This window comes from Acinetobacter parvus DSM 16617 = CIP 108168 (assembly GCF_000368025.1).
Taxonomy (GTDB): Bacteria; Pseudomonadota; Gammaproteobacteria; order Pseudomonadales; family Moraxellaceae; genus Acinetobacter; species Acinetobacter parvus.
The window spans coordinates 304002-361672 of record NZ_KB849212.1 but is presented as its reverse complement, the minus strand read 5'-3'; the positions used below and the strand labels follow the sequence as shown (position 1 = coordinate 361672).

At 41.7% G+C, this 57671-nt stretch carries 54 protein-coding genes and 4 pseudogenes (2 of these 58 cut by a window edge); 36 read left to right on the top strand and 22 right to left on the bottom strand.

Annotated features, from left to right (window positions below; all coding sequences use genetic code 11):
- The 10 genes from F988_RS08190 to F988_RS08145 all read left to right on the top strand — a co-directional run.
- Positions 1-587, top strand: the 3' portion of a protein-coding gene (locus F988_RS08190; RefSeq protein ID WP_004682412.1) for an HAD family hydrolase. 235 nt of this gene lie to the left of the window's left edge; 587 of the gene's 822 nt are visible here — the last part of the coding sequence; the start codon falls outside the window, past its left edge; its stop codon occupies positions 585-587.
- Positions 571-1737 (top strand): cysteine protease StiP, encoded by a 1167-nt coding sequence (gene stiP / locus F988_RS08185; protein WP_004682411.1) that lies wholly within the window; start codon positions 571-573, stop codon positions 1735-1737. The genes F988_RS08190 and stiP overlap by 17 nt, the downstream gene beginning before the upstream one ends.
- Positions 1737-2621 (top strand): HpcH/HpaI aldolase/citrate lyase family protein, encoded by an 885-nt coding sequence (locus tag F988_RS08180; protein WP_004682410.1) that lies wholly within the window; start codon positions 1737-1739, stop codon positions 2619-2621. The genes stiP and F988_RS08180 overlap by 1 nt, the downstream gene beginning before the upstream one ends.
- Before the next feature lie 24 nt (positions 2622-2645).
- The gene (locus F988_RS08175) at positions 2646-3836 is read left to right on the top strand and encodes a TerD family protein (RefSeq protein ID WP_004682409.1); all 1191 of its coding nucleotides are present in this window, start codon (positions 2646-2648) and stop codon (positions 3834-3836) included.
- Positions 3837-3897: 61 nt separating this feature from the next.
- The gene (locus tag F988_RS08170) at positions 3898-4476 is read left to right on the top strand and encodes a TerD family protein (protein WP_004682407.1); all 579 of its coding nucleotides are present in this window, start codon (positions 3898-3900) and stop codon (positions 4474-4476) included.
- A 58-nt stretch (positions 4477-4534) separates the two neighbouring features.
- On the top strand, positions 4535-5614 hold the full coding sequence (locus F988_RS08165) for a DUF475 domain-containing protein (protein WP_004682405.1): 1080 nt from the start codon (positions 4535-4537) through the stop codon (positions 5612-5614).
- Between the two features lie 73 nt (positions 5615-5687).
- Positions 5688-6263, top strand: coding sequence for a TerD family protein (locus F988_RS08160; RefSeq protein WP_004682404.1), 576 nt, complete (start codon positions 5688-5690; stop codon positions 6261-6263).
- Positions 6264-6350: 87 nt separating this feature from the next.
- Positions 6351-7670 carry a VWA domain-containing protein gene (locus F988_RS08155; RefSeq protein WP_004682402.1) on the top strand — a complete coding sequence of 440 codons (1320 nt, stop codon included), beginning with the start codon at positions 6351-6353 and terminating at the stop codon, positions 7668-7670.
- A gap of 12 nt (positions 7671-7682) precedes the next feature.
- Complete coding sequence (locus F988_RS08150) at positions 7683-8399, top strand: TIGR00266 family protein (protein ID WP_004682400.1); 717 nt, start codon at positions 7683-7685, stop codon at positions 8397-8399.
- A 58-nt stretch (positions 8400-8457) separates the two neighbouring features.
- Positions 8458-9039 carry a TerD family protein gene (locus tag F988_RS08145; protein WP_004682399.1) on the top strand — a complete coding sequence of 194 codons (582 nt, stop codon included), beginning with the start codon at positions 8458-8460 and terminating at the stop codon, positions 9037-9039.
- A gap of 51 nt (positions 9040-9090) precedes the next feature.
- Here F988_RS08145 and F988_RS08140 read toward each other — a convergent pair whose 3' ends face one another.
- Positions 9091-9531, bottom strand: a complete 441-nt coding sequence (locus F988_RS08140; RefSeq protein WP_004682398.1) for an acyl-CoA thioesterase — start codon at positions 9529-9531, stop codon at positions 9091-9093.
- Positions 9528-10688 carry an iron-containing alcohol dehydrogenase gene (locus F988_RS08135; RefSeq protein ID WP_010589278.1) on the bottom strand — a complete coding sequence of 387 codons (1161 nt, stop codon included), beginning with the start codon at positions 10686-10688 and terminating at the stop codon, positions 9528-9530. Before F988_RS08135 ends, F988_RS08140 begins: the two co-directional genes overlap by 4 nt.
- A 181-nt stretch (positions 10689-10869) precedes the next feature.
- Between F988_RS08135 and F988_RS08130 the strand changes: the two genes are divergently transcribed.
- Genes F988_RS08130 through F988_RS08115 form a run of 4 tightly spaced genes read left to right on the top strand, consistent with a single transcriptional unit; the run spans position 10870 to position 14598 of the window.
- Positions 10870-11385 carry a low molecular weight protein-tyrosine-phosphatase gene (locus F988_RS08130; protein ID WP_004682396.1) on the top strand — a complete coding sequence of 172 codons (516 nt, stop codon included), beginning with the start codon at positions 10870-10872 and terminating at the stop codon, positions 11383-11385.
- 11 nt (positions 11386-11396) lie between these two features.
- Positions 11397-12431 carry a UDP-N-acetylmuramate dehydrogenase gene (murB, locus tag F988_RS08125; protein ID WP_004682395.1) on the top strand — a complete coding sequence of 345 codons (1035 nt, stop codon included), beginning with the start codon at positions 11397-11399 and terminating at the stop codon, positions 12429-12431.
- Between the two features lie 8 nt (positions 12432-12439).
- Positions 12440-13570, top strand: coding sequence for a YdcF family protein (locus F988_RS08120; RefSeq protein ID WP_004682394.1), 1131 nt, complete (start codon positions 12440-12442; stop codon positions 13568-13570).
- On the top strand, positions 13570-14598 hold the full coding sequence (locus F988_RS08115; RefSeq protein WP_004682392.1) for an alpha/beta hydrolase: 1029 nt from the start codon (positions 13570-13572) through the stop codon (positions 14596-14598). Before F988_RS08120 ends, F988_RS08115 begins: the two co-directional genes overlap by 1 nt.
- 27 nt (positions 14599-14625) lie before the next feature.
- On the opposite strand, the gene F988_RS08110 is transcribed toward F988_RS08115, so the two are convergent.
- Positions 14626-16296: an FMN-binding glutamate synthase family protein gene (locus F988_RS08110; RefSeq protein ID WP_004682390.1), complete on the bottom strand. Its 1671-nt coding sequence runs from the start codon at positions 16294-16296 to the stop codon at positions 14626-14628.
- Positions 16297-16475: 179 nt separating this feature from the next.
- Between F988_RS08110 and F988_RS08105 the strand changes: the two genes are divergently transcribed.
- Positions 16476-17660, top strand: coding sequence for an MFS transporter (locus F988_RS08105; protein ID WP_193759610.1), 1185 nt, complete (start codon positions 16476-16478; stop codon positions 17658-17660).
- On the opposite strand, the pseudogene F988_RS08100 reads toward F988_RS08105, so the two are convergent.
- Positions 17651-19141, bottom strand: a pseudogene (locus F988_RS08100) (amidase). The gene F988_RS08105 and the pseudogene F988_RS08100 overlap by 10 nt on opposite strands.
- A gap of 207 nt (positions 19142-19348) precedes the next feature.
- Here F988_RS08100 and F988_RS08095 point away from each other — a divergent pair.
- Positions 19349-19825: a hypothetical protein gene (locus tag F988_RS08095; protein ID WP_004682385.1), complete on the top strand. Its 477-nt coding sequence runs from the start codon at positions 19349-19351 to the stop codon at positions 19823-19825.
- Between the two features lie 51 nt (positions 19826-19876).
- Here the strand turns inward: F988_RS08095 and accC are convergent, their stop codons facing one another.
- The 5 genes from accC to F988_RS08070 form a co-directional block, all read right to left on the bottom strand.
- Positions 19877-21241, bottom strand: coding sequence for an acetyl-CoA carboxylase biotin carboxylase subunit (gene accC / locus F988_RS08090; protein ID WP_010589275.1), 1365 nt, complete (start codon positions 21239-21241; stop codon positions 19877-19879).
- Positions 21242-21258: 17 nt separating this feature from the next.
- Complete coding sequence (accB, locus tag F988_RS08085) at positions 21259-21678, bottom strand: acetyl-CoA carboxylase biotin carboxyl carrier protein (protein WP_004679741.1); 420 nt, start codon at positions 21676-21678, stop codon at positions 21259-21261.
- A 25-nt stretch (positions 21679-21703) separates the two neighbouring features.
- Entirely contained in the window at positions 21704-22153 is a 450-nt protein-coding gene (aroQ, locus tag F988_RS08080) for a type II 3-dehydroquinate dehydratase (RefSeq protein WP_004682383.1), read from the bottom strand.
- A 680-nt stretch (positions 22154-22833) separates the two neighbouring features.
- The gene (locus F988_RS08075) at positions 22834-23874 is read right to left on the bottom strand and encodes an ABC transporter substrate-binding protein (RefSeq protein WP_004682382.1); all 1041 of its coding nucleotides are present in this window, start codon (positions 23872-23874) and stop codon (positions 22834-22836) included.
- A complete protein-coding gene (locus tag F988_RS08070; RefSeq protein WP_004682381.1) occupies positions 23875-24477 on the bottom strand; it encodes an ANTAR domain-containing response regulator in 603 nt (200 codons plus the stop codon).
- An 879-nt stretch (positions 24478-25356) separates the two neighbouring features.
- On the opposite strand from F988_RS08070, the gene nirB reads away from it, so the two are divergent.
- The 4 genes and pseudogenes from nirB (at position 25357) to F988_RS08050 (ending at position 30426) form a co-directional block, all read left to right on the top strand.
- Complete coding sequence (gene nirB, locus F988_RS08060) at positions 25357-27903, top strand: nitrite reductase large subunit NirB (protein ID WP_004682377.1); 2547 nt, start codon at positions 25357-25359, stop codon at positions 27901-27903.
- Between the two features lie 11 nt (positions 27904-27914).
- Positions 27915-29534, top strand: coding sequence for a nitrite reductase small subunit NirD (nirD, locus tag F988_RS08055; RefSeq protein WP_004682374.1), 1620 nt, complete (start codon positions 27915-27917; stop codon positions 29532-29534).
- An 87-nt stretch (positions 29535-29621) separates the two neighbouring features.
- A pseudogene (locus F988_RS14620) lies at positions 29622-29813 on the top strand (hypothetical protein); the annotation flags it as partial.
- A 127-nt stretch (positions 29814-29940) separates the two neighbouring features.
- Positions 29941-30426 carry a winged helix-turn-helix transcriptional regulator gene (locus F988_RS08050; protein WP_004682373.1) on the top strand — a complete coding sequence of 162 codons (486 nt, stop codon included), beginning with the start codon at positions 29941-29943 and terminating at the stop codon, positions 30424-30426.
- 15 nt (positions 30427-30441) lie between these two features.
- Here the strand turns inward: F988_RS08050 and F988_RS08045 are convergent, their stop codons facing one another.
- The 4 genes from F988_RS08045 to tusD form a co-directional block, all read right to left on the bottom strand.
- Positions 30442-30753, bottom strand: a complete 312-nt coding sequence (locus F988_RS08045) for a TusE/DsrC/DsvC family sulfur relay protein (RefSeq protein WP_004682372.1) — start codon at positions 30751-30753, stop codon at positions 30442-30444.
- 70 nt (positions 30754-30823) lie between these two features.
- Positions 30824-31108 (bottom strand): hypothetical protein, encoded by a 285-nt coding sequence (locus F988_RS08040; protein WP_004682371.1) that lies wholly within the window; start codon positions 31106-31108, stop codon positions 30824-30826.
- An 11-nt stretch (positions 31109-31119) separates the two neighbouring features.
- Positions 31120-31470, bottom strand: a complete 351-nt coding sequence (locus F988_RS08035) for a hypothetical protein (protein ID WP_004682370.1) — start codon at positions 31468-31470, stop codon at positions 31120-31122.
- Positions 31471-31514: 44 nt separating this feature from the next.
- Complete coding sequence (gene tusD / locus F988_RS08030; RefSeq protein ID WP_010589273.1) at positions 31515-31883, bottom strand: sulfurtransferase complex subunit TusD; 369 nt, start codon at positions 31881-31883, stop codon at positions 31515-31517.
- A gap of 65 nt (positions 31884-31948) precedes the next feature.
- Here tusD and galE point away from each other — a divergent pair, with 65 nt between their 5' ends.
- From galE to F988_RS08010, 4 genes and pseudogenes are all read left to right on the top strand, one after another.
- Positions 31949-32956 (top strand): UDP-glucose 4-epimerase GalE, encoded by a 1008-nt coding sequence (galE, locus tag F988_RS08025; RefSeq protein ID WP_004682367.1) that lies wholly within the window; start codon positions 31949-31951, stop codon positions 32954-32956.
- Positions 32957-33162: 206 nt separating this feature from the next.
- On the top strand, positions 33163-34557 hold the full coding sequence (gene fumC, locus F988_RS08020) for a class II fumarate hydratase (protein ID WP_004682365.1): 1395 nt from the start codon (positions 33163-33165) through the stop codon (positions 34555-34557).
- A gap of 134 nt (positions 34558-34691) precedes the next feature.
- Positions 34692-35183, top strand: coding sequence for a hypothetical protein (locus tag F988_RS08015; protein ID WP_004682364.1), 492 nt, complete (start codon positions 34692-34694; stop codon positions 35181-35183).
- A 90-nt stretch (positions 35184-35273) separates the two neighbouring features.
- Positions 35274-35468 (top strand): annotated as a pseudogene (locus F988_RS08010) (transposase); the annotation flags it as partial.
- A 230-nt stretch (positions 35469-35698) separates the two neighbouring features.
- Here F988_RS08010 and F988_RS14615 read toward each other — a convergent pair.
- Positions 35699-35818: pseudogene (locus tag F988_RS14615) on the bottom strand (transposase domain-containing protein); the annotation flags it as partial.
- Between the two features lie 143 nt (positions 35819-35961).
- Between F988_RS14615 and F988_RS08005 the strand changes: the two are divergent.
- Positions 35962-36990, top strand: a complete 1029-nt coding sequence (locus tag F988_RS08005) for an IS701 family transposase (protein ID WP_081399038.1) — start codon at positions 35962-35964, stop codon at positions 36988-36990.
- Positions 36991-37065: 75 nt separating this feature from the next.
- Here F988_RS08005 and F988_RS08000 read toward each other — a convergent pair whose 3' ends face one another.
- Entirely contained in the window at positions 37066-37845 is a 780-nt protein-coding gene (locus F988_RS08000) for a ferredoxin--NADP reductase (RefSeq protein WP_004679719.1), read from the bottom strand.
- Positions 37846-37945: 100 nt separating this feature from the next.
- Between F988_RS08000 and tsaA the strand changes: the two genes are divergently transcribed.
- The 5 genes from tsaA (at position 37946) to F988_RS07975 (ending at position 43050) form a co-directional block, all read left to right on the top strand.
- Positions 37946-38671, top strand: a complete 726-nt coding sequence (gene tsaA / locus F988_RS07995; RefSeq protein WP_004682362.1) for a tRNA (N6-threonylcarbamoyladenosine(37)-N6)-methyltransferase TrmO — start codon at positions 37946-37948, stop codon at positions 38669-38671.
- A gap of 44 nt (positions 38672-38715) precedes the next feature.
- Positions 38716-40494 carry a type IV pilus assembly ATPase TfpB gene (locus F988_RS07990; RefSeq protein WP_004682361.1) on the top strand — a complete coding sequence of 593 codons (1779 nt, stop codon included), beginning with the start codon at positions 38716-38718 and terminating at the stop codon, positions 40492-40494.
- An 85-nt stretch (positions 40495-40579) separates the two neighbouring features.
- Positions 40580-40945: a NirD/YgiW/YdeI family stress tolerance protein gene (locus F988_RS07985; protein ID WP_004682360.1), complete on the top strand. Its 366-nt coding sequence runs from the start codon at positions 40580-40582 to the stop codon at positions 40943-40945.
- A 106-nt stretch (positions 40946-41051) separates the two neighbouring features.
- Positions 41052-41711 (top strand): response regulator transcription factor, encoded by a 660-nt coding sequence (locus F988_RS07980; protein WP_004682359.1) that lies wholly within the window; start codon positions 41052-41054, stop codon positions 41709-41711.
- A 4-nt stretch (positions 41712-41715) separates the two neighbouring features.
- Complete coding sequence (locus F988_RS07975) at positions 41716-43050, top strand: sensor histidine kinase (protein ID WP_004682354.1); 1335 nt, start codon at positions 41716-41718, stop codon at positions 43048-43050.
- Between the two features lie 91 nt (positions 43051-43141).
- On the opposite strand, the gene hemP is transcribed toward F988_RS07975, so the two are convergent.
- The gene (gene hemP, locus F988_RS07970) at positions 43142-43312 is read right to left on the bottom strand and encodes a hemin uptake protein HemP (protein ID WP_004679713.1); all 171 of its coding nucleotides are present in this window, start codon (positions 43310-43312) and stop codon (positions 43142-43144) included.
- Positions 43313-43473: 161 nt separating this feature from the next.
- Between hemP and F988_RS07965 the strand changes: the two genes are divergently transcribed.
- Positions 43474-44397 (top strand): thiamine phosphate synthase, encoded by a 924-nt coding sequence (locus F988_RS07965; RefSeq protein WP_004682351.1) that lies wholly within the window; start codon positions 43474-43476, stop codon positions 44395-44397.
- A 7-nt stretch (positions 44398-44404) separates the two neighbouring features.
- On the opposite strand, the gene F988_RS07960 is transcribed toward F988_RS07965, so the two are convergent.
- Positions 44405-44977, bottom strand: coding sequence for a tetratricopeptide repeat protein (locus F988_RS07960; protein WP_004679708.1), 573 nt, complete (start codon positions 44975-44977; stop codon positions 44405-44407).
- A gap of 19 nt (positions 44978-44996) precedes the next feature.
- Positions 44997-47402, bottom strand: a complete 2406-nt coding sequence (gene mrcB / locus F988_RS07955) for a penicillin-binding protein 1B (RefSeq protein WP_004682350.1) — start codon at positions 47400-47402, stop codon at positions 44997-44999.
- A 233-nt stretch (positions 47403-47635) separates the two neighbouring features.
- On the opposite strand from mrcB, the gene F988_RS07950 reads away from it, so the two are divergent.
- Positions 47636-48544: an NAD(+) kinase gene (locus F988_RS07950; RefSeq protein WP_004682348.1), complete on the top strand. Its 909-nt coding sequence runs from the start codon at positions 47636-47638 to the stop codon at positions 48542-48544.
- Positions 48541-48813, top strand: a complete 273-nt coding sequence (locus F988_RS07945) for a YeaC family protein (protein ID WP_004679703.1) — start codon at positions 48541-48543, stop codon at positions 48811-48813. The genes F988_RS07950 and F988_RS07945 overlap by 4 nt, the downstream gene beginning before the upstream one ends.
- A gap of 44 nt (positions 48814-48857) precedes the next feature.
- On the opposite strand, the gene F988_RS07940 is transcribed toward F988_RS07945, so the two are convergent.
- Positions 48858-49856 (bottom strand): glycosyl transferase family protein, encoded by a 999-nt coding sequence (locus F988_RS07940; protein WP_010589440.1) that lies wholly within the window; start codon positions 49854-49856, stop codon positions 48858-48860.
- 249 nt (positions 49857-50105) lie between these two features.
- On the opposite strand from F988_RS07940, the gene F988_RS07935 reads away from it, so the two are divergent.
- The 3 genes from F988_RS07935 to F988_RS07925 all read left to right on the top strand — a co-directional run bounded on the left by F988_RS07935 (position 50106) and on the right by F988_RS07925 (position 55066).
- Positions 50106-51251 (top strand): acyl-CoA dehydrogenase family protein, encoded by a 1146-nt coding sequence (locus F988_RS07935; protein WP_004679699.1) that lies wholly within the window; start codon positions 50106-50108, stop codon positions 51249-51251.
- Positions 51252-51616: 365 nt separating this feature from the next.
- Positions 51617-52726: a prephenate dehydratase gene (gene pheA / locus F988_RS07930; RefSeq protein WP_004679698.1), complete on the top strand. Its 1110-nt coding sequence runs from the start codon at positions 51617-51619 to the stop codon at positions 52724-52726.
- Positions 52727-52801: 75 nt separating this feature from the next.
- Positions 52802-55066, top strand: coding sequence for a bifunctional prephenate dehydrogenase/3-phosphoshikimate 1-carboxyvinyltransferase (locus tag F988_RS07925; RefSeq protein WP_004682340.1), 2265 nt, complete (start codon positions 52802-52804; stop codon positions 55064-55066).
- A gap of 225 nt (positions 55067-55291) precedes the next feature.
- Here the strand turns inward: F988_RS07925 and F988_RS07920 are convergent, their stop codons facing one another.
- The 3 genes from F988_RS07920 to F988_RS14605 form a co-directional block, all read right to left on the bottom strand.
- Positions 55292-56320, bottom strand: a complete 1029-nt coding sequence (locus tag F988_RS07920; protein ID WP_171062020.1) for an IS701 family transposase — start codon at positions 56318-56320, stop codon at positions 55292-55294.
- 119 nt (positions 56321-56439) lie between these two features.
- Positions 56440-56973, bottom strand: coding sequence for a glycine zipper domain-containing protein (locus tag F988_RS07915; protein ID WP_004682336.1), 534 nt, complete (start codon positions 56971-56973; stop codon positions 56440-56442).
- A gap of 507 nt (positions 56974-57480) precedes the next feature.
- Positions 57481-57671: the 3' portion of a hypothetical protein gene (locus tag F988_RS14605; protein WP_171062324.1), read on the bottom strand. 103 nt of this gene lie beyond the right edge of the window; only the last 191 of its 294 coding nucleotides appear in the window; the start codon falls outside the window, past its right edge — the gene reads right to left on this strand; it ends in the stop codon at positions 57481-57483.

Here is a 57671-nt window from a genome sequence, read left to right as displayed (position 1 = left end):
CTTTATCCCGAGTTCATTTACCCTTTCAGTATGGGGCGGTCTGTTCTCATGGTGGAACGGTGCTGAATGCGGACCTTAGTGTCAATGCTGAATGGCATGGACAGATGCAACAGGCATTACAACCCTATCAGACACGTCAGGAAGCCCTGATTGAAGCTGTGCAGCAGCATTCCAGACATTTTGGTTCAATTCGGACATGGGTGGTTGAAGAACAGGGATTGGGTTTGTATGTTGTGGCAAAGCAAAATACAGAAAATGACAATCCTTATGCGCCGAATTTTTTGCCCCAGTTGCTCAATAGTCTTGATGTGAATTTATTGTCAGGTTTTTACTTCCATTTAAATGGTAATAATCTGGCACTGATTCCACAGCCTGTGAGTAAGGCCAATGCGGCCAGATTTCTTTTGCAGCAACTTAGCGCACAACAACGCCCAATTTTAGGCTATGGCGACAGTTTGTCGGATGTTGAGTTTTTGAATTTATGTCACTGGTGGGGAATGCCAAACCATAGCCAGTTGAATCGTTGGGTAAAACACAATCTGACGCAGCAGTACAAACAAGAAGGATATTATGGCGATTACCAGTAAACAAAAAATTAGTAGAGAAAAAGCATCAGAACTTATTTTAACACAGGGATTTAGTGGAAGTTATCAAGCTGGGCAAGTGACGTTCCTGTTAAATCGCATCCAGATTCAACCAACAGACACATTGGAAAAGGAACGCCTCATTCAATCAGGTGAAAAACATTATTCACAAATGATCAGTCAGGAGCAGGCACCCACGGAGCGTCATTTGCAGCTATTTGAACAAGCAATGCAGCACGGGCAGCAACGTTTGGCAAAAGAGGTGCAACAACTGGCACAAACACTCTCAACAGAGTTTGCTGAACCGATTGTATTGGTCAGTTTTGTACGTGCTGGTGTGCCATTAGGGGTGTTGCTTTATCATGCATTGCAAGATTTGGGGCATGATTGTGTACATTATGGCATCAGCATTATCAGGGATCGTGGTATTGATTTTGCTGCTCTGGAAACAATTATTGCCAAACATGGCCATCAATCTTTAGTGTTTGTAGATGGCTGGACTGGTAAAGGCGCGATTCAAAAGGAATTGCAACGGAGTCTAGCCAATGACCCCCGTTTTGCTGATCGACCTTTGCCCTTGGTAGTGTTGTCAGATATTGGTGGTTGTGCTTGGTTGGCAGCCAGTGGTGAGGATTGGTTGATTCCATCAGGTGTTTTAGGCTCAACCATTTCAGGATTAATTTCTCGTAGTATTTGCGAAAATGAGCCTTTGCAATTCAACGAGATTGAGGAAAGCAATCTCGGTCAGTGGCATGGCTGTGTTGAATATAATCATTTAAAAGCTTTTGATATGTCACAGTCATTTATTAAACAAATCAATCAGATACGCCGAGAACTTCCGTCAGAAAAAAATGCCGTTTGGACAAGCGCTCAACAGCAATTACAAAGACAGCGAAGTCAGGCTGTGGTTAAACAATTAGCAGAACATTATCAAATTACCAATATCAATCGGATCAAGCCAAGCATTGCCGAAGCAACACGGGCAATTTTAAGGCGTGTGCCTGATCTGGTTCTGCTCAGGGATGCGAATGATGCCGACACGGCATTGTTACGTCATTTAACCGAAATAACCCAGACACCAGTCCAGATAGTGGGTGACCAGATCGCACCTTATCGCGCAATTACCCTCATTCAGAAATTGGGAGCAGGTTGATGTTATCGGCATTATCTTTAGGTGCAACACTCTATATGCCAGCGACCAGACCTGATTTATGGCAAGTGGTGAATGGGGAAAAGTACCCTGAGTTACGTTCTCTGGTCATCTGTCTGGAAGATGCAGTTTCCGAGCATGAGCTGGAAGCGGCAAAAGTCAATTTAAAGCATTTGTTGCAACAGGTTCAGGATCAACCACGTCAAGCACAACATCCTAAAATCTTCATACGCCCTCGCCATATTGCAATGGCGGAAGAGTTGGCGCAGTGGCAGGAACTGATTGCGGTTGATGGCATGGTGCTGCCTAAATTCTGCTTAAATCAATTACGACAATGGCAGCAGATATTACCTGACTTTATTCAGGTGATGCCAACACTTGAAGATGCAGAAGCCTTTGATATGGGCGCTATGCGTGAATTACGTCAGGCATTGCAACAGGACTTTCGTCAGGTTCTGGTGCTGCGAATAGGCGGCAATGATTTACTCAACTGTCTGGCTGTGCGCCGTCCAAGTGATTTGACCCTGTATCAAACGCCTATTGGGGCATTAATTGCAAATCTGGCGGGGCAGTTTTTACCTTATGGCTTTGCACTGAGTGCGCCTGTCTGTGAACATTTTACTCAGGTGAAGTTATTGCAGGACGAGTTATATCTGGATTTACAACATGGTTTATCTGGAAAAACCATTATTCACCCTGCACAGATTGCGATTGTGCATCAGGCCTATCAAGTCAATGATATTGAATTGAAACAAGCTCAGGATATTTTAAGAGATTCTGGTCAGGCTGTATTCGCCTGTCATGGAAGTATGTTGGAACCTGCCACACATCGCCGTTGGGCAGAACGTATATTAGAGCGATCACAAATATTTGGCATGAAGCAATAACACTAAAAAAGAGGATAATGAATAATGCAACAATTGACTGCGGGTGCAAATTTGGTACTGGCACAACCTCAGTGTCAGATTAAAATCAAAACTGCATTACCTGCACATATTGATTTAGATGTAAGTGCATATTTACTCAATGCCCAAAACAAGGTTCGTGGTGATGCGGACATGATTTTTTATGGACAGAAACACACTCTAAACCGTAGTGTTGAGTTAATTGAGGCAAATGGTAAAACGCCTTATTTGGCGCAATTCAATTTAAATACCCAATTGCTGGATCTGGAACTGAATAAGATCGCTTTGTGTGCCACCATTGATGGACAGAGTGCAATCAATGCGATTCAGAATATTGAGGTTGAGTTATGGCAAAATGGACAGTTAAGTGCTACGGCTATAGTCAATAGTGCTGAAAAGACTGAAAAAGCCCTCATTTTGGCAGAAGTATATCGTTATAAGGATCAATGGAAATTCCGCTTTGTCAATCAGGGCTTTAATGGTGGATTAAAGCCGCTCTCCGAATATTTTGGTGTTGAAATCAACGATCAACCCAACATGCCGCCGCCACCACCTGTTGCTACACCGCCTCAGTCTAAAATAAACCTCAGTAAAATTACGCTGGACAAAGGCAACAGTCGAATTAATTTAACCAAACAGACACAGGGTTTTGGTGAGATTAAGATTAATCTCAACTGGAATCAGCGTTCTATACAGTCCCAATCGGCAGGCTTCTTTAAAAAACTGCTCAACCAGAATCAGGGAATTGATCTGGATTTAGGCTGTCTATTTGAAATGCAGGATGGCACCAAGTCCGTGATTCAGGCATTGGGCAACCGTTTTGGGGATTTTAACGCTTTCCCATTTATTCAGCTTTCTGCGGACGACCGTACTGGGGCTTTACAGGGTGGTGAATGGCTAAGGATTAATGGTCAATACTGGCAAGAAATTCGCCGTGTCGTGTTATTCGCATTTATCTACGAGGGTGTACCCAATTGGGCGGAAACAGATGCTGTGGTCACCATTTTTGTGCCAGACCAGCCACCCATTGAAATTCGTTTAACTGAGGGACAGCCCTTGGGTATGTGTGGCATTGTCGAACTGACCAATCAGGCTGGCAATATTCAGGTGCAGCGACATGTTCGTTATGTACCTGGTCATAAAGAACTGGATCAGGCTTTTGGTTTTGGCCTGCGCTGGGTAGCAGGTAGTAAATAAAAACCTATTGACTTTTAACTCCAATTAAATTTCTATCATGATGCAATGAGGGAGAAAAAATATGGCAATTAGCTTAAATAAAGGGGGAAATCTTTCCCTAAGTAAAACAGATCCAACTTTAGTTCGTATTTTAATTGGTTTGGGGTGGGACGAACGTGCAACTGATGGCGCATCTTTTGACTTGGATGCCAGTGCGTTTTTATTAACCGCCTCAGGCAAGGTGCGTGGCGACCATGATTTTATTTTCTACAACCAGTTAAAATCACAGGATGGCTCGGTTGAGCATACGGGTGACAATCGTTCAGGTCAGGGCGATGGTGATGATGAATCACTTTTAGTCGATTTATCTAAGGTTTCTCCTGAAGTTGAAAAGATTGCCATTACGGTCACCATTCATGATGCCCAAAGTCGTGGACAGAATTTTGGACAAATTGCCAATGCTTTTATCCGTGTCGTCAATCAGGATTCAGGTATAGAAATTGTGCGTTTTGATTTAGCCGAGGATTATTCAACCGAAACCGCCATGGTATTTGGTGAGGTCTATCGTCATAATGGCGAATGGAAATTTAGAGCAGTCGGTCAGGGCTATGCGGGCGGACTTGCTGCAATGTGTCAACAATATGGTATTCAAGTTGGCTAAAACCGATCTCTCAAAACAGACAAGATGTATGTTTTGAGATTTTTTTGAAAGGGTAACAATGAAACATTTTCGTTTCTCAATTATTTTTACCGTGATCTGTCTGGCATTATCTGCATGGTGGGGCTTCAGTCATGGACCAGAGGCAGGCGTGCAGGCAATGCTTCGGGTATTGCTGATCACTACGATTTTGGCTGTGATGGAAGTGTCGCTATCTTTTGATAATGCCGTGGTCAACGCATCAATATTGCGTCACTGGGACGAATTCTGGAAAAAAATCTTTTTAACTGTCGGGATTCTGATTGCCGTTTTTGGTATGCGCCTGATTTTCCCAATTGTCATTGTGGCTGTAACTGCAGATATGGGAATGGTTGAAGTTGTCAGGATGGCACTCAACGATCCAGTTCAGTATTCTGAAAAGTTATTGGCACATCACGCGGAAATTGCTGCCTTTGGGGGCATGTTCCTGCTTTTGGTTTTCCTTAACTTCCTGTTTGATGATGGTAAGGACACGCATTGGTTTCATTGGCTGGAATCACGTTTAGCAAATTTAGCGAATGTTCCTGCCATGTCAGTTTTCGTTGCAATGATCGCCCTTCTCATTATGGTGGGTTTTGTTGCGCCAGAGACGAAATTGGTGGTGGCGATTGCAGGCATCTGGGGTATTGTGGTTTATGTGGGTGTTCAGGCACTTGGGCATTTACTTGAAAGCAGCCAGTCAGAAGATGAAGAAGGCGAAGCTTCAGAAAGCGTTACCAAAGGTGCATCAAGCACAATTGTGAAAGCAGGTATTGGGGGTTTCCTTTATCTGGAAGTGCTGGATGCCTCATTCAGTTTTGATGGTGTGATTGGTGCTTTTGCAATTACAACTGATGTTGTTGTGATTATGCTTGGTCTTGCGATTGGTGCAATGTTTGTACGTTCCATGACCATTTATCTGGTGGAAAAAGGCACATTGGAAGCCTTTATTTATCTGGAGCATGGTGCAATGTATGCAATTGGAATGCTGGCAGCAATTATGCTATACACAGGTACAGGTGGGCATGTGCCAGAAGTGGTAACAGGCCTGATTGGGGTGGCGTTCATTATATGGGCAGTTCTCTCATCAATTGCCTATGAAAAACGACAATCACAATCTTGATAAAATCCAGGGATATAACAAAACTGTTATATCCATAAAATATAATTTAGCAATGAGATAAGGAGAATAACTCATGGCAATTAGCTTAACCAAAGGTGGCAATGTTAGCTTGACTAAAGAAGCGCCGGGAATCACTAAAACAACAGTCGGTTTAGGCTGGAACCCTCGCGTGACAGATGGTCAGGCTTTTGACCTTGATGCGATTGCATTCCTTGTTGGAGAAAACGGTAAGGTACGTGCAGACAATGACTTTATTTTCTTCAATAATTTGACTTCATCTGATGGTTCAGTCAAACACAATGGTGACAACCGCACAGGTGAAGGTGCTGGCGATGATGAAACTTTAAGCGTTGATTTAAGCAAAGTTCCTGCTGATGTGAGCAAAGTGATTTTTGCAGTGACGATTTATGATGGTCAGACACGTAACCAGAACTTTGGCCAGGTTGGCAATGCCTATATCCGTGTCATCAATGATGCAGGTGGTAGCGAAATTGCACGCTATGATTTGTCTGAAGACAGCAGCACTGAAACAGCCATGATCTTTGGTGAGCTTTATAAAAATGGCAGCGAATGGAAATTCCGTGCCATTGGTCAAGGCTTTGCAGGCGGTTTAGGGCCTTTGGCAGCCTCTTATGGTGTAGCGGTTTAAGTCGGCAAACCTGCTTTGGAAAAATAGTGTTTAGGCACTATTTTTCTTCACTTGAAGAAATAATGATAAAATAGGCTATTAAAAGAAATGCTGAATCTAGTTCGTGGACAAAAAATAAAATTAAATGATTTATTGCAGGACCAAAACGCTTTTTATATTCAGATTCAATATCAAGCCAGCTTTATACTTGACCTTGCCAGTTTTGGTCTGGATGCTCAATATAAATTGAGTGATGAGCGTTATATGACATTTTATAATCAGCCTAAAACACCATGCCAAGCCGTTCAGTTACTCGATAATCAGCCACAACAGAGTCGTTTCTTGGTCAATCTTGATCAGTTACCAAACACAATCCAATATCTCGTTTTAACCGCTGCGATTGATGGTCAGGCAGTGATGTCACAACTGCAACATGCCACGATTCAAATTTTAAATTTACAATTACAGCCGATTGCTGAATTGAAATTAGAGGGGCAGCTCTTTGCTCAGGAACGAGCCACGATGTTGGTTGAAATTTATCGTAAAGATAATATTTGGCGTTTGGCAGCCATTGGGCAAGGATTCAATGCAGGTTTGGCGGCATTGATTCAACATTTTGGTGGTGAAGTTGCAGAGGAATCAACTCCAGCGCCAATATCACAAACACAAGCTTCCCTAAATATGACACCTGTAGCATCAAGACTTGATTTAAAGAAAAAACTTTCGCTGGAAAAAGCCGAAAAAACAGGTAATGCCTCAATTATTGATCTGACTAAAAAGTCTCTGGTTCAATTAGAAAAGAAAAATTTATTGGGTGTGACAGCACGAGTGGCGTTGGTACTCGATGCATCAGGTTCGATGGATGGACAATATCGCCGTGGTGATGTACAAAAAGTGGTGAATCGTTTAATGCCACTGGCAATTCATTTTGATGATGATGGCAGTTTTGAATGTTGGGCATTTGCACAAAAAACCACACAACTGGATGATGTCACCCTAAATAATGTCAATGACTTTATCAACACCACCCAGCGTGGCTGGAAAAACTGGCAGGTCGGTGCCCGTTATAATGAGGAAATTCCTGCCATTGAGGCTGTCATTGACTATTATAAAAGATTTAAGGATAAAACTCCGACTTATGTATTATTTATTTCTGATGGTGGCGTGGGAAATCGCAGACAAATGCAAAAAGTACTGACCAAAGCCGCAGAATTGCCTATATTTTGGCAGTTTGTGGGAGTGGATGGGCGTGACTACGGAGCTTTGGAAAAACTGGATGAAATGTCTGGACGTATTGTGGACAACTGCAATTTCTTTAGTCTGGACCGAATTGAAAGTGTTTCTGACGAGCGTTTATATGAATTGTTATTGGAAGAATTTCCCGATTGGCTCAAAGTAGCTCAGCAAAAAAATATTGTTCAGAACTGAAGGAATAGAGAAATGGCACAATTTAGTCTGGTTGGTTCACCTGAACCATTTTTACATGTATCTATGCGCCGTGGCGATAAAATTTACTGTGAAAGTAATGCAATGGTCATGATGGAAGCTCCTTTAGAACTGAAAGGACGTTTACAAGGTGGCTTAATGCAGTCATTGTTGCGCCGTTTTGCCAATGAAGAATCTTTATTTCAACAACATATCGAAGCAGTACGTGGTGATGGGGATTGTTTACTTTCTGCTGCACTGGATGGAGATATGCAGATTTTAGATGTAGGTGCAACCCAGTACATTTTAAGTGACGGCGCGTTTGTCGCAGCGCATGATTCCGTGGAAATCAAGGCACGTTTAAACAGCAGTATTGGCGGCGCCTTTTTCGGAAACACGGGTGGATTTCTGGTCATGGAAACCAGCGGACACGGGCAGGTGGTGGTTGCGGGTTGCGGTACATTGTTTGAACTGGAAGTGGAACCAAATAAAGAGGTTGTGATTGATAATGGACATGTGGTGTGTTGGGACTCACGCTTAAACTATAACTTATCTGTTTCAACCTCACAAAGTAGTGGTCTGTTGGGAAATCTGATGAATAGCGTCATGAGTGGCGAGGGAATGGTGTTACGTTTTTCAGGTAAGGGTAAAGTCATTATCTGTTCACGTAATCGTCAGAACTTTCTGGCATGGTTACAAAGCAAGCTAGGCCCATCACGTTCAGGTCAGTAATTTTTTATAATGAATGATAAATCATTGAAAACGTTTATTTCACAAAGAGGAGAAAACAATGGCGATTAATCTGGAAAAAGGTCAGAAAATTAATCTTGAAAAAGCGGATGGAAGCAGCTTACAACAAATTTTTCTGGGTGTAGGCTGGGATGTTGCCAAAAGCAAGGGTTTATTTGGCTTTGGTGGTGGCAGTGGAGACATTGATTTAGATGCGTCCGTCATTCTGTTTGATGAAAATAAACAGGTTGTAGATGTGGTTTATTTTGGGCAGTTACGCAGTAAGGATGGCAGTATCGTACACTCAGGTGATAACCTGACTGGTGCAGGCGATGGTGATGATGAAGTGATTCATGTGAATTTGAATCAAGTGCCAAGCCATGTCAAGTCATTGGCATTTACCGTAAGCAGTTTCCGTGGACAAACTTTTGAAAAAGTTGAAAATGCGTTCTGCCGTCTGGTTGATCAAAACAGTAATCAGGTGATCGCGAGTTATAAACTGTCTTCGCAAGGTGCACATACTGGCCTGATTATTGCCAAAATTTACCGCCATAATGGCGCCTGGAAAATGCATGCGATTGGTGAAAATGTGCATGGTCGTACTTTCCAGGATATTGTTCCGCATGTGTTACCGTATGTTTAATAATTAAGCAGCCCACTTTTCCGAGTCATAATCTGGAAAAGTGGGTTTGATTTAATCCATGAGCATATAGGCGTGTAACACTTCACGCATATATTGTGGAATTGCTCTACTTTTTCTGGTTTGTCGATCTACAAACACATGCACAAAATGCCCTTGAGCTGCTGCTTGTGTTTGATCTTGCTTAAAAATTGCCAGCTCATAACGCAGTGAGGAGTTACCAATCTTTCCAATGGCGACACCCACCTCAACCATTTCAGGAAAGGAGAGTTCCTGTAAGAAACTACAGGCTGAATCTACCACCAAACCAATGATCTCACTGTTGTGAATGTTAAATCCCGTTTTTTGGATCAGTAATGAATTGGCTGCGGTATCAAAGTAACTGTAGTAGGTTACATTGTTGATATGCCCGTAAATATCATTGTCTGCCCATCGGGTCTGAATTGGTAAAAAGAACTTAAACTGTTCGCGTGTTTTTAAAGTGGGTTTACTCATGTATAAATCGCCTGATAAATCTGTAAAGCATCTTGTTCGGTCATTTCTCTTGGATTGTTCTGCAACAGTCGGGTTTGCAGCATGGCATCCTTTGCCAATTGCGGCAATTTTGCCTCGGCAATATCCAGTTCCTTGAGTTCCAGGGTAAGACCACTTTGATCCAGATGGTTTTGCATGTGGTCAATAAATAAATCACATAGTCCATCGATACAGCCTGTACTACGAGGGTCCAGCCATTGCATCAGTTCAGCATAATATTGTTTGGCTTTTGGTGCATTGAATTTTAGAACTTCAACCAAAACCAGTGCATTGCTATGTCCATGTGATAGATGGAAATGTCCACCCAGTGGATAGGCTAGTGCATGAACCGCACCGACAGGTGCATTGGCAAAAGCCTGACCTGCCAGCATTGAACCTACCAGCATATTTTGGCGAGCTTCTAAATCAGCCCCATTTTTCAATACTTTAGTTAAATTATGATTTAATAATTTCAGTGCATTTTGGGCTAACATATCTGCATAGAAGTTTTTTTTAACATTTGAAGTATAGGCTTCAATTGCATGTACCATCGCGTCAATACCTGTTGCAGCCGTGATATGCGCAGGTAAGCCTTGTGTAAAAGTTGCATCTAAAATGGCCACATCGGCATATAAAATTGGTGCTACCACACCCATTTTAGTGGTTGCACCTGTTGTGACAATTGAGATTGGTGTGACTTCTGAACCTGTTCCCGCTGTTGTTGGAATAAGAATGAGTGGCAAACGAGGGGATGTGGCTTGGTTTACACCATAGATTTCACTCAGTTTTTGCTGTTGTTTAGGGTGTGCGAGCAAGGCAATGATTTTAGCCACGTCCATGGAACTACCACCACCAAAACCGATGATCACATCAATTTGCTCTTGTGTCGCAAAATCAACAGCTTCTAAAACAATATGTTCAGGTGGGTCGGCCTGAATATCGGAATAAATGATAGTCTCAAGACCTATCTGATCCAGAATGTCTAGAATGGGTAAATGAAGCTGGTGCTGAATCATGCCTGCATCAGTGACCAGAAGCACTTTTTTATAATCATGTTGTGACAAGATGGTTTTAAGTTCTTGTATTGAGCCTAAACCCGCAATAATGTTGGGAACGGTCTGGAACTGAAACTGGTTCATACATACATCCTTATTTCTATCTTTTGATAAATCATTGTCCATACCTGACCTATGTCGCAATCCTAGAAAAAATGCCAACAAATTCTAATAAATACAACATTTTTATATAAGGCAACTATAGGTTTCAGTGCACAAATAAATTACCATAAGATGCTCTAAAAAGTGTAGTTTTGAGGTGATTATGCCATCCCCAACGCCCTATAAGGTGTTATGTGTCTGTTTAGGAAATATATGCCGTTCACCCACAGCGGAAGCAATTCTCAGACATTATTGTGATGTGCATGGTTTAAATGTATGGGTCGATTCGGCAGGGACCAGCAATTATCACCCAAACAAGGCACCTGATGCGCGAAGCCAAAAACATGCGCTACAGCGTGGTTATGATTTATCGGGCTTACGTGCCAGACAAATTCGTCTTGAAGATTTTATTGAATTTGACCTGATTCTTGCAATGGACTATGAGAATTTTGATGATATTCAGTCACTTCTGTCGAAAGCGCTACGCCAGTTTGGTGCTGAACAGATTCGTGCCAAAATTGCATTGATGAGTGAGCATGATCCTCATTTTAACCAGCAGGCGGTTCCTGATCCTTACTATGGTGAGGCAGATGGTTTTGATCGGGTTCTGGATCAATGCGAATCAAGCAGTCAGGCATGGATCAACATTCTTAAAAAGCAAATGCAGGCAGGGCAATAGGATTTTTCAACATGCATGTACAACAGCAGGTTCAACTCAAAAGTTTAAACACGCTCAATTTAAATGCCACTGTTTCGCATTATGCCCAGATCAATCATCCTGATGATGTGGTTAAGGCATTGGCATTTGCTGAACAGCAGCAGCTTAATGTCATGATTTTATCGGGTGGAAGCAACCTGTTATTACCACAGCATATTCAGGCATTGGCAATTCATTTAAATATTCAGGGCATTGAAGTTGTTGCTCAGGATGACCAAACCATTACAGTTAAAGTAGGTGCGGGGCAGGTCTGGCATGATTTTGTTTTATACAGCACCCAGCAGAACTGGTTCGGTCTGCAAAATCTGGCCCTAATCCCAGGTTTGGTTGGAGCATCACCTGTACAGAATATTGGTGCCTATGGTGTTGAGGTGTGCGAGTTTATTGAGTCGATACAGGTGTATGACCGTGAACTGAAATGCTTTGACTCCATTTTAGCTCAGGATTGTCATTTTGCTTACCGTCATAGTATTTTTAAAGACTTTCCTGATCGTTACATCATCATTAGTGTAACCTTTAAGCTGTTAAAACATGCCAGTTTAAAACTGAGTTATGGTGATTTAAAGCAGGCGGTTGGAGATGAACAAACGGCTGAGAACCTGCAAAATCAGGTGATACAGATTCGTCAAAGTAAATTGCCTGATCCCAGAGCGTTTCCGAATGTGGGCAGTTTCTTTAAAAATCCCGTTCTAACTCAGGCTGAATTTGAAAAACTTTCTCAACACTTTCCCAACATTCCGCATTATCCCCAAGCCAACGACAATGTTAAGGTGGCGGCTGGATGGTTAATTGATCAGGCGGGCTGGAAAGGTAAACAATTAGGCTGTGTCGGCATGTTTCATAAACAGGCACTGGTTTTGGTCAATTATGCCGATGCAACGCTGGAAGATGTGAAAAATACCTATACTGCTGTACAAAATGATGTAAAACAAAAGTTTAGTATTCAGCTTGAACCTGAACCTGTGTTATATAGTGAGCAAGGTTTGATTCAACCCCATACTGTATAAGGAGTGATATGGCACAAGTACACTGGATGGTCAGTTTAGTGCGGATAGCCACCATACTATTTGTGCTATTGGGCTGCTTTGTGCTTTTTTTATATTCTCCATTTTACTCACAGCTTGTGGTGAAAGGGTTAAATTATTTTGTACCTGTTGATGTCAATGAGGTGGCCGCTGAAAGCCAGAAAGCAGCGGCTTTAAGTGAGCATGAGAATCTGGAACCTGGTTCCAACTTATGGATTGCGCGTCAGGCCTATTTAAAGTTGATGGAAAAAACCTTTGAGTCAGAAAAGCCTGAAGATTTAAGGTTGATACAGGCACGCTATAAATTGCTGCAACAAACCATTATTGATGAACAGGAAAAGGAAGAGCAAAAAGAGAAGAAAAACAACATTCCATTGCTAAACCAAAAAGCAGAGCAGGATCAGGACAGTTCAGCAGTTGTGATCAGTTCTCCAACAGATTTCTTACAAGGCAATACACCTGATAATCAGGCGCTCATGGGCAAGTATCTGGCATTTTTAGAAACCTATCCTGTTGCATTGCCTGTGAATGAAGATGAAAAGGATGAGACCAATAAAGATCTGGTCGAGTTGAAAAAAAATAAGGATGGGGATATTGAGCCTAAAAATACCTCACAGCCTTATGCGATTGTGGTGCTCGGTGGAGGGTTGACCCTTGCTGAAAATGGTAAAGATATTGTGGTGAACAACTACACACGCTTACGTCTGGAAAAGACCTTGAGTGTGGAAAAAAAGTATAACTTGCCAATTGTGTTAAGTGGTGTGGAAGCACCGTATATGCAGGCATGGTTAAAAGAGCGTGGTATTGAGGCCAAGCTACTTGAGAATAGAAGCATGAATACCTGTGAGAATTCCAGATTCAGTTCTTTGCTGTTGCAAAAGAAAGGTGGTGCGCCTACCGTGATCCTGATTACTGATGAATATCATATGCCACGGACACGCCGTTTATTTGCCTTGAATGGTATAGAAACCGTTCCTGTGTTTGCACCCATGCCAACCAGCTTGACCCGTTGGCGCCCTAGCCAACAAAATTATGACCATAGTCGCCGTGCCAATTATGAAATGCTGGCTACGGTTCGTGATATGTTATTTGGCTCTAGTGATTGTCGGGAGATACCATAATGTCCAATATTCCTTTTTTAAATCCGACAATACTCAAACAACTGGATTTACCTGTTCCGAATCGTGAAACCACACCACAGGTTTTGGAACCACTGGATTTATCAACCACAACTGAACCCTCTAAACCTTTACAGGCCTATCGTAAGCTTTATGGCTTACACTTGCTTGACTGTGAGCATTGGCAGGGTTATGTAGAAATGCCATTGTTCCGTTTGCATGTGCAGGTATTTCAGCCAAGACAACAAAAAATTCAGGGGACAGTCTGCCTGCTGCATGGCTATTTGGAACATAGTGGAATCTATCAGCCGATTATCCAGGAAATCCTGGATCAGGGATTTAGTGTGATTACCTATGATCTTCCTGGGCACGGTTTAAGTAATGGTTCAGCTGCCAGTATCCAGAACTTTGATCATTACCAACAGGTTTTACATGCAGTATATGACGCGGTCCGTGGAGCTAAACAGTTGCCTAGACCGTGGCTGGGCATTGGCCAAAGTACAGGTGGTGCAATCTGGATGCATCATTTACTGGAGTTTGCAGAACGCCGTGAAGATCCAATTGTTGATCGGGTTCTGTTGCTGTCACCACTGATTCGTCCCGCTAAAACCGCCTGGTGGCACAACTCAGTTGGTTTGGGTATTATTCGGCGAATTAAAACCCAAGTGCCACGACATTTTCGCCGTAATAATCATAACCCAGAATTTTTGCGTTTTGTACGCTTAAAAGACCCATTACAACCGCGTATGATGGGTATGGACTGGATTCTGGCCATGTCGAAATGGATGCTGGAAATGGAACAGCGTCCAGCCTGTCGTATTCCTGTGTGGTTAGCGCAAGGCGCACTCGATCAAACAGTCGATTGGCGCTATAACATTGAATATATTCGCCGTAAATTTAGGTTGCAGACTTTATTGATGCTGGAAGAAGGATCACATCAATTGATCAATGAACGTGCTGATATACGTGCTGCACTGACAGGTTTGATTCCTGCTTTTTTACATGCGAAGCCAAATCACCACTATTATTAGTGGTGATTTGTTATTTAAATTCTTCTGTTAAAACCGATCCGCATCTGCCAGTTTCCACATCCGATAATAAAAGTTTTCATCATCATCCAAATTATTTTGCAGTAATTCATTTTCCTTGAGGAAAAAATGAATCTGGGCATAATTTTTAATTTCACGATCATTCAAACGCTGCGCCAAATGATGCGCCTTAATATCTGAGGGATGACGTAAACCCGCGGCGGCGATCATTTCAGAAAGCGCATGCAGTGTATTTTTATGAAAATTAAAAACACGTTCCGCCTTGCTGGGTACATCAATGGCTTTTTGTCGGTCTTTATCCTGTGTGGCAACTCCAACAGGGCATTGATTGGTATGGCAACTTTGTGCCTGAATACAACCTACAGCGAACATAAATCCCCGTGCGGAATTGACCCAATCCGCGCCAAGTGCAAATGTACTGGCAATGTCAAACGCGCTGATAATCTTTCCACTGGCGCCGATCTTGACCTGACCGCGTAATCCTGCACCCACCAAAGTGTTATGGACAAAACGTAAACCCTCTCGTAAAGGAGTACCAATGTAGTCACTAAATTCAATTGGTGCAGCGCCCGTTCCACCTTCAGAACCATCCACCACCACAAAGTCAGGAATGATCCCAGTTGCGAGCATAGCCTTGACAATACTCATAAATTGCCAGGGCTGCCCAATACACAGTTTAAAGCCAACAGGTTTGCCACCAGACAGGTCCCTCAGTTTTTGAATGAAATGCATCATTTCAATGGGAGTGTTAAAGCTTGGGTGACGAGAGGGAGAAATACAGTCGTGGTCTCTGGAAACGCCACGGATACGGGCAATCTCCTCAGAGATTTTATGTTTGGGTAAAATGCCACCATGACCTGGTTTGGCACCCTGTGAAAGCTTAAGCTCGATCATTTTAATTTTTGGATTTTGCGCCTGTAGGGTAAATTTCTCAGGATCAAATAATCCCTCAGGTGTACGACAACCAAAATAACCACTGGCAATTTGCCAGACAATGCCGCCGCCATTTTCCAGATGGTAAGGGCTTAAACTACCTTCACCCGTATCGTGGTAAAAGTTGCCCAGTTGGGCACCCTTGTTTAAAGCCCGAATCGCATTGGCGCTTAGGCTGCCAAAACTCATGGCCGAGATATTCATGATTGAGGCGCTATAAGGCTGGCTACATTGCGCATTGCCAATCAGAACCCGAAAAGTGGATGGATCGGCAGGTGGGCAGGGTGTCATCGAATGCACAATAAAACGATAGTTGGCTTGATAGACATCAATGATTGAACCAAAGGGTTTGTCTGCATTTTCATTTTTTGCACGCTGATAAACCAAGCTGCGTTGCATTCTGGAAAAGGGCAATGCATCCTGATCGGCTTCAATAAAATACTGGCGAATTTCGGGGCGCACATCCTCAAAAATAAAACGGAAATGTCCCAGAATTGGATAATTTCTTAAAATTGCATGCTTTTTCTGGAGCAGGTCATACAAGCCAAGCACACTGAGCAGGCTTGTCACAAGCCAAAGCCCATTCAATAAAGTGTCGGAAATAAAATAATAAATGCTATATGGTGTATAAATGACCTTGAACCAGCTAATCGTCAGCGTGATCAAGATACAAACGAACCAAACCGAATGTCTTGAAAAGAAAGTATTGAGTAGTTTATGTCTTATAGCTTGTGCAGGGCTAGCCATAGGCAGGAGATTCCTATAATTCAGCAATCCACAAACCATGCCAAGAACCGTCTTTAACCACAAGTAATGAATTGTTAGACTTGAGAATTATTCTCTTAAATCAGCTAAAATTCAGTTCAACCTATCTGGATAAATTTTCCGATTTTTTCCAATATACATTTGTTGATAAGGCCCTTAATTTGTTGCACTCCCTGAATATCCAGACCCGTTTGGGTGGTTTCTACCTGTTCTACTATTCCATAGTGGGAACGTTTATGCCTTATTGGAACCTTTATCTGCAAGATCAGGGTTTTAATTATAAGCAAATTGGAATTTTATCTTCGATTGCAATTATTACCCGTTTTTTCGCGCCGTTGATCTGGGGCTGGATTGCAGATAAATCAGGCAAGCGGATGCTACTGGTACGAATCGCAACATGGATGGAAGCCTGTATCTGGTTTGCAATTTTTATTATTCCGAATAGCTTTCAATCGATTGCCTTATTGATGCTGGTTTTCAGCTTTTTTCAGAATGCGATTCTGGCACAGTTTGAGGGGGTGACTTTATTCTGGCTGGGTGAAAAGCGGGCTGAGTTATATGGCAAGGTTCGGAAATGGGGTTCAGTCGGCTTTATTGTTGGGGTATTTGCCGTAGGCGCGTTATTGGAAATCATTCCAATTTCAATGTTACCTATTCTATTGTTATCATTCTCATTTTTGGCCTTTTTATGGTCATTTAGTATTAAAGAGCCTGAACATGCGCCAAGCTCGCAAAAGAAGCTGGAACCTTTATTACCAATTTTAAAAAAACCAATGGTGGCTGCCTTTTTTGGTATTGAGTTTATTTTACTGTTTTCACAGGCACCTTTTTATAGCTTCTATAGCAATTTCCTGAAAGAAATCGGTTTTAGTACCATGCAGATTGGAACTTTATGGGCGACAGGTGTGATTGCTGAGATTGTGATGTTTGCAGTGGCGCAAAGAGTCTTTTTTATCCGCTTTTCCTGGAGAACATTGGTTGCTGCCTGTTTGATCCTGACCAGTTTACGCTGGTTGTTGGTGGGTATGTTAAATACGCATTTTATTGGGCAGCTTTTAGCACAATGCCTGCATGCATTTAGTTTTGGGCTTTTTCACCTCATTGCAATGAAAGTCATCTTCCAGAATTTCTCTGCTGAACAGCAAGGACGTGGGCAGGCACTTTACAGTACCATGTGGGGGCTTGGTGTGGCATCGGGAAGTTTATTGGCAGGGCATTACTGGCAAATTCTATCAGGTGCCACCATTTTCTTATGTGCCAGTGTGGTCGTTCTTCTAGGCTTGATTTTGGTGGTCTGGCTGCCGAATCAAATTGAAACGACAGCGTCTAAGTTAAATCAAAGCTGAATATTTTTATATTGTGGCATCCACGGTTGTGCCTGCTCAAGCTGTGCAGCGAGTTGAAGTAAACGATCTTCACGCCCAAATGGTGCAATAAACTGACTGCCCAAAGGCAAGCCATTTTTATTCCAGTATAAAGGCACAGACATGGCTGGTAAGCCTGTGACATTCGCCAATTGGGTAAAAGGCACCCAGCTTAAGTTCTCTTGCACCATTTTTTCGACCAGTTTACCTTGTGCAAGATAATGGGCTTTTCCAACTTTTAAGAAGCCTTTTAGGATAGGCTTTTGCCAGCTAGGCATTGCAACTTCACCATTTTTGGGTGCAACTGATGCGGTGGTTGGGGTTAGGTAAAGATCATATTTTTCAAAGAAGATATTCATTTGGGTACTATACATTCCCCAATTCTCCAGGGTGTGAATATAATCTGTTGCTGTGGTTTTCGCGCCAAAGGCTGCCAGGGCATTGGAGTCAAGCTCAAAATCCTCATCGGTCGCACCTGACATGTGTTTAATTTGTGCCTGCATGTAGGAAAACTGGCTAAACCATGTGGTGATAAAGTTTTTAGCCAGTTCGAGGCCATTTATTTGCGGACGGTCTTCAACCACGATATGTCCAAGTGACTCTAGAAGTTTGGCTGTTTGCTGAACCGCTTGAATCGCATCTTTGGAAACTTTGGTGCCAATCGGTGACTGGGTATTAAATGCGATTGTTAATTTTTTCGGCATTTGCTGGATAACGTCCAGATATTTCTGGGTTGGGGATTGAATGATAAAAAGTGAGGCTTGTTCTGGACCTTAAACCGCATCCAGCATGGCGGCACTGTCCCGAACGGTTTTACAGAGTACATGTTGCATGGCCGCACCATGCATGGCTTCACTAAACTGTGGTCCCCACGGTGTACGTCCTCGACTCGGTTTAAGTCCAAACAGCCCACAATAGGAGGCAGGGATACGGATTGAGCCGCCGCCATCACCCGCTCCAGCAACAGGAACCAGACCGCCAGCCACTGCTGAGGCAGATCCACCCGAAGAGCCACCACTATTATGCTTTAAGTTCCACGGGTTATGACATGCACCCCAGGCATCAGGCTCAGTAATGCCCTTGATGCCAAACTCAGGTGTATTGGTACGGCCAAAAGTCACAATTCCTGCTTTTTCCCAGCGATTGACAATTTCTGCATTAAAGTCAGGTGTGTAATTGATTCTTTTCAGTGCATTGCTGCCATAGGATGTGGGTACACCTTGATATTCCTGAAACAGGTCCTTGACCAAAAAGGGAACACCTGCAAATGTGCCCGTAAGGGGTTGCTGGGCACGCTGTTTAGCCTGTTCATACATCGGGATAATGATGGCATTCAGTTTTGGATTGGCTTTGTGGGTATGTTCCAATGCCACCTGTAACAGTTCAGATGGGTGAACTTCCTTGTCCTTGACCAATTTGGCCAAACCGAGTCCGTCATATTGAATGTATTCAGAAAATTTCATGGCTTTTATCCCTAAAGCTAAACCGTTAATAAAATGGAAAATTTTAACTGTGATTCTGGATAAGAATACCTGAAAAAAATGCACAACAATCAAATAAATTGCATACTAAAAATATTGTGTTTATATGCTGTTATGATTGCGGGATTTTCTTTAAAAATATGCTAAGTTAAGCCACTGCAACGTTTAGATTACGACTTAATTAAATCTATGAAAAATATTTATATTATTGGATTGTTATGGGCTTGCTCAACATGGACTATGGCAGATACGGTTGTGAATGCGAAAACAGTGACACCCCAGCAAATTGCAAAAGCAAATGCAATTCGTGTCACCAGCCGCCCAGAAATTATGGGTTTATGGGGAATGGAAATTACCAATAACAAGAAATGTATCGAATATTATAACTTCCGTGGCATGAGTGATGTGGTGATAAAAAGTGGTCAGGAATGGTCTTATGGCCTGTATGATTACCAGCCCTCTGAAGATCACAAGGAACGTTTGCCTGCACTGATCTTACAGATTAAGTATGACAATAATCAGATGGACTGTTCTGGTCAGCAACAGGATCAAACAGGTGAGGTTTCACAATATTTTGTGAAATGGACGAATGACAATACCATTGATTTTTGTGCCAATGAAAAAGGCGAAAAGTGCTTTGCAACCTTACGCCGTGTTTTACCATAAAGAATCAAGATCAATAAAAAACCTCTTATAATTTTATAAGAGGTTTTTTATTTAAGCAGTTTCGGCCTGTTGTGCCAACTGTTTTAATAAATGCTTCTCAAGATAATGGATATCCATTGCCTGTTCACAGAAATTGGCATCCTGCAAAATCAGGTCTTTATGCAGTGGAATATTGGTTTTGATTCCTGTCAAAATCATTTCATCCAGCGCCTGACGCATACGGGCCAACGATGTTTCGCGATCTTTGCCATGTGCAATCAGTTTGGCAATCATGGAATCATAGTAAGGCGGAATGCTATAACCTTGATAAATATGAGAGTCTAGACGGATACCTGCGCCACCTGGTGCATAGAAAGTTTCAATTTTTCCAGGGGATGGCAAGAACGTGGTTGGGTCTTCTGCATTGATACGACATTCAATGGCATGACCTTTAACCTCAATTTCATCCTGTTCAAGGTTTAGACCTAAACCCGCAGCAATACGAAGCTGTTGTTCAATAATGTCCACACCCGTGACCATTTCAGTGACAGGGTGTTCAACCTGTACCCGTGTATTCATTTCAATGAAGAAAAATTCGCCTTCTTCAAATAAAAACTCAAAAGTACCAGCACCACGATACTGCATCAATTTACAGGCATTGACACAGGCTTCCAGAATATCTGCACGTGCCTGTTCTGGCAGATTTGGCGCAGGTGCCTCTTCCAGAACCTTTTGATGACGGCGCTGTAGCGAACAGTCACGGTCATACAAATGGATTGCATGGCCATTGCCATCGCCAAGGATCTGAACCTCAACATGACGGGGTTTTTGCAGGAAACGTTCCATATAGACGGTATCATCGCCGAACCACATTTCTGCATCACGCTGGGCAGCCTGCACAGATTCAAGCAAGGTATCGACACGCTCGACAATACGCATACCACGACCACCACCGCCAGCCGCAGCCTTGACAATCAATGGAAAGCCAATTTGTTTGGCTTCTGCAAGTGCGTTGTTGGGTGTTACCGCATGGGCAGAACCTGGCACAGTTGGCACCCCAGATTTCTTCATTGCCATGATTGCTGAAACCTTGTTACCCATCAGGCGGATATGTTCAGGACGTGGGCCAATGAAAATGAAGCCAGAGTTTTCAACAATTTCAGCAAACTCGGCATTTTCCGACAGGAAGCCATAACCAGGATGAATGGCATCCGCACCTGTAATTTCTGCGGCGGTAATAATGGCAGGAATATTCAAGTAGCTTTCACTGCTTGCACCTGGGCCAATGCAGACCGCTTCATCAACAAAGCGTAGATGCATTAAATCCTTGTCGGCATCGGAATAAATTCCAACGGTTTTAATGCCAAGAGTTTTACAAGCCCGCGTAATTCGTAAAGCAATTTCACCACGGTTTGCAATGAGTACTTTTTGCAACATAGGAATCCCCAGACTCATTAGGCACGGTAGCGGAAAAGCGCTTGACCGAATTGAATCACTTCACCATTCTTAACCAAAATCTCTTCAATTACACCACTTTGAGTTGCCTCAATTGGATTCATGATTTTCATGGCTTCAATAATACCCAGAGTTTCACCCGCAGAAACTGTTTGGCCTACATTGACAAATGGGGGTTCACCTGGACTTGGTGCTGAATAGAAAACGCCAACCATCGGAGAGGTCTCAACCGCACCACGTGGTGTTTTTGCAGCTGGCGCTGCTGGCGCTGAAGTGATTGGTGCTGCAACAGGAGCCGCTGTGTATACAGGCGTTGGACGAGTCAGTGAAATGGATTGGTCGCCTTCCTTAACTTCTATCGCTTGTAAGTCAGATTCAATCATCAGGTCGATAAGTTTCTTGATTTTACGGATATCCATGACTGAGCATTCCTAAATGTGTAAATTAGTTAGAAGATTGAATTTTTTCGATGGCATAATCGAGTGCAAAGGAATAACCCCTGGCACCTAATCCACAGATCACGCCAATAGCTTTATCTGACAGGTATGAGTGATGACGAAATGCTTCACGGGCGTGAACATTTGACAAATGCACCTCAATAAATGGGATGGCAACACCAAGTAGGGCATCACGTAAGGCCACAGAAGTGTGGGTAAGGGCGGCAGGGTTGATAATGATAAATTTTATATTTTCATTTTGTGCCTGATGGATGCGATCCACAATTGCGCCTTCCCAGTTACTTTGAAAGGTATCCAGTGTCAATGACGAATTTTTAGCCTGAGCAGTGAGTTGCTGGTTAATATCCTCTAGGGTGAGATAACCATAGACTTCTGGTTCGCGCTTTCCTAGCAAGTTTAAATTCGGTCCATGAATCACCAAAATGGTTGAGCTCATTCAGCCTGCTCCAATTCTAAAACTGCAAATATGTTTTGCAAGATGTCTGCAAAGTTTGCTTATTATGGCACAAAATTCTGCAATTTTTTTATAATTTATTTTAATCTATGAAGAAAGTTGCATACCAAGCATGCTGCATATAATGAAAACTTTGCAAGGAATTGGCAATGTTAAAATATGACAAATTTTAGGGTGTTGTGCTTTTTCATTATTTTAAACTGAATTGCCACTTTTCGTTCATGGGATTTGTGTAACTCAATGGTCAAAATCGCCAAATGATGATTTTTAAACTACATGCAAACTCATCATAAATTTCAACCAGCATGTACGATTTTGATTCAATAAGGATTAATTTTTATCTTAATTTATTGTTTTTATTTATTTTAGTTGAAATATATTGTTTTGGATTAATTTATATGGATAGCATCTGTATTAGGTTTGGAACAGGCACAAAAGGTTTTAAAAAAAAGTGATTGTTGGTTGTATAGCTTTAAAAAATTTAGAGTTGGCAAAAATGATGATTTTTTCATTTCGGGATGGCTGCTAATGACATAAAAATGTCCGAAAAAGATAACCTTTGTTAATTAAGATGGTGAGTACTTAAGAGATTACTTTTGATTGGCGTAATCTCTTATGGGTCTTTCAATGCTGTCTTTAATTTTAAAGACAGCTTTTTTTGCCTATTGTTTGATGGTCTGTAATGCGATGTGATGTATATCAAGCAACAAACAGTTTTGAGCCTGATGAGTAACAAACGTCACGTCCTGATCAGAACCATTCCATTTCTGCATTTGTTGAAACAGCCATTCAAAGTCACTGAGCTTGGGTTCAGCACTGTCTTGGACAAAATTCCGAACAATATTTTGAATGGTATAGTATTTTTCGACATGCACTTCTGTAGAGCAGTTAAACTGAATCACATCAAACTCAATCAGCAACTGCCATATAGGCGCAAAATCTTCTAATTCCCGAAGTTCCTGCTGTGCCTTTAGAATGGCACCAGTTAATGCAACCAAAGTATTTGGATGCTGTTGTGCCCATTCCTGGGTCACGGCTAAAACCTTATCTGCCACATTTGGAATAATATCTTGGCTTGAACAGACAATATGGCTCAGTCCTTGCAGCTCAGCTTGTGTATTCCACGGTTCTCCCACGCAGAAACCATCAATCAGATGATTGCTCAAGGCTTCAACCATATACGGTGGGGGGAGTGTTTTCATTGAAATTGACTGGGCCAGTTCTGGATCGGCCAGTGCCAGCCATTCCCTTAAACAATAATGATGAATGGAATGTTTAAACACATGGGCTAAGGCAACCGTATGATTCTGTTTGATATGACTGAGCAGTTTTTTTGCAGATGTCTCTGCGGAATCATGTTGTTGAATATCAAGCTCATAACAGAGTTTTTGGCTTAAACTAATAAATGCGCGGTTTTCGCTCAGTACTAAAGGGGTTTGTAAGGCGATACCAGTTTGATCAGCACCTGCGGCTGCGGCTGGTAGCATGGCTGATAAACAATGCGCTGCATCCAAAAGTCCAAAGGCAAGACGGTCACGTAAACTTGCCCAGGATGCTTCTTTCACTAGTGTGACATCCAGTCCAGCATCATCAAAAAAACCACGATGTTTTGCCCAAAGCAGTGCAATACAATCCAGCAAAGGAATATAGCCAAGTTGCAGTTTAGTTTTTTCCACTTTCTTTAATTCGACTAAATGACTCATCTATTCATCCTTTAGCTGGCTATTTAATTGATTACTTAAAAGTTGTTGTGCATCGAGTAAACGGCGTGCCATTTCCCCAATAGTCATGCGATGGCTCATGGCGTTTTTGCGCAGTAATTGAAAGGCGGTATCTTCCGTTAAGCCATGCAACTGCATCAGTAACGCTTTGGCCTTTTCAATGTCTTTACGATCAGCCAGTTTAGTTTTGGCATCCTTTAAATCGGATTCCAGTTTTTTGTGCTTTTTATATTGTTCAATTGAAATATCCAGAATGGTATGCAGGCGGCTAGGATCAATACCATCTACAATATAGGCGGTAATGCCTGCATCAATGGCCTGTTTAATAGTGTCTTTATCAGTATTTTTGGTAAACAGAACCGTGGGCAGGTCAAAATTACTGACACAACTCTCAATCACATCACGGTGGGGATGGTCCATATCCAGCAGAATCACATCTGCCTGTAGATGTTCGAGTTTAAAAATATTCAGGTGATCAAGTGTAAAACAGGCAATCACATCGAAGTCGTGTTCAATCAAACACTTTTTGATGTACTCAGCCCGAGCCTGATCATCGTCAATGAGTGCAATTTTAAGTTTCGGCATAAGTGTACAGGGTCAACAGTAGATAGTTGCACATTTTAGGTCGTGCTAGGAGTAGATCTTATGGGCATTTCAACTGCGAAATATGAAAGATCCTATAATTTTTTAAGCAAAATTAATGCCATAAAGTATGTTTTTAATTGTCTTATTCGGTGCAATTGCTCTCTAACTTATATGGTTTATGCGCTTTATTGTATCGTTACCTCTCTATTCAAGAAATGAAAATCTGCATTTAGCTATGGAAAATAAGTTTGTGTTCGTTTTTAGTGCATAAAAAGAGTTATTTTAAAGCAGGGTGAATTGTGCTTTAAAACAGGTCAGTGCCTGCTAAGACGGTATGAGAATCCATTGGTTTATCTACCGATATTTATTTTATATCTATAAAGTTTATAAAAAACAAAGGTTAATAGTAATTATGTAAATGTGTTGTGTAAGTTGGCACAGCATTTGCTAATTATTCTGTAAGTCGAAGATGACTTTTTAAAATTGTAAGACGGCCAACGATGTCCGATCTGATCGGTTTGTTTACACAAGTGAATTGTGTCAGCAAAGCAGTATACGTTCAGTATGGGAGATGGCAATGTCTTTTTTATCTACAAATAAAGTAATCGTAAGCCTACTTAAAATTTTAGTTCCAGCGTCGCGAGCTCGCTCAACAGGGCGGCTCGTTTTTTTATCTGTTCTGGTGCCAGCTGCACATTATTCAATTTCGCAAAACATTTCCAGTACTTTATCCGAATTACATGCCATGCAAATGCAAGCAATGGCGTGTGGATAAATTCTGCCTTGGTTTTGCAAATCCTTATACCAGATATATCAGCAACAACAGGAACGCAAGCAACCGCTAGCTGAATAAATAGAGAAGAATTGAGGAGAGACACAATGAAATTAGTGATGATTGGTCACGGTATGGTGGGGCACAAATTCATCGAAGCCATTCTGGAGAAAGCTGATGATAAACTGGAAATTACGATTCTTGCCGAAGAGCCACGTATTGCATACGACCGTGTACATTTGACTGAATATTTTTCAGGTAAATCAGCGAAAGATTTATCACTTGCTCGTTTCGATTTTGCCGATGCTCATGGTATCGATTTAAGACTAAACACCAAAGCCATTGCCATTGATACCGCTGCGCAAACGGTCACTACGAGTTTGGGCGATGTGCTTCACTACGACAAACTTGTACTGGCAACTGGTTCATATGCTTTCGTTCCGCCAATTGTAGGTAATGATCGTGAAAATTGCTTTGTATATCGTACCATCGAAGATTTAGACGCGATCCGTGCTGCAAGCTTAAATGCCAAGTCGGGTGTTGTAATTGGTGGTGGCTTGCTTGGTTTGGAAGCAGCGAAAGCCTTACGTGATTTAAATTTAGAAACCCATGTCGTTGAGTTTGCACCTCGTTTAATGGCGGTTCAGATTGATGATTTAGGCGGTAAAGTATTACGCCGTAAAATCGAAAACTTAGGTGTAAAAGTTCATACGCAAAAAGCCACTTCATCTATTGAAGCGGGAGAAAGCGCAACGCATGTGATGAAGTTTGCCGATGGTAGCGAGCTTGAAACAGACATCATTCTATTCTCAGCAGGTATTCGCCCACGTGATGAATTAGCTCGTTCAAGTGGTTTAGCACTTGGGGAGCGTGGCGGTATCAAGATCAATGATTACTGCCAAACCTCTGATGAAAATATTTACGCAATTGGTGAATGTGCGCTTTGGGACAATAAAATCTATGGTCTCGTTGCACCGGGTTATGACATGGCGCGTATTGCAGCCAAGCATATCTTAGCTGAAGAAACACATTGTTTCGCTGGTGCTGATATGAGCACGAAGTTGAAATTGATGGGTGTAGATGTGGCATCGGTTGGTGATGCACATGGCATGACTCCAAACTCCCTCAGCTATTTCTATGCTGATGAAGATGCATTGGTTTATAAGAAAATCGTTGTAGATGCAGATAAAACCAAATTACTGGGCGCAGTACTGGTTGGTGATGCAAAAGAATATAACGATCTTTTACAAATGATGTTGAATGGTATCGCATTGCCAGAAACACCTGAAAGCTTAATCATGCCAGGATTTGCTGATTCTGGTGCGAAAGCGGGTGGTAGTGGTGTTGATTTACTTCCAGACAGTGCAACGATTTGTTCATGTAACAATGTATCGAAAGCAGATATTTGCCAAGCTATTTGTGATGGTTCCACCTCTTTAGGTGCTTTAAAGAAATGTACTAAAGCAGCAACAGCATGTGGTGGTTGTGCGCCATTAGTTACTCAAGTTTTAAAGTCTGAGTTACAACGTCAAGGTGTAACGGTTAATAACCATGTATGCGAACACTTCCCGTACTCACGTCAAGAGATCTATCACTTGGTGCGTGTCAATAAAATCAAAACATTTGATGATTTGATTCAACAACATGGTCATGGTTTAGGTTGTGATATCTGTAAACCAATGACAGCAAACATTTTGGCATCGTGCTGGAATGACTTTGTATTGGAACCAACGCACGCAGGTTTACAAGACAGTAATGACTATTACTTAGGAAATATCCAAAAGGATGGTTCATACTCAGTTGTACCGCGTATGGCAGGTGGTGAAGTCACGCCAGATGGTTTGATTGCGGTAGGTCAAATTGCTAAAAAATATAACCTGTATACCAAAATTACAGGTGGTCAACGTGTTGACTTATTTGGTGCGCAACTGCACGAGCTACCATTTATTTGGGAAGAGTTGAATGCAGCAGGCTTCGAGTCAGGTCATGCTTATGGTAAATCATTGCGTACAGTGAAATCATGTGTAGGTAGCACTTGGTGCCGTTATGGCGTAGATGATTCTGTTGGTTTAGCGATTGAATTAGAAAACCGCTACAAAGGCTTACGCTCACCGCACAAACTAAAAATGGCTGTGTCGGGTTGTACGCGTGAGTGTGCTGAAGCACAAGGTAAAGATGTTGGTGTAATTGCGACAGAAAAAGGTTGGAACCTATATGTGTGTGGTAATGGTGGAATGAAACCACGCCATGCAGAGCTTTTAGCTTCTGATCTAGATACTGAAACTTTGATTCGTTATATCGACCGCTTCTTTATGTTCTATATCCAAACAGCTGATCGTTTACAACGTACGAGTGTATGGCGTGACAACATGGAAGGTGGTTTAGATTATCTCAAAGCTGTGATTGTCGATGATTCGCTTGGTCTTGCAGAAGAACTTGAAAATCGCATGGCACATGTCATTGGAACTTATCAAGACGAATGGCGTACTGCGGTAGAGAATCCTGAGATTCGTAAACGCTTCCAAACTTACATTAATGCAAGCGCTGAAGAGCAAGCTGATCCATATATTCAATTTACTGAAGTGCGTGATCAGATCCGTCCATTAAATGAAGCTGAACGTTCAGTTGATCGTATCCCGATGGTAGAAGCATAAGGAGAATCAAAATGACAAATCTAAAAGACATGAATATGCTTCCAGAAAATCAATGGATTGATGTGTGTCATCTTGATGACATCACGCCAAATACAGGTGTAGGTGCACTTATTGCGGGTCAATCCGTTGCTTTATTCCGCGTAGGGAACGAAAAACGTATTTATGCATTAAGTAATAAAGATCCGTTTAGCCAAGCAAATGTAATGGCGCGCGGTATTATTGGTGATTTGCAAGGTGAGCGTGTTATTGCCTCACCGATTTACAAACAACACTTCAGTTTAGCAACAGGTCGATGCCTAGAAGATAAAGATCAAAAGCTTTCTGTTTTTCCAACCAAAATCGAAAATGGTCGAGTTTGGGTAGGTACTGTTCCGCAAAAAACTTATATTACCAATAATGGTGTTTCTCAAGAAAAACTGAAGCTCGTTTTGATCGGTAATGGTTTGGCTGGAATGCGCTGTCTAGAGGATTTACTCGACATGGCACCTGATCGTTATGATGTGACGGTGATTGGTGAAGAGCCTTGGGGTAACTATAACCGTATCATGCTTTCACCCGTGCTTTCTGGTGAGAAAACCATTGATGACATCATGTTGCACCCACATGCATGGTATAGCGATAAGGGCATCAAGTTTATAGCGGATGATCCAGCTGTAAAAATAGATCGTACTCGCAAGACAGTCCATACAGAAAAAGGTGAAAGTGTTGATTATGACCGTTTGATCATTGCCACAGGTTCTAAGCCATTTATTCCACCAGTACAAGGTGTTGACTTGAAAGGTGTGATTAGTTTCCGTGATATTTATGATGTGAATACCATGATTAAATATTGTGAAACTAAAAAAAATGCAGTCGTGATTGGCGGTGGTTTACTTGGCCTGGAAGCAGCGTATGGTCTGAAACAACGTGGCATGAATGTCACTGTTCTTCATTTGATGGATCGCATTATGGAGCGTCAGCTTGATGGGCGTGCAAGTCGTATGTTGCGTCAAAGCATCGAAGAAAAAGGGATTAATATTATCACTGAGGCAAATACTGAAGCATTGATTGGTAAAGATGGTCATGTTAACCAAGTACGTCTGAAAAATGGAATAGTGTTGGATGCCGACCTTGTCGTATTTGCAGTCGGTATTCGTCCAAATATTGCTTTGGCGCAAAGCGCTGGTTTACGTTGCAATCGTGGTATTTTGGTTAATGATACGATGCAAACCTTTGACCCAAGTATTTATGCAGTGGGTGAATGTATTGAGCATCGTAATCAGACCTTTGGTCTCGTCGAACCATTGTGGGGACAAGCATTTATCTGTGCGACACACTTGGCAGAACACGGTAGCTTAACGTTTAAGTCGCCAACCGTTCCAACTCAGCTTAAGGTTAGTGGTGTTGATGTATTCTCGGCTGGAAATTTTGAACCGAAAGAAGATTACGAAGACATTATCCTGAATGATGAAAAACGACAAATTTACAAGCGTATCATTATTCAGAAAGATAAAGTCATCGGTGCGGTACTGTTCGGTGATACTGAAGATGGCATGTGGTATGCGGAATTGATTGCAGATCAAACACCAATTTCAACATTTAGAAATAAATTGTTATTTGGTAAGGATTTTGCAATGAAAAAAGCAGGTTAATCATCTTTGGGGTTTAGGTTCCTTGGTGCCTAAACCCAAACAGAATGTGAAATTCAGGCATAGATGAAATAGATAAAAGGGGCAGTCATAAACAGTATTCAAAATTTAGAACACAGTCGCTCCGATCAAGCAGAAACAATCATTACAAAAACAACATGTCCCTATTGTGGGGTTGGATGTGGTGTTGATGTCACGGTAAATCATAAAGCACAAGGAACAACGGTTCAGGTTGCTGGTGATTTGGAACATCCATCTAATTTTGGACGCCTTTGTATTAAAGTAGGGTAATTTGTATCTGGTGACCAAGATACATTAGTGTATATTTTATATTGATTCACTTTTTAGTGTTAGGGTTCAAGGTGTGGATTATATACCTTATAAGTTTGAAAAATGATGGGTGATAATAATGAAATGGGATGAGATTGGCGATCAGCCATGTTCAGTGGCGCGGACGCTTTCAGTATTGGGTGACCGTTGGACCATGCTGATTTTGCGCAACGCATTTATGGGTATACGCCGTTTTGATGAGTTCCAGCGTAGTTTGGGAGTTACGCGTCATGTCCTTTCAGAACGGTTAAAACGTCTGGTTGAATATGGAATTTTAACCAAAGTTCCCTATGTGGAGCGTCAGGAACGTTTTGAATATCAACTTACCGATAAAGGGTTGGACTTGTACCCGATTATTCTGACAATGGTGCAATGGGCCGATAAATGGATGGACATGGGTTTGGGCAAACCGATTGAATTTACTCATAAAACCTGTGGACACAAATTTAGTTCTAAGGTTGTTTGTTCAGAATGTAATGAACCCATTGATGTAAAAGAGGTAAAGGTCGCTGCTGGCCCAGGTTATTTTGCGTTTATGCAACAAAAGCAAAATAGTGCCTCATAGATCATTTTCAATGATCTATAAACAATTGGCAGGTTTGGGAACGCCAGCCAAGCGACTTAAATGTCGAGCCACTAGACCTGTATTAAACTTTTGCTGTAGCTCAGCATTACTGATTTCAGGGCTTACTGTTTTCATGAGAAATTTGATCAACGGACGTGTTGCAGGTGAATGTCCAAACTGCTGATAAAACTGCCGTACAGCATTGAGAATATCAAAGTGCCAATCTGTCAGCTCTAAATCGAGTGATTTAGCAAGTTCCTGTGCAACTTCTGGATTCCAAATGGTGTAATCAACTAAATGACCGTCTTGGTCTAACTCTAACTGCATAAAATAGCCTAAGTAGGGGCGTATTGTATACGCCCAATAATTTATGGGTATCACTCAATTAACGATATATTCATTTCAACGTAATACAACGTTGAAACTTTAATACTAAATTTGCAAATTGAGCATATTCCAGAATGTTTACACGTTTTTTAAGACCATACTGCAATAGGCTTTGTTCATTGCTTAGACAATAGATATTCGGGTAAGTATCCACAACGGCATCTGTGACTTGTAAGACTGAATCCCCCATCATCACAATATGGTCATCCGCTTTTGCCATGTGTGCTAACTCATCTAAAATTTTATTGACATTGTTATAAGGAGATTGGACGAGAAACAAGGTTGAATTTTTCATGAGCGAATCCCTTACCAATACAGTACATGATCAAATGACTGAATAAATTCAGGATGAATATCAATAAATTCAATATCCTGATCTGTATTTTTGACGATAGCTAATTGTTGATTTTTGCTTTCAACCAAAATTGGGGTTAAATCGTAAAACTCAAAACTTTCCACCATATTGGCGGCAATTTTAAAGGCATGCGTGAACTGATCGAACGCTAGTTGATTGTTCAATAAACTCAGTGCGGCATCCTTTAATAATACTTTGACAGAAATACCAAAGGTTGCTAAAACCATAGTTGCAGACAAGCTTTCATTGACCTGCAAACTGGTTAAATTAGGCTGCGTTAGGATGACGAGTACAGTTTTCACACAATTTACCTTTTAAAAGCAACACGCTATATAAAGAACTTGATCTAGAATTGAATTAGACGAGAACAGCTTTGTACGGCATCAGCAAGTTCTCCAAGCCCAACCAGCTCAAAACCTTGGGCCAGGTTGTGCTGCTGAAGTGAATGACGTTGTGCATTGCTGGCATCCGTGATTCCCCGAGCAAGCGCGGCACTGACACAGACAGGGAGTCGAACGCCAAGCTTTTGCCATTCCAGTTTCAGGTTGCGCTGATCATCAGGAAACCACTGTAAATCGTTGGCAACCTGAACACCGTCCTGGTAAAAGAAGACACGAAATTCCTCATGCTTATTTTGTAATGCCTGTGCTAAACCAAATGCATGCCAGGCCATCATTGAAGTAGGTGCTGAGGTAATTAACAGTAGTGTACTCATGGAACATTCACTATGGTCATAGGCAAAAATAAAGATGGACATATTAAAAAGAAGGTAATTATACAATGATTTTGGTGACAGGTGGTTTAGGCTTTATCGGTTCACATATTGCTTTGAGTTTGCTGGCTCGTGGGCACGAAATCGTCATTGTTGATAATCTGGCCAATTCCACATTACAGACTCTGGAACGTCTGGAATATATTTCAGGCATGTATATTCCTTTTGCAAAGCTTGATGTACGCAACACGCCTGCCTTAAATAAGGTGTTTGAACAATATTCTATAGATGCGGTGATTCATACTGCGAGCTTTAAATCGCTGGAGGAATCGGTTTTAAAACCTCTTGAATATTATAATGATAATGTCAGTTGTATCATGAGCTTATTACGTGCCATGCAACGCATGGGAGTGAGACAGCTTATCAACCTATCCAGCGTGGCGGTCTATGGAAAGTCTGATTCGGAACTTTCCGAGGAGACTAAATTTAATTATCACTATGCTAATCCCTATATTCGTACCCAGCAAATGGTGGAGGATATTATTGCGGATACCTACAGGATTGACCATGAATGGAAGATCATTAACCTGCGGTTATCCAATATTGTCGGTGCCTTTGAGCATGGGGTATTGGGTGAATATGTTGTTCAATTACCGAAGAATATTGTGCCTCTGGCCTTGCAGGTAGCCGCAATGCAACGTGATTGCATTGAGTTGCAAAATCAGGCACAGACTAAAGATGGTACGGTTGAACGAAGCTTCTTGCATGTGCTGGATGTTTGTGATGCCGTACTGGCAGGCTTAAAGTGGCTGGAAACACAGGTTGGCTGTTTGGAGGCATTTAATATCGCCCACTCAAAAACCACCTCTATCCTAGGTTTGTTAGATGAAGTTGCCAAAGTAACCCAATCCGAAATTCGGGTTCAGCCCGCAGTTTATCAACATGAGGAATTGGCTCAACTGGGGGCAAATATTGATAAAGCAGAAAAGATGCTTGCATGGACACCGAAACGATCCTTAACACAAATGATTGGAGATGAATGGCGTTTTTACCTAAATACGTTAAAAGGTAACTAAGTCTGCTATCGCTTTATGATTACCAATACAGTCCATTAAAGCTGGCAACAGGTTTTAGATAATGATTATTATTTGCATTCTTAAGCCATTTGGGGATAATACGGCGGTTTGTTGAATATCCTTGATAAACATTCAATATGAGCTAGCCAAGGCATCTATTTGCTTCAGCCCGTGAAAATTCTTACCAAGATAGAGCAGAGGTTGTTATGCACATACGAATTGAACACGATACCATGGGTGAAATTGAGGTTCCAAATGAAGCCTTGTGGGGCGCGCAAACGCAAAGAAGTTTACAAAACTTTAAAATAGGTCAGGAGCGTTTACCCCGTGCGATGATTCGTGCAATGGGACTTGTAAAAAAAGCTGCTGCCATCACCAATGCAGAACTTAAACAACTGCCTGAAGAGTTAAGTCAATATATTGTGGGTGCTGCTGAAGAAGTCATTGCTGGGCAATGGGATGCTCAGTTTCCATTGGTGGTATGGCAGACAGGTTCTGGTACGCAAAGCAACATGAACTGTAATGAAGTGATTGCCAATATTGCTAACCAGAAATTAGGGCAAGCTTTGGGCGCACAAAAACCTGTCCATCCAAACGATCATGTCAACCGTGCGCAATCCACCAATGATTCTTTCCCAACCGCGATTCATGTTGCCGCAAGTCTGCAAATCAATGAATTACTAATTCCTGCGGTTGAGAAACTCAAACAAACTTTACAACGTAAATCCGATCAATTTGATGATATTGTCAAAATTGGACGTACCCATTTACAGGATGCGACTCCATTAACGCTAGGACAGGAATTTAGTGGCTATGTGTCACAACTGGATCATGGCTTAAAGCGTCTACATCAGGCGCTTGCAGGTTTATATGAATTGCCTTTAGGTGGAACGGCGGTGGGAACAGGACTCAATGCTCATCCTGACTATGCCGTAAAAGCCGCAGAACAATTAGCTGGGCTGACAGGCCTACCATTTGTAACGGCACCTAATAAATTTGAAGCCTTGGCAGGGCGTGATGCGGCAGTATTCGCTTCTGGTGCATTAAAAACTTTGGCTGCTAGTTTAAATAAAATTGCCAATGACATTCGCTGGTTGGCAAGTGGTCCACGTTGTGGTTTAGGGGAAATCCGTATTCCTGAAAATGAACCAGGCTCAAGTATTATGCCTGGGAAAGTAAACCCGACACAAAGTGAAGCCATGACCATGGTGGTGGCTCAAGTCTTGGGCAATGATACGACTATCAATATTGCTGGTGCGTCTGGTAATTTTGAGCTCAACGTGTTTATGCCAGTGATTGCTTATAACTTGTTGCAATCAATCCAGTTGCTTGGTGATGCATGTAATAGTTTCAATGACCACTGTGCGGTAGGAATTGAACCAAACCGTGAGAAAATTGATTATTTCCTGCATAATTCGCTGATGTTGGTGACTGCACTCAATCCCGTCATTGGTTATGAAAACGCTGCCAAAGTCGCCAAAACAGCGTATAAGGAAAATAAGACCTTAAAACAGGTTGCGGTTGAACTAGGCTTGGTAACTGCTGAACAATTTGATGAAGTGGTTCGTCCTGAGCAGATGATTGCACCGAGTAGTAAATAATCATGAGTGGTAGGGGCGTATGGTATACGCCCTTATTGTTTTGAGAGGCGTGTGATGGTTGCCCTTGCGAAGTGTACTTCTCTCCTGCAAGTGCGTACAATATCCGTTTGATTGACTAGACCATTGCTTTTATTATGCTTAATATTTATTTGACAGATACTCAAACTCATATTCAATATTCTGGTCTGTCTCATGAAAATCCTGTCAAGTTTTTGTTGAATCTAAAGAAAATTTTTCCAAGTACGGCAGACCTGTTGTTACCTGTCTTGCCAGAAGACAATAATCTGGAAAATGTGACATGGGAAGCAACGGCCAAAGATTTTGAAGTTTTTAAAAAATTACTAGAGGGCTGGGGCATTATTGAGCTTCGTTTAAGTGCAATTACCACCTATAAAGATAAAAACTTTGCCAATGAATTGGTAAAAAAAGCTCAAGTTAGACGCAAGCAAATTTCCCAGAAACATCCTGAACTCTCAATTATTGCTTTGGATTATATACTCATGCATGAAATTCATGCCTTGATTGATGCGGAATTGGTCATGATTGGGGAAAAATTCTATTTGCCGACTTTACGTGAACAATGGAAAAGTCTGTTTTCAGAGCAAATTCTGCAATGTAAGTTATAAGATGGGTAACGTGAATTCGGGATAAGGACATTGTAAAAGGATAGGCATTTAAGTCAAAATTTAATCATGACAAAAAACAATGCTCTCAAAATGCCTATCGACACACAGCTTACAACACTTTTCTGCCTAATTGATGATTTCTGCACTGATATTTCAGAGCGGGTTGAGCAATACATGCTCACTTGTGGCAAGATTAATCATATATTTGCCGATAGTGCAACTCGGGGGAAAACTTCTGTCGATTGGTTTTATGGTTTTAAGATTCATATTTGCTGCTTTAACATTATATGCTTTGGTGCTTGTAAATGGATATAAGTCTGGGATTCAGCAGATTTTAAAACCGATTGAATTGAAATCTGCTTAAACCGAATTCACGTTGGGTAAGCAGACTTAGGTCTGCTTTTTTATTGACTCATCTTTATAGAACCACATGGTTATTGTTCTACAAACAATTACAAGGTTTTAGTGGCTGTATGTTTAGGCGTAAGCCCCCGCTGAACCCCATGCCTATTTTTTTAATTCGGTTCAGGTTTCCAGCGGTGTGGTAGCAATTCTTCTATTTGGGTCACTTTATGGGTCGGCAGCCTTTTCAGCACATCACTGAGATAGGCATACGGATCCAGTCTATTCAGCTTTATTCGATTTTCTACTTTTAAACTCAATTATTTTTTTGGGGGATTACCTTTCAAATCTTTGTGCAACAAAGCCTATTTCAAATAAAATAGGACTTACGCATTGACGGATTCAAAAAAGTATTAAAATAGTTTATAAAGTATCTGTGATCAGACGAACTAAACATGCTTCTACAGCAACTTGTACATTACCCATTTATATGGGCTTTCTCATGACAGAACCGAACTCTATTAGCTGCACACAACTTGCCGAGACTTATAATATCTCGCATGATAGTGTAAATCGCTTTCTAGAGCGTGAAGACTACACACCTCACGACCTATATCAAGAAGCAATTCAACATATTGATAATAATAAACTTATAGTCAGTATTGATGATACTGTTTTAGATAAACCATATAGTCAACATATGGACTTAGTTAGCTATTTTTGGTCAGGCAAACACCACCGATCCGTCAAGGGTATTAATCTCATTACCTTGTATGCGACAGATCAGAATGGTCAAAATATTCCAATTAATTTCCGAATTTATGACAAATCTGAGGGTAAAACCAAGAATGATTACTTTATGGATATGTTAAGTGAAGTACTTAGTTGGGGTGCAAAGATTCAATTTATTACAGGTGATAGTTGGTATTCATCGACTGCAAATCTAAAAACCATAAGAAAACATGGTATTCGATTTATGTTTGGTATCGACTGTAACCGTAAGGTTTCCCCAGAAAAAGGACAATGGTTTCAACTGCGTTTATTGCCAGATTTCCATCAGGGTCAAGTGGTCTGGCTCAAAGATTTTGGCTTTGTACAATTATTTAAGACTCAGTTAAAAGAACAGCAGAGGTTTTATATTGTGCATCAAGATGAAGATGATTTATTGTCCTTTGAGGGTTTTCATGAATTACATTCAAGTCATTGGAAAATAGAACAATATCACCGAGTGATTAAACAGGTTTGTCATATTGAAAAGTTTCAAGTAAGACGATCTAAACTGATTTTGAATCATATTTTTTCAGCCTTGATGGCCTACGTCGAGATACAAAAGAACCAGTTTGAGGGGATCTTTGAAAATGTATATCATTGGCAGAAGAAATTATTTAGACCAATGATCAAAAACTTCATTGATGACTTTATTCTCGATAAAAATCATCTGCTACCACAGAGAGTCTATAAATAACAGTGCGTAAGTCCTATAAAAGTTAAAATAAAAAACCGAGGTATTACCTCGGTTCTTTTGTTCATCATGAAAAAGTTATTTTTCTACAAAAGCACGTTCAATCACATAATCACCCATAACACCCATACGTGGTGATTCAACCAGGCCATGTTGATCAAGCAGGGCAGCCACATCTTTCAGGAATGCTGGGCTACCACAGAGCATGGCACGGTCTGTCTCACGGTTAAAACGTGGTAAACCGATTTTTTCAAACAGTTCACCAGTTTCAATGGCAGTGGTGACACGACCTTGTGTATGGAATGGCTCGCGGGTTACGGTTGGGTAATAAACCAATTTATCCTTGATGCCAAGCTCTTCAAAAAATTCATTGTTTGGCAATTCATTCAGGATTAAATCCTGATAGGCAAGCTCTGAAACATAGCGAGTACCATGAACCATGATCACTTTCTCAAACTTTTCGTAAGTCTCAGGATCACGAAGCAGGGAAAGGAAAGGAGCAAGGCCTGTACCAGAAGATAAAAGGTATAAATTTTTACCTGGTAATAAATCGTCGTGTACGAGCGTTCCTGTTGGTTTTTTAGAAATCAGGATTTCATCACCAACCTGTACTTTTTGTAAAATGGAAGTCAATGGACCGTCTTGTACCTTAATTGAGAAGAACTCCAGTTCTTCTTCATAATTCGCGCTTGCAATCGAATAAGCACGCATTAAGGGCTTGCCATTCACTTCAAGACCGATCATGACGAATTGACCATTTTTGAAACGTAGACTGGTGTCACGTGTTGTTTTAAAACTAAAAAGTGTGTCATTCCAGTGGTGAACATGAGTAATGCGTTCAACGTTAAAAGCAGCCATTCAAGGTCTCGATCACAGTTAAAAGAAACAGGTTGCTATTCTAATCTAAATTCATTCTCGATAAACTGAATATATTTAATTGTGTTTATAAGAAAAAGTGATGAGCAATTCAGTTGAGATGCCGATTATCGGTTACATGCACTCTCCCTACCGTGAAAAGTTTGGTATTCCGAGGCAGCCAAATCTGGTGCAGGTCGAGTCTTATATCGAGATGGTGGCACCTTATAACGATATTTTGGCATTCGAGGGAATTGAGGCATTTAGCCATTTATGGCTGTTGTGGCAGTTTCATGAGAATAAACAAAATGATAATGCACCAAACCAAATAGCTGGATTTCGCGCGCAGGTACGTCCACCACGCTTGGGTGGAAACCAGAAAATGGGGGTGTTTGCTACCCGAAGTATGTATCGTCCGTCTGCAATTGGTTTGTCTGTGGTGCATTTTTTACGAGTAGAAAAGCAAGGGAAAAGTGTGCGCCTTTATGTAATGGGTAGTGATTTACTACATGGTACACCGATTCTGGATATTAAGCCCTATATCCAGTATTCGGATGCAGTGCCAGATGCAAGTAGTGGCTATGCTCAGGATGAGCCTGTACGTAAATCAGTGATATGGACAGAAACTGCACAAACACAACAACAGCAATTACTAAAGCAGGCTATTTTAAATAAAAAGGTATTCGATGAACTGGAACAGGTGTTATCTTTAGACCCTCGTCCTGCCTATCAGGAAGATGCTGAACGAGTTTATGGAATGTGTTTTGCAGACTTGAATGTTCGTTTTAAAGTCGATGCAAGCAATGTCACAGTCATTGCTGTGGAATAGGCAACTTAAAAATATAAAATCATAAATTTGGGGATTTGACGGTTATGCAAGCGCAGGCAAAATTTGCAAGTTTTTCTTTTTCAATTGATGTGACCTGGTGTCTGGAACAATTACAAAAAGATGGACGGATTACTGAACGGGATAAACTTTTTATTCAAACTACACATCGGCAAAAAGACCAGTTGAAATGGCATCCCTTACAGTGGGTTGCCAATTTTAATTTAAAGGATCAACTTAATCCTGCCACAACCTTAACCCTGAATCGTTTATGTCAGTGGTTAGCTGAAAAAGCCGAAGTTCCCTTATTTGTGATTGATCCACTAAAAGCTGATGTGGCGGCATTAACCAGCGTTATGTCACAGGAATTTGCGGTACGGAATCATATTCTGGCCATTGAAGTACATTCAGATCGGATTTTGATTGGGACAGATCAGCCGTTTTTAACGGAATGGCAGAATAATCTGGAGCGTAGTTTAGCGCCCAGAAAGATTGAACGAGTGTTACTCAATCCTGAGCAATTACAGCGCTATCTGGTGGAATATTATCAGGTTAGTCGTGCGGTCAGTTCATCACAAAACACCAGTGCCTTTGACCGTGATAATAAAGGCGTTGAGGCCTTGTTACAGTTGGGCGATACCCAGAATCCCGATGCCAATGACCAGCATATTGTCAAATTGGTGGACTGGGTGCTGCAATTTGCCTTTGAACAAGGGGCCAGCGATATTCACCTTGAACCCCGAAAAGACAAGGGTAAGGTGCGTTTCCGTATTGATGGCGTGTTACATACCATTTATAACATGCCTGCCAATACACTAACTGCGGTGATTTCCCGTATTAAAATTCTGGGTCGGATGAATGTGGCGGAAAAGCGTAAACCACAGGATGGACGTCTAAAGACACGAACACCAAAAGGTCAGGAAACCGAATTGCGTCTCTCCACTTTGCCAACTGCCTTTGGTGAAAAGCTGGTGATGCGTATTTTTGATCCAGAAGTATTGGTACGCAGTTTTCAGCAGTTGGGTTTTGAGGGGCATCTCTTACAAAGTTGGCAACAACTGACCCAGCATAGCCACGGGATTATTCTGGTGACAGGGCCAACAGGTTCGGGTAAAACCACCACACTTTATTCATCGCTTAAACAACTGGCAACGGAACAGGTCAATGTCTGTACCATTGAAGATCCGATTGAAATGCTGGAACCAAGTTTTAACCAGATGCAGGTCAATCCAAACATTGAGCTAGGCTTTGCCGATGGGGTGCGTGCCCTCATGCGTCAAGACCCTGACATTATTATGGTCGGGGAGATTCGTGACCACGATACCGCCAATATGGCGATTCAGGCAGCTTTAACAGGACATTTGGTACTCTCAACCCTGCATACCAATGATGCGCCATCTAGTTTGACCCGTTTGCATGATCTGGGTGTACAGCCATTTTTGACCGCAGCCACGATTTTGGGTGTATTGGCACAGCGTCTGGTGCGTCGCCTTTGCCCGCATTGCAAACAGGAAACAGCGATCAATGAGCAGGAATGGGAACACCTGACTTTTGACTATATGATGGATATGCCCACCACCATGTATAAGGCTGTGGGCTGTGAAGTGTGTCGCCAAACGGGTTATAAAGGGCGTGTCGGGATTTATGAGTTTATGCCAGTCAGTCTGGAATTAAAGTCCATCATTAGTGCGAATGGCACACTGGATCATTTACGTGCGCAAGCCAAGAAAGAGGGTATTGAACCGTTGCGTATTGCAGGCGCACGCAAGGTGATTGAGGGTATGACCACACTGGAAGAAGTGCTTCGGGTTGTGCCATTAAATTAAGCAGTTTTTAGTTCCTCAGATTCACCTCATCTTGTTTTGTTTTAATGACCACATCGAGATGATCAACAAAGATGAGGAAATTAAAATGAACGTATTTTCTAAAGTTGCTGTAATTGCGGGTTTAGTTGGTGCAACAACATTTGCGGTTGCGAATACGACAGCAGTCAATCAGCAGGCATTGGTGCCTACACAAATCACTACGGTGAAACAGGCATTGACCTTAAAGGATAATACGCCTGTTCAGCTTAAAGGTTATGTGGTCAAGGCAACGGGTGATGAGAAATATCAGTTTAGCGACCAGACAGGCAGCATCACCGTCGATATTGATGATGATTTATGGCAAGGACAGCCTGTTTCTGCCAAAACACCTGTAACCATTATAGGTGAAATCGACATCGATTATAAACCGACCAAACGTGTAGAAGTGGATGTAGATCAGGTGAAATTCTAATCATTGAAATATCATCAAAAACCACATGTTTAGCATGTGGTTTTTTGCTTGTTGCTTATTTAAAAGGCATGATGAATATTAATGGATCAGACAAGGGTGCGGCTTTATGCGAATTTTACTGGCTGAGGATGATGCCTCTCAGGCGGAAAGTATCAAGGATTGGCTGGAACTGGATGGCTATAGTGTCGATTGGGTAGAACGGGGTGATCATGCGATACTGGCGGTTGAGCAGCATCAATATGATTGTATCCTGCTGGATCGTGGTTTGCCTAAAGCTTCGGGTGATGACATTCTAAAAACTATTCGCCATCGAAATTCCAATACGCCCGTCATTTTTATTACCGCCAAAGATGCCATTCATGATCGGATTGAGGGGCTGGATTTGGGAGCCAATGATTATCTGGTTAAGCCATTTAATTTGGAAGAACTGTCAGCACGGGTGCGTTCCCAGTTACGTCAACACCAGACTCAGGCAGGGCAATATTTGACTTTTGGCAATCTACAGCTTGATCCGCAAGCCAAAACCCTGACGCAAGCGGGTCAAGTCATCAACCTGACCGCAAAAGAATTTCAGATTTTGCATAAATTAATGCAAAAGCCAGAACATATCCTGACCCGTGAGCAACTGGAAGAATCACTGTATGCCTGGGGCGAGGAAATTGAGAGTAATGCCATCGAGGTGTATATCTACCAGATTCGCAAAAAAATTGGCGGGCAATATATCAAAACTATTCGTGGTTTAGGCTATCGGATGCATCAGGATTAAGTTTATGAAAGTGGTGTCGCTACAAAACAGGCTGATTAAAACCTCACTGATTAGTTCAGTGATTGCGGCTTCTGTGGCATTGCTTCTATTTGTGGTGATTTCAATCTATCAAACCATGCAGGTTCAAGATGAAATCATGGATGAAATCTCAGATATGTTACTGATTGCTGATCTGACCTCAACATCGGGGCAGCAGATTGATGAACTGAGTGACCAGTTTGATATCCAGTATCGCCTGAGCTACCAACAACAGATTCTGACCCAGTCCGAGGATTTTCAGCTTGAACAACAATATTACAAGTTGTTCACAGGTGATGAGCATTATGGATTTATCTGGCAGGGTCGGCAGCTTTGGCGTAGTTATCGGGCAGAAGATCACCAATCCCACATGCAGGTATTGCTATTACAACCTTTGGGTGATCGCTTTAAAGAATTGATGCATAGCTTTGCTGGCTATTCTGTCATTCTGATGATGTTGTGGCTGATGCAATGGCTCATGCTGCATTTTCTGGTCAAACGGCAGTTTAGGGCGATTCATCAATTATCCGATCAAATCTCGCAGAAAAACGCAGATGATCTAACGCCAATCCAGTCCTCCAGCATTGAATTTAAAGAATTGCAGCCGATGCTGGGGCAGTTAAATCACTTGTTGCAACGTCTGGATCAATCGCTAAAAGCCGAACAGCGTTTTACTGCGGATGCCTCGCATGAATTGCGCTCGCCCTTATCCGCGATTCAAATGCGTTTACAGCTTTTACAACGTAAATATCCAGAACGCGCCAGTGATTTTGATGCAATGCAACAGGATATTAGTCGAGGGATCCAAACGCTGGAAAATTTGCTGTTGCTGGCACGTTTAGACCCTGAACATGCTGAGAACCTGCTCAAGACACATTTTGCCTTGCGTACGGTGATTGACGAGGCGATTCAGGCTCTAACACCCTTTATCAAGCAAAAGGCAATCCAGATTCAGCAGCGGATGGTAGTGGCAGAGCACGAAGATATGATTTTTGCCAATCAACAACTGATTTTTACCTGTATTCGTAATGTGCTGGACAATGCCGTACGCTATACGCCAGAAAAAGGCTGTGTCTATATCACTTTAGATAAGCAGGGACAGTATTTACAGCTTATTCTTGAAAATGAGGGACAAGGTATCGACCCAGAAGTATTGCAGCATTTGGGAGAACGTTTTTATCGTGCGTTGGGAACCAAAACCCAGGGATCAGGCTTAGGCTTATACATTTGTAGGAAAATTATCGAATTACATCATGGGCAAATGGAATTGTTGCCATCTTCATATGGCGGATTAAAAGTCGTGATCAGATTGCTTGTCTAAAGCCTTTATTTTGGTTTCTAGATGAATTAAAAAGCAGTACGCGCTGACATACTGCTATTTCCACGTTTATTATTATCCGATTACTATTATTTTACTTGGTTAAAATCAGACGGTTGTTACGGGTGAGGCGTAGGCGATACTCTTCACCAGCGTGCATAATGCGAATTTCGCGGCCTAAGGCAAATAGGTTGTTTGAATGCAGCATTGGTAAGGATTGAGTTGCATCAGTGCTACGAGTAAATAGGTTAAATGGTGCGTTCATTTGTTATGCTCCGTGGTGTATTATCTAACGTTTTAAATGATAATCATTATCAAATATACCTGTCAACGTAAATTTGAATAATTTACAAAATCATTTATAAGTTTTTTCAGAACGATGTGCAAATTGATGAATGACAGGGATTTACTCTGTAGAGATGAGGGATGTGGACTGTGATAGCAAAGAATGTCATTGATGTTGCGATTGCAATTTTATTGCATAAATCCAAGGTATTGGTGGGGTGGCGTCAGGCCAACCAACATCAGGGCAATAAGCATGAATTTCCTGGTGGCAAGGTTGAGCAGGGAGAAACACCTGAGCAGACCTGCCGCAGGGAAATTTATGAGGAGGTGGGTATTGGCTTAAAGGACTGGCATCGTTTTGATGTGATTCGCCATGAATATGATGATGTGATTGTGAACCTGCATCTATTCCATGCCTATGTACCAGATGAATTGCTGGAACTGATTCACCAGCCTTGGGCTTGGTACAGTCGTGACCAACTGAAAGAATTAAATTTTCCTAAAGCCAATGACGTGATTCTGCAACGTTTGCTATGGCCACATCTGATTAAGGTGAATGAACAGTTGGCCAAACTCCCGCAGCAGGAAAGTCTATTTTATTGGCGGATACAGGATGAGAATATTGATGCGATTGAGCAGCAGTTAGAAACACTCACTGATGAGCAGTATCAAAAACTCATTATCAATTTTGACATCTGCAATCAGCTAGATTCCGTATTTCAGAAAAAAATTAATACCATTCACCTCAAACAATCACAGCTGATGGGATTAAAGAAAGGAGAATTAATTGTAGGCAAACGTTTTATTGCAGCGTGTCATGATGCAGTCTCAGTGCAGCATGCACATCATATTGGCTGTGATGCGGTGCTTTTAAGTCCTGTGAATATAACCGAGACGCATCCTGAAGCGAAAGTATTGGGATGGGAGGGTTTTGCTGAACTTGCTGGAAAAAGTGATATTCCTGTTTTTGCTTTGGGTGGTGTTGCGCCTACTGATCTGGAACAATCCCAAAAACATCATGCTTATGGGCTTGCGGGGATTCGCCAGTTTGAATCAATCCAGTAACAAGGCTCTAAAGTGACTGAATTGCTTTTTTCGCTTCCTGTGCCTTGACTGGATGATTACGTGCTTCGCTGGCACGAAGCACAATTGTCCAAAGCTGCTTTTTCATGGCATTGCTCTGTGCATAGCTTAAACCGCGGCGCGCCAAAGCCTCGGCATTGGCATACTCTTTCCGCTGGTTGGCGATTAGACCCAGATATAAATAGGTTTCAGAAGCCTGTGGTGCAATCCGTTGGGCTTGAAGCGCATAACGTTCTGCTTCCGCAAGTTGCTGACTTTTATACGCGGTCTGGGTCTTTTGCATCAGGGTCCTAAAGGCGGGGAGTTGAGCACCATCATTACTAAACTTCTGCTTCACCTTTTGTTCAGGTACCACCACCTGTGGTGTCACGGTTTGCCGTTTAATCTCTTTTTGGTCATATGGAATGACCTTTACACCAGAAGCAGGCGGAGTCACTTTTTTCTTCTGCGTATTCGTGCCTGCTGGTGGATTAACAGGTTTAGTGGTCGTGACTTTTTCTGGAGTGGCAGTACAGCCAGCCAGTACAAGTACACCAATTGCGAAAGTTATTTTCTTGATCATGTCCAAATCCCAGTAGAAATTAATTTTCAACGCTGTAGCTACCACTGGAAATGATGCGTGTTGGCGTATGATTTGATAAATCATTGTCCATCTGGTTTTCGCTTTCCCGAATATAATTGTTTGTGCCATCATCATGATCATTTTCTGATGTACCACCCTGAGGCATATAGGTTGGTTCAACTTCATAATGAGACTGACCGCAAACCGTTGCATGGCGAGGTACAGTTTGACGAAGCAATGGAATATACAATGCGCCATCACAGCCCTGGGCAGAAAGCTCACCGCTGGCGCTATCAATCCACTGCCATTGAACGTTGTCGGTTTGACGAAGATTTACAGGTTCCTGACGAAGCTGTTTCATGACATTGGTCCAGACTGGCAATGCACCAGAGGAACCTGTCAGACCAGTCACCTTGTTGTCATCCAGCCCTAACCAGACCACAGCGACATGATTGCCAGAATAACCAGCAAACCATGAATCGCGTGTATCGTTGGTTGTTCCTGATTTTCCTGCAAGATTCAGTGATTCAGGCAAGCTCCCATAGGCAGAGCGGCCTGTACCTGAACGCATGACTTGCTGTAAACCATAATTCAGGATGTAGGCGGTGGCGGGGTCAATGGTTTGCTGTACATTCAAACCATAACGCTCCAATAAATGCCCTTTTGCATCCACAACAGTGCGGATAGAACGGGTAGGGTATTTAAAGCCACCTGTGGCAAAGTTTCCATAAACGCTCAGCACTTCCATTGGTGACATATTCACCGCCCCCAGATAAATGGATGGATAGGCTGGAATATCTGAACTTACCCCAAACTGTCTGAGCTTATTTGTGAATGTAGATAGGCCAAACTCGTTCGCCAAACGTACAGTAGAAAGGTTGTATGAATTTGCCAAAGCCTGCTGCATTGGAACCACACCATGCTCACCACCACTATAATTTTTGGGTGTCCAGTTTTTATAACCATCAATTGGAATACTGATGGCTGTATCTTCAATTGGGCTAGCCCATGTATAACGGCCTGACTCAAGTGCACTTAAATAGATGACAGGTTTCAGTAATGAACCCACTTGACGTTTAGCATCCAGTGTACGGTTAAAACCTGTAAAGTCTTGAGTCGATCCCACAGCGGCAACCAGTTCACCATTGTCTGGATGAGCGACAACAATGGCACCCTGTAAGTTCTTTAAACGGGCAGGATTGGCATTCGCCAGACGATCAACTGAATTTTTAAACGCATTTTGCACCTGAATCTGTGTGATTGGATCTAGTGTCGTAAAAATTCTTAAACCCTGATTGGTAATGTCACTTTCCTGATATTCGGTGCGTAGCTGACGACGGACAATATCAAGGAAATCAGGGAATTTCGCAGGTCCTAGAGTCGGTTTGCTCACTACATTTAAAGGACGTGCAATTTCATCCTGATATTCCGCCTCACTGAGATAGCCCATAACTTTCATGTTGTTCAGTACAACATCACGGCGTTTTTTTGCCGCTTCAGGATTACGCCAAGGGTTATATAAAGAAGGGCCCTGTACTAAACCAACCAAATAGGCTTGTTGGGAAATATTCAATTCACGTAAAGGTAAACCAAAATAGAACTGTGAAGCCAGACCATAACCATTGATGGAATAACTGCCATTTTGACCTAAATTCACTTCATTCAGATAGGTTTCAAGAATTTCATCCTTGCTATAATGCAGTTCAATCAATAACGCCATCAGCGCTTCATTGACTTTACGCTTCAGGGTTTTTTCAGGGGAAAGATAAAAGTTTTTCACCAACTGTTGTGTGAGTGTTGATCCACCTTGACGTTTACCACCCGTCACATTGCTGACTAGAGCACGTGCAGTGCCACGAACTGAAACACCGTGATGGTGATAGAAGTTGCGGTCCTCAGTTGAGATCAAAGCCTCAATCAGTGTTTTTGGTACTTTATCTAGTTTAATGAGTACGCGGTCTTCATTATGCTGAGGGTAAATACCACCAATCAATAAAGGTTCCAGCCGTGCAATGCCTGTGCTTGATGGTTTGGTGGAACGGATTTCACCGACCTGCCCATTCAGGAAACCAATTTCAAGCACCTGTTCAGGTTCATTGCTGTCACCATAGTCAAAACCACGTGTATGGACATACATCTGGTTGCCTTGGGTGACATAGCTACCTGATTTTTCATAGTTTGCCGTATTTTTATAACCCAGTAATTTCAGTTCCTGAATGAAGTTTTCCTGAGTAATTGGCGCATTTGCATAGATTTCTAGAGGACGAGCAAATACCTTGGCTGGAATATCCCAGCGCTGACCTTCAAACTTATTGCGAATAATATTATCCAGACGGATCAGATAGATACTAAAGGCAATAAAAACACCAATCACTAAAATGGAAAAAATTAGCGCAAGAAAACCGATACCACGTTCACACTTCATAGATTTGCGTTAAAATCAAAACAATGGGGTTAATGATGCGATAGCTTATGCGCAATTTGCAATCGTAAAACTGTGAATAAATAGCAACATGCAATAAAAACTTTAAGAATGTGTTGACATTAACTGAGTAAAAAAACAACGAATAGACATTTTTATACTTTTTAACAATCGTCAACGAATTTCTGATAGTTAATGATATGATAGTCAGGAAGCGCAGCGGAGCTGAATTATTCGTGCAAATTTCACATAAATCCTTTCGAAATATTGGTTTGATTGGGCGACCAGATAAAGATTCTGTAGTAGAAACCTTATGTTTGATTCATGATCACTTGATCACCTTAGGTTTAAATCCTGTCTTTGATCAGGAAACAGCGAAACTCGTACCTTATAGCCATGGACAGACTGTCAGCCGTAATTTATTGGGCGAAGTCGTGGATTTAGTGATTGTAGTGGGCGGTGATGGGTCGCTACTACATGCTGCACGTGCCTTGGTTCGATACAATACTCCTGTGATTGGGATTAACCGTGGGCGACTGGGCTTTTTAACCGACATTAAACCTGCCGAAGCAATCTTTAAGCTAGATCAGGTGTTGCAGGGACATTTTCAACTGGATCGCCGTTTCCTGCTGGAAATGGAAATTCGGTCTAATGGTGAAATCATTTATGATGCAATTGCATTAAATGATGTGGTTCTACATTCTGGACGATCAGTCCATATGATTGATTTCGAACTCAGTATTGATGGGCAATATGTCTATCGTCAGCACAGTGACGGTTTAATTGTTTCCACACCAACGGGTTCGACAGCATATGCATTGTCTGGTGGTGGACCTATTTTGCATCCAAGTATGGATGCGATTGCATTGGTGCCCATGCATCCGCATACCTTGTCCTCTCGTCCGATTGTGGTTGGTGGACAAAGTGAGATTAAAATTACCATTCGTGAAAATCGGGTTTTACCCATGGTCAGCGCCGATGGACAACATAGTGTTGCATTAAATGTGGGTGACACTGTGCATATTCGCAAACATCCATTTAAACTAAGCTTATTACATCCGCCTGGGTACGATTTTTATATGGCTTGCCGTACTAAACTGGGCTGGAATCAAGATTTCGAATCTTTTCAACAGGATGACTCATGAATATTGAACAAATGCTCGCTGTTTTAAATCCTGAAATTGTTGAGCGCTTAAAAACAGCCGTTGAAATTGGCAAATGGCCAAATGGTATTGCATTGACCAAAGAACAACGTGAAACCTGTATGCAGGCTGTTTATGCATGGGAAATGAAACATTTACCAGAAGAACAGCGTAGTGGCTATATTGATCGTGGTACAAAGGAAGAGGGTGAGGAATGTGATGATGACCATCACAAACATGAACCTGAATTTAAACCAATTCGGTTTGTTTAAATTAAAGACCCATTAAAAACACTGGGTTTTTTAATGAATGAAGCCTAAATTTTTCGACTTTCCCAAAGCTCTTTTGCTTTAACCATCGCCTCATCAAAACTACTGACCACACCCATCGTATATAAAGCGATTCCGATGGTTTCAGTGACGGCCATTTCACCATAGTCATGTTGCTGCTGACCAAGCCAAACCGCTTTAAACACTTCAAGATCGAGCTCTTCTTCAATAGGGCTACGTTCAGGTGTCAGTTTGGGTAATTCATACTCATATAACTCACCATTTTTAATCCCACAAATAAGGGTTTTTGCATCAGGGTTACGCTCAAATTCACCTCCTTCACCTTTAATCACCGCACTATTTTGATAACCTAAACGGAACGCGGTGTGTTGGTGTGAGGTTCGATAAGCAGGGTGGAAAATGGCCTGTAAAGTGGCTTTGGCATTAAAAGGATTAATCAGGCGGGCAAGGGTATGAATGGGTGAACGTAAGCCCATCACATTTCTCAATGAAATCAGATCACTTAAAATTGGTGAGATCACTTCAAGAGGCAAATAGGCAAAGTTATGTCTTTCTAGTTGTTGTTTAACCTCCTGTTCATTTTGGCAGATTGAATAGCCTAAGTATTGTAAAACCTGTTCTGTATAAACACGGTTAATGGTATGACCCGATGCACCATGCATCACGATCTTATAACCATGATGGGCCAGTGTTAAGGCTGCCAATAAAAACCACGGATAATGTTTACGTTTCCCTGCGTATGATGACCAATCCAGATCAACATTCAGCGGTTGAAAATTAAGTTGATCACGCGTTGCCTGGACAAAACCAGCCAGTTCATCAACAGATTCTTCCTTAACCCGTAACAACATTAAAAAAGCACCCAACTGAACATCAAGCACCTCATTTTTTAAGATCATGCTAAAAGCCTGATAGGCCTCATCATAAGTCAGTGAACGCGCACCCGTCTTACCCTTACCAACGATTCGTATGTATTGGGCGAAAGGATGTTCAGCATCTTTATAAATATTGCGTTTGGTATTCATGATCGTATTTGCAGTCATGGTGAAGAATTAAAATTAATATGACATAAAAGTGATGCATTTAGCGTAAAAAATCAGAACTTCTGTTTATTCAATAAGCAATTGGGTCTCGAAAATAACCACTGCAAACAAAATTATTGACCGCATCAGTCGGGTGATTTGATGCAAAAGGGACATGACATCCTACCTAAAAATCATTAGCATGGTTGCGAAGCAAATTTTCAAGAAAAATGAAAGCGAAAGGAAATAAAGATGTTAGCTTATGATGCAGATTTGGAACTCTTCCGTGACAACTTTAAACGTTTTATGAGTGAACACATTGCACCTCATTATGAAAAATGGGAACGTGAGGGCATTATGCCGCGTTCTGTCTGGACATTATTGGGTGAAAATGGCTTCCTGTGCGTAGACGTGCCAGAAGAATATGGTGGTTATGGCGTACCAACCCATTATTCATTGATGTTGGTTGAAGAATCTGCGCGTGCTGGTTATTGTGCCTTATCAACTGGTATTTCGTGTCACTCTGAAATTGCTGCACCATATATCCAACATATTGGGTCAGAAGAACAGAAACAGTATTGGTTGCCAAAAATGGTGTCTGGTGAAGTGGTGGGTGCAATTGGTATGACTGAGCCTGGTGCTGGTTCAGACTTGCAGGCCATGCGTACCAGTGCAATTTTGCAAGGTGATCACTATGTGTTAAATGGTTCTAAAACCTTTATCTCAAATGGTCAGCATGCTGATGTTGTGGTTCTGGCAGTGAAAACTGATCCGCAAGCTCGTGCCAAAGGTGTGTCTTTATTATTGGTTGATACCCATTTGGAAGGCTTTAAAAAGGGCACGAACTTAGACAAAATTGGTCTGCATTCACAGGATACCTCTGAACTTTTCTTTGATAATGTCAAAGTACCTAAAGACCAGTTGTTGGGTAACGCAGGTTCAGGTTTTGCTTATTTGATGCAGGAATTACCTCGTGAGCGTACTGCAATCGCAGCGACCTCTTTGGGCGCAATTCGTGGCTCAATTGATCTTGCGACCCAATATGTGAAAGAGCGTCAGGCATTTGGTCAGGCGATTGCTAACTTCCAGAACACACGTTTTGTCTTAGCTCAGGCGAAGATTGATGAATTGGCAACTGCTGCTTTCTATAATCAAAACGTGGCCTTATATAATGAGGGCAAACTGGATGTTGAAACTGCGGCTGCACTCAAGAGCTTCAGTACTGACATGCAAATGAAAGTTGCTGACAACTTGCTTCAGTTATTTGGTGGCTATGGTTATATGACTGAATATCCAATTTCACGCTTCTTTGTTGATGCACGTATCCAGCGTATTTACGGTGGTACCAATGAAATCATGAAAGAAATCGTGGCACGTGGATTGATTGGTAAAGCTTAATTAATCTTGATAAAACAGCCTGCTTTCGAGCAGGCTGTTTTTTGATAGATACTATTTTTCTATTGGCATAGGCTTTGTTGCATAAATATTTTGCAAAATACTGATTTCCAAGGTTTTTCCTAGAATTTTAATAAAAATAAATATAATAAAATCATAGTGTTAGCTATTTGTGCAACAAAGCCCACGAGAACTGAAATTTAGCATTAAATATATAATGAAAATCATTATCAATAACGTTGAGTCATGAAAAGAGTTAAAACTCAGCGTGTTTAATAGCTTAAAGTCTTGTTATACTAGCCCAGATAACCAATTCACAGATGAATTGTAATCCATTCTTATAGATGATTTTGCTGAGGCTGCATTCAATGGTAAACGATGGACAAAACACATCGACTTCACTTAATTTAGAACAAATTCGTAACGATATTGATAGTGTTGATCAACAAATCCAGGAATTACTCAATCGCCGTGCCACATTGGCGGAAGCCGTAGCCAAGGCGAAGTTTGCAGCCGAAGACAACCCACTGTTTTATCGCCCTGAACGTGAGGCACAGGTGCTGCGTAAAGTGATGGAGCGCAATCAGGGGCCATTGTCCGATGCGACCATGGCACGCTTGTTCCGTGAAATCATGTCAGCATGTCTGGCACTTGAAGCCCCACAAAGTATCGCATTTTTAGGGCCAGAAGGAACCTATACCCACTCCGCGGTACTGAAACATTTTGGTAATGATGCAGTGGTTCGTCCATTGCCAACCATTGATGAAGTGTTCCGTGAAGTGGAGGCGGGTAGTGCGCATTATGGCGTGGTTCCTGTTGAAAACTCCTCAGAAGGAATTGTTAACCATACACTGGACTGTTTTAAGGCTTCTAGCCTGAATGTGATTGGTGAAGTTGAATTGCGTATTCATCATCAATTCCTTGTTTCTGAAAATACCCGTAAAGACAGCATTAAGCAGATTTATGCACATCAACAAACCTTGGCTCAATGCCGTAAGTGGTTAGATGCGCATTATCCTGGGGTAGAGCGTGTTGCACTAAACTCAAATGCGGAAGCGGCTCGCCGTATTCGTAACGAATGGCATTCTGCTGCAATCGCCTCTGATATCGCAGCCAGCATGTACAACCTTGAGATTTTATATAGCAATATCGAAGATAATCCTGAAAATACCACACGCTTCCTGGTGATTGGTCGTGAGAAAATTCCACAAAGTGGCAATGATAAGACCTCATTGTTGATCTCAGCACATGATCGTGCTGGGGCATTGCTGGAAATTCTTGCACCATTTGCCAAGCATCAAATCAGCTTGACCAGTATTGAAACTCGTCCAGCTCTACCAGAAAAATGGGCCTATGTGTTCTTCATTGATCTGGAGGGGCATATTGATCAGGACAATGTGGCGGCTGCACTAGATGAAATCCGTCCAATGGTCAAAGAGTTGCGTGTACTGGGTTCTTATCCAATCGCTGTTTTATAAAACTGTTTTATCGTATGGATAGGTGGATGAATCATCTATCCATATCAAAGTCTTCTCATTAGGCAAACATCTTTTATGTCTCAAGCATCTGTTTCTAAAGTATTGTTTAAAAAAGTTGCATTTATTGGACTTGGGCTGATTGGGTCAAGTCTTGCGCGTGTGATTGTGGCGGAACAACTTGCGTCTGAAATTGTGGCTTCAACACGCTCAAAAAAAACATTGGAAGATGCCAAAGCACTCGGTCTAATTCAACATGGTTATACAAATCCTGAGGAAGCGGTTCAGGGTGCGGATTTAATTGTTTTGGCATTGCCTGTTCGTGCCACACAAAAAGTGTTGGAACAGATCAAACCTTATCTTGCAGAGAATGTCATCATTACCGATGTGGGTAGTACCAAAGGCAATGTGGTGGATGCAGCGAAGGCAGTGTTTGGTGAACATCTGCCTGTTGGTTTTGTACCTGGGCATCCAATTGCAGGTGCGGAACATACAGGTGTACATGCAGGTAAAGTCGATTTATTTGCTAACCATAAAGTGATTCTAACGCCTTTGCCAAGTAGTGCAGATTGGGCGGTGCAGAAACTGATTCAGCTTTGGTCAGTCGCCAAAGCGGAAGTGATTTGTATGGATGTGTCGAAACATGATGAAGTGTTGGCGCATACCAGTCATTTACCGCATTTGATGGCGTTCAACTTGGTTGAGCAACTGGCCAACCGTGAAGATAATCTGGATATTTTCCGCTATGCAGCGGGTGGTTTTCGGGATTTCTCTCGGATTGCGGCTAGTGATCCACAGATGTGGCATGACATTTTCTTTGCCAATAAAAACGCAATTCTCAATGCCGTTGCTGGCTTTGAGCAGCAACTTTCTGTTTTAAAGCAACTGATTGAAAATGAAGATTCTCAGGCGTTGATGGGGCTGCTTGGACATGCGCAAGCGGCACGCCAACACTTTAACCATATGTTAGCCAAAAAACCTTTGATGGAGAAAAACAAGGTGACACAGCAATTTACCATTTTACCAGGCAAGAAAACATTTACAGGTAAATTCACCGTGCCAGGTGATAAGTCAGTGTCACATCGCTCCATCATGTTTGGGGCGATTGCTGAGGGTACAACCCATGTGACTGGCTTCCTTGAGGGTGAAGATGCGTTAGCAACTTTACAGGCATTCCGTGATATGGGGGTCAGTATCGAAGGCCCAAAAAATGGTGAGGTGACCATTCATGGCGTGGGCATGCAAGGTTTAAAAGCACCTGCCAGTGCCTTATATATGGGTAACTCAGGCACAAGTATGCGTCTGCTATCTGGTATGTTGTCAGCACAAAAGTTTGATTCGGTGATGACAGGTGATGCGTCATTGTCTAAACGTCCAATGGAGCGTATTGCAAAACCATTACGTTTAATGGGTGCGCAAATTCAAACCACAGGTGAGAAAGGTACGCCGCCAGTCAGCATTACAGGCAGTCAAGCTTTAAAAGGTATTCAATACGATTTGCCAATGGCTTCGGCTCAGGTGAAATCAGGGATTTTACTGGCAGGTTTATGGGCTGAGGGTGAGACTTCTGTGACTGAACCAGAGCCGACCCGTGACCATACTGAGCGTATGTTGCGTGCCTTTGGTTATGAGGTAAAAACCGAGGGCAATAAAATCTCGCTGGTTGGTGGTGGTAAACTGGTTGGTACAGATATTCAGGTCCCATCAGACATTTCATCTGCTGCATTCTTTATGGTCGGTGCTGCGATTACCGAGGGTGCTGATGTGATCCTTGAAGCAGTGGGCATCAACCCAACCCGTACAGGTGTGATTGAAATCCTCAAGCAAATGGGTTCGGACATCAGTGTTGAAAATGAACGCATCGCTGGCGGTGAGCCGATTGCCGATATTCATATCAAGGGATCTCGTACACTCAAAGGTATTCACATGCCTGAAGATCAGGTACCTTTGGCGATTGATGAATTTCCTGCCTTGTTTATTGCGGCTGCCTGTGCGGAAGGTCAAACTGTTCTGACTGGTGCTGCGGAACTTCGCGTGAAAGAATCTGACCGTATTCAGGTGATGGCCGATGGCTTGAAAGTCATGGGTATTGACTGCACACCAACTGAGGACGGCATTATCATTGAGGGTAAGGGTAAGTCTGGTGACTGGTCGGCAATTTTCACAGGTGGAGAAATTGAATCGCACCACGATCACCGTATTGCCATGAGTTTTAGTATTGCAGGGTTACGTACTTCGGGCGAAATCATCATTCACGGTACGGAAACAGTGGCAACCAGTTTCCCCACCTTTACCGAACTTGCCAATGCGGCAGGGCTAGATTTACAGGTTGTAGATCAATAAGTTAATCGGAAAATGCAGTGTCTGGCTTGCTCAAATGCTGCATTTCTTATTCGGTTATCAATAAAAACAGCTTGTTTATCATGATAATAAAACGTTTAAATAATAAAAATGTTGGGTTTGGATATGTACATATCTAATCAGGTCTAAATTTATCAATTTAGCAAAACAAGTAAGACAATTGGCTAATCAATTAAAGACAATTGTATATATACGACTTAGGCACTGTTATTTATAGACTTTTTGTGGTAGCAGATGATTTTTATCGAGAATAAAGTCATCAATGAAGTTTTTGATCATTGGTCTAAATAATTTCTTCTGCCAATGATATACATTTTCAAAGATCCCCTCAAACTGGTTCTTTTGTATCTCGACGTAGGCCATCAAGGCTGAAAAAATATGATTCAAAATCAGTTTAGATCGTCTTACTTGAAACTTTTCAATATGACAAACCTGTTTAATCACTCGGTGATATTGTTCTATTTTCCAATGACTTGAATGTAATTCATGAAAACCCTCAAAGGACAATAAATCATCTTCATCTTGATGCACAATATAAAACCTCTGCTGTTCTTTTAACTGAGTCTTAAATAATTGTACAAAGCCAAAATCTTTGAGCCAGACCACTTGACCCTGATGGAAATCTGGCAATAAACGCAGTTGAAACCATTGTCCTTTTTCTGGGGAAACCTTACGGTTACAGTCGATACCAAACATAAATCGAATACCATGTTTTCTTATGGTTTTTAGATTTGCAGTCGATGAATACCAACTATCACCTGTAATAAATTGAATCTTTGCACCCCAACTAAGTACTTCACTTAACATATCCATAAAGTAATCATTCTTGGTTTTACCCTCAGATTTGTCATAAATTCGGAAATTAATTGGAATATTTTGACCATTCTGATCTGTCGCATACAAGGTAATGAGATTAATACCCTTGACGGATCGGTGGTGTTTGCCTGACCAAAAATAGCTAACTAAGTCCATATGTTGACTATATGGTTTATCTAAAACAGTATCATCAATACTGATTATAAGTTCATTATTATCAATATGTTGAATTGCTTCTTGATATAGGTCGTGAGTTGTGTAGTCTTCACGCTCCAGAAAGCGATTTACACTATCATGCGAGATATTATAAGTCTCAGCAAGTTGTGTGCAGCGAATAGAGTTCGGTTCTGTCATGAGAAAGCCCATATAAATGGGTAATGTACAAGTTGCTGTAGAAGCATGTTTAGTTCGTCTGATCACAGATACTTTATAAACTATTTTAATACTTTTTTGAATCCGTCAATGCGTAAGTCCTAGAAAATATAAAAAAGAAAAGCCTTAATAAAAGGCTTTTCTTTTTTCAGAATAAGTTAATCTGGTTATTTACGATTACGATTCCAGGCATCACGGGAAGCAAGTTTTGCCTCATCCCAAGACAAGCGTGATTCAGCTCTTGATTTTTCCCAATTGACTTTTAGCTCTGGCTCAATCTCTTCAAATGCCACATCAGGATCATAAATTGCATCATTGTCATAACCTAAACGATACGCCTGCTGGTAATCCCGTTCATAATTCAGGTCTGGATAATTTGCCTTGGTTGTACCATAGTAAGGCTGATTAATGTAGTTTTCACGCCAATAGGCATCTTCAACCGTTGGATCAATCGCTTCACCAACCGCACTACCTGCCAAACCACCCACGACAGCACCAACTGCTCCACCAACCAATGTACCCAATGGCCCACCAACACTACCTACAGCAGCGCCTGCCGCTGCTCCACCTGCTGCACCCAGGCCTGTTCCTACAGGATGCGAACCAGGCTCTCCAGTAATTGGATCGGCATTCAACTCTTTTTTAACTTCATCTGGAGCATTTTTAATTTGCTCACGATCAAAATCATCTGCATGTGTCATTTCTATTCTCCTTAAAATGGATAATCACCGTAAGAGTTACATTCTTAATAAAATCTTCAGTGATGTTTAAATTGTCTATTCCACAATAAAATAGGATTTTGTTAAAAAAAAGGCCTAATATTTTATTAGAAGTTAAAATTTATAGTGTTTAGTAACAAAAAAAATATATTGAAATATTAGGGTCGGTTGACATTTAATAATGGCAACTAAATGTATATGCAAGCGGCTTTTTTGCACAGTTCTATCTCTAAGGGTTATTCCACAATATAATTTTCAAATGAATAGAGGTGGTCCCACTTGTTTGAACAACTAAAAGCTTATTTATAAGTCATATTTTGCTCTAGTTAAGCTATAGCAAACCCTACTATATAAGCTATATTGATTTAAAACCAAGCACTAGGGCATCATAATTTTCAATTTCTTCACCTTTGTGAAAAGTCGCGTTATCTAAAATGATAATACGGTCTTTCATCGGTTTTGACTTCCCAAATGATTATCCGAATGAAGTTAACCAACTTTCAAATACACTACGATTACAACAGCTTTCAAATAGTATAGGCATGATAAATTTAGTTTTTCTGCCAAAGATATAGTACCAATAAAGCTCATAGGTCTGGAAGATAGACCTGAACGGGTGGCATGACATCTTGTACCTTTCTTTGACCATCCCATTTGGGCGACTTCATTGCAACTCATGC

Coding starts and splice junctions, on each gene's coding strand:
- fumC (WP_004682365.1), top strand. CDS start 33,163: ATGCACATACGAATTGAACACGATACCATGGGTGAAATTGAGGTTCCA.
- mrcB (WP_004682350.1), bottom strand. CDS start 47,402: ATGAAGTGTGAACGTGGTATCGGTTTTCTTGCGCTAATTTTTTCCATT.
- F988_RS08170 (WP_004682407.1), top strand. CDS start 3,898: ATGGCAATTAGCTTAAATAAAGGGGGAAATCTTTCCCTAAGTAAAACA.
- F988_RS08000 (WP_004679719.1), bottom strand. CDS start 37,845: ATGGCTGCTTTTAACGTTGAACGCATTACTCATGTTCACCACTGGAAT.
- F988_RS08115 (WP_004682392.1), top strand. CDS start 13,570: ATGTCCAATATTCCTTTTTTAAATCCGACAATACTCAAACAACTGGAT.
- F988_RS07990 (WP_004682361.1), top strand. CDS start 38,716: ATGCAAGCGCAGGCAAAATTTGCAAGTTTTTCTTTTTCAATTGATGTG.
- tusD (WP_010589273.1), bottom strand. CDS start 31,883: ATGAGTACACTACTGTTAATTACCTCAGCACCTACTTCAATGATGGCC.
- F988_RS08040 (WP_004682371.1), bottom strand. CDS start 31,108: ATGAAAAATTCAACCTTGTTTCTCGTCCAATCTCCTTATAACAATGTC.
- nirD (WP_004682374.1), top strand. CDS start 27,915: ATGACAAATCTAAAAGACATGAATATGCTTCCAGAAAATCAATGGATT.
- aroQ (WP_004682383.1), bottom strand. CDS start 22,153: ATGAGCTCAACCATTTTGGTGATTCATGGACCGAATTTAAACTTGCTA.
- F988_RS08110 (WP_004682390.1), bottom strand. CDS start 16,296: ATGGCTAGCCCTGCACAAGCTATAAGACATAAACTACTCAATACTTTC.
- F988_RS08120 (WP_004682394.1), top strand. CDS start 12,440: ATGGCACAAGTACACTGGATGGTCAGTTTAGTGCGGATAGCCACCATA.
- F988_RS08015 (WP_004682364.1), top strand. CDS start 34,692: ATGCTTAATATTTATTTGACAGATACTCAAACTCATATTCAATATTCT.
- F988_RS08075 (WP_004682382.1), bottom strand. CDS start 23,874: ATGAGTCATTTAGTCGAATTAAAGAAAGTGGAAAAAACTAAACTGCAA.
- F988_RS08135 (WP_010589278.1), bottom strand. CDS start 10,688: ATGAACCAGTTTCAGTTCCAGACCGTTCCCAACATTATTGCGGGTTTA.
- F988_RS08045 (WP_004682372.1), bottom strand. CDS start 30,753: ATGCAGTTAGAGTTAGACCAAGACGGTCATTTAGTTGATTACACCATT.
- F988_RS07985 (WP_004682360.1), top strand. CDS start 40,580: ATGAACGTATTTTCTAAAGTTGCTGTAATTGCGGGTTTAGTTGGTGCA.
- F988_RS07980 (WP_004682359.1), top strand. CDS start 41,052: ATGCGAATTTTACTGGCTGAGGATGATGCCTCTCAGGCGGAAAGTATC.
- F988_RS08175 (WP_004682409.1), top strand. CDS start 2,646: ATGCAACAATTGACTGCGGGTGCAAATTTGGTACTGGCACAACCTCAG.
- F988_RS08130 (WP_004682396.1), top strand. CDS start 10,870: ATGCCATCCCCAACGCCCTATAAGGTGTTATGTGTCTGTTTAGGAAAT.
- F988_RS08140 (WP_004682398.1), bottom strand. CDS start 9,531: ATGAGTAAACCCACTTTAAAAACACGCGAACAGTTTAAGTTCTTTTTA.
- F988_RS07940 (WP_010589440.1), bottom strand. CDS start 49,856: ATGAATACCAAACGCAATATTTATAAAGATGCTGAACATCCTTTCGCC.
- hemP (WP_004679713.1), bottom strand. CDS start 43,312: ATGAACGCACCATTTAACCTATTTACTCGTAGCACTGATGCAACTCAA.
- F988_RS07935 (WP_004679699.1), top strand. CDS start 50,106: ATGTTAGCTTATGATGCAGATTTGGAACTCTTCCGTGACAACTTTAAA.
- accB (WP_004679741.1), bottom strand. CDS start 21,678: ATGGATATCCGTAAAATCAAGAAACTTATCGACCTGATGATTGAATCT.
- F988_RS08095 (WP_004682385.1), top strand. CDS start 19,349: ATGAAAAATATTTATATTATTGGATTGTTATGGGCTTGCTCAACATGG.
- F988_RS07925 (WP_004682340.1), top strand. CDS start 52,802: ATGTCTCAAGCATCTGTTTCTAAAGTATTGTTTAAAAAAGTTGCATTT.
- F988_RS08180 (WP_004682410.1), top strand. CDS start 1,737: ATGTTATCGGCATTATCTTTAGGTGCAACACTCTATATGCCAGCGACC.
- F988_RS08150 (WP_004682400.1), top strand. CDS start 7,683: ATGGCACAATTTAGTCTGGTTGGTTCACCTGAACCATTTTTACATGTA.
- F988_RS07960 (WP_004679708.1), bottom strand. CDS start 44,977: ATGATCAAGAAAATAACTTTCGCAATTGGTGTACTTGTACTGGCTGGC.
- murB (WP_004682395.1), top strand. CDS start 11,397: ATGCATGTACAACAGCAGGTTCAACTCAAAAGTTTAAACACGCTCAAT.
- F988_RS08155 (WP_004682402.1), top strand. CDS start 6,351: ATGCTGAATCTAGTTCGTGGACAAAAAATAAAATTAAATGATTTATTG.
- stiP (WP_004682411.1), top strand. CDS start 571: ATGGCGATTACCAGTAAACAAAAAATTAGTAGAGAAAAAGCATCAGAA.
- F988_RS07975 (WP_004682354.1), top strand. CDS start 41,716: ATGAAAGTGGTGTCGCTACAAAACAGGCTGATTAAAACCTCACTGATT.
- tsaA (WP_004682362.1), top strand. CDS start 37,946: ATGAGCAATTCAGTTGAGATGCCGATTATCGGTTACATGCACTCTCCC.
- F988_RS07915 (WP_004682336.1), bottom strand. CDS start 56,973: ATGACACATGCAGATGATTTTGATCGTGAGCAAATTAAAAATGCTCCA.
- galE (WP_004682367.1), top strand. CDS start 31,949: ATGATTTTGGTGACAGGTGGTTTAGGCTTTATCGGTTCACATATTGCT.
- nirB (WP_004682377.1), top strand. CDS start 25,357: ATGAAATTAGTGATGATTGGTCACGGTATGGTGGGGCACAAATTCATC.
- F988_RS08165 (WP_004682405.1), top strand. CDS start 4,535: ATGAAACATTTTCGTTTCTCAATTATTTTTACCGTGATCTGTCTGGCA.
- F988_RS08160 (WP_004682404.1), top strand. CDS start 5,688: ATGGCAATTAGCTTAACCAAAGGTGGCAATGTTAGCTTGACTAAAGAA.
- F988_RS08145 (WP_004682399.1), top strand. CDS start 8,458: ATGGCGATTAATCTGGAAAAAGGTCAGAAAATTAATCTTGAAAAAGCG.
- F988_RS07965 (WP_004682351.1), top strand. CDS start 43,474: ATGTGGACTGTGATAGCAAAGAATGTCATTGATGTTGCGATTGCAATT.
- pheA (WP_004679698.1), top strand. CDS start 51,617: ATGGTAAACGATGGACAAAACACATCGACTTCACTTAATTTAGAACAA.
- F988_RS08050 (WP_004682373.1), top strand. CDS start 29,941: ATGAAATGGGATGAGATTGGCGATCAGCCATGTTCAGTGGCGCGGACG.
- F988_RS07945 (WP_004679703.1), top strand. CDS start 48,541: ATGAATATTGAACAAATGCTCGCTGTTTTAAATCCTGAAATTGTTGAG.
- F988_RS08070 (WP_004682381.1), bottom strand. CDS start 24,477: ATGCCGAAACTTAAAATTGCACTCATTGACGATGATCAGGCTCGGGCT.
- accC (WP_010589275.1), bottom strand. CDS start 21,241: ATGTTGCAAAAAGTACTCATTGCAAACCGTGGTGAAATTGCTTTACGA.